The following is a 57,123-nucleotide window of genomic DNA, read 5'->3' as shown; positions in this document are numbered from 1 at the left end:
TCAACTCCGCACGATTTTTCTGGTTAATCTTTTATCCGGGTCATTTCCTTGATATATAACGGTGTATACAATTTATGATACTTTCCTGTATACGATTTAATGATACTCAACAACCCTGAACCCTGAACCCTGAACCCTGAACCCTAATTTAGTCCAACGGGTAGCTGTCAAATTCCTTTAGGGTTGCTGGAGGTTTGGCTTTGCCGCTACGACACAGTCTGGCATAGCGGGCAAACTTTCCGATTTTGTTGGATTGCAAATAGGTATCATAAGCCGTGTTGGCCTCGTCTGCATTGCCGGCCAGTTGGAGCATAAACCCTTGATAAACAAGTAATTCCTGTTCAGTTGGCTTGTTTTCATAGGCGGTTTTGAAATCTTGTGCCGCTGCAGTAAATTCTTTTGATTCCCATTGACCAAGTGCCCGTCCATAGTGGGCTTTATGTTTTTTGTCGGCATCGGTCACATAGCGAATCGCCTGAGTATAGGCGTCAATTGATTCCGGAATTTGGTGGAGTGCAAACAGCCCGGTGCCCAGGGCCAGATGAGCTTCGCCATAATCAGGCTTGGCTTTAACGGCTTCCTGAAACCTGGTGATGGCTTCTGACAGCTTGTTTTCTTTGGCCAGTTTGAGCCCTTGGTCATAGCTGGTTTTGGCTGCGGCTTCATCTCCAGTGGCTGGATTGGCGGTGACAGTCGGTTTTTCCGGAGTCGTGGGCCGGGTCGGATTGTCGGTGGTTGGTTTGGAATCTCCAGATGGTGTCGTCGGTTTGGTGTCTGGTTGTTTGGGATCAGTGGCGACAACTGGTGGCTGCTCTTTGTTTAACACAAATTTCCAGACTCCCCATACCCCACCGATTCCAAGAACGGCAAATACAAGCAGGAGTCCAATAATCAACCCGGCGTAGCTTTTTCGCGGGGCTGGCGGTGGCGGAGCCGGTGGCGGTTGCGGTGGAACTCCACTATGTGGGGATCCCAAACCCTGGCCGGATTGTGGGCCTGGGTGATACCCAAATCCTGGTGGAACAGGTGGTGCCCCAAATGCCTGTCCTGGTGTACTTTGGGGCTGAGGAATAGTTGGAATCGGTGGCATTCCGCTGTTTGATACCCCACTTGGCTGAACCGGCGGTTGTGGTTGTCCTGGAGTTGGCGGTGTGTGGTCAATTGCCGGCGCTGGGCTGTATGAAGGTGCTGCTGATGGGCCTTTTGCCCCTGTCACGTGTGTTTCCGCCGGGTTGATTGGATTGGTGTCGCCGCGTTGGGCCACATATTGAATCGTTCCAGCAAAGGCCGATGGAGATGTGGTTCGGATGGCTTGTTCGAGCAATTGCAGGAAGGTGCCAACGTCATAGGGACGATGGTCCCGATTTCGCGCTAACCCTTGCAGAATGGCATTTTCAACCGTGATTGAAATACTGACTCGTGGATTGACCGTTGTCATTGGAAGCGGCGTTTCTGTCAGACGTTTGACCATGACGGCCTGGGCATTGTCACCTGTGAAAGGCAGTCCGCCGGTGAGCATCTGATACAAAATCAGCGCAAAACTATAGATATCTGAGCGTGGATCCAGGCGATCCCCGGAAAGTTGTTCCGGCGACATATAAAGCGGCGTCCCAATGACCATTCCGGCTTTGGTGACGTCCCAGCGGTGGTCTTCACCAGATACTTTGGCAATTCCAAAATCCAGAACCTTAACCCAGTCGCTGTTGTCACGCTGGGCAATCATAATGTTGTCGGGTTTGAGGTCACGATGCACGATGTTAAGTTTGTGTGCGGCTTCGAGGGCGGCGGCTGCCTGCCGGGCAATCGTCATGGTGCGTTCGAGGGAAAGCGGGCCGCTTTGTTTCAGAAGTGAGGACAGGGTCTGGCCTTCGACAAATTCCATAACCAGATAAAGCAGTCCGTCTTCAGTATTGCCAAAGTCATAAATATGAATGGCATGTGGATGATCAAGCTTGCTCGACATCTGGGCTTCGCGATGAAAGCGGCTGACAGCATCGTGATCCTGAGTGTAAGCCGGATTCATGATTTTGATGGCACAGGTTCGATTCATCATCGTCTGCTCGGCTTTGTAGACAGCGCCCATTCCGCCTTCGCCAAGCTTGGCCAGGATTTGGTAGCGTCCGGCAATCAATTTGCCAACCAGAGAATCAGTTTCCTTCGGGTTATTTGGTATGGTTGAGGGAATTGTATCTGGTGAAGCCAGTGCTGTTCCGTCATTAGGGCAAAATTTAAGTGTGTCTTCGAATTGATGATTACAGGCAGGGCAGGTTTTCATAGCAGACCTTCAATACTGAAAAACACGAATGTGTGAGATAACCGGTTTAAAAACAATAAGTTGTAGTTAGATGGAATAGTGATTGAGAAGCTGAAAGTGTACGGAGACAATCGGTTGGATGCAAGCTTTCAGGCAATGGGTGTCGGTGGTTAGTGGTTAGTGGTTAGTGGTTAGTGGTTAGTGGCTAGTGGTTAGTGGTTAGTGGTTAGTGGCTAGTGGTTAGTGGTTAGTTCTTGGTTCTTGGTTCTTCGAAGGTATGGTTCCAAAGCCCCAAGCCCCAATTACTAACCACTAACCACTAACCACTAATGCCAGATTAAGAGTTGAAAAAATGAGCGGATTTGAACCCGCGAAGCGGGTGAAAGGCTCGTAGCCCAGGGTGCAACCCTGGGAAAACGTTGCCTCCTCACCATCGCCCGGCCAGCCGCCGCCTACGGCGGCTGGCCGGGCGGGGAAAAGGTGGGAAATGACCCGAATTCCCAGGGCTCGAAGACTCGCCCTGGGCTACGAGCCGGCGCCCACTTTGTGGGCTGAGAACCAAAACGGCTTCAACTCTTCACTGACATCACTAACCACTAACCACCAAGAACTAACCACTGACCACTGACCACTAACCACTAAAAGGTTTTTTCATTCCAATTCACTTCCCGTTTGGCACCGGAAAGTATCTCTGCTTCAGTCACCACAATCACACTTTGGTTCCCGGCAGATTCAATTTTGTATGGGGTCAGCATTCGAATTTCGGAATGGGCCTGTTGACCTGCCGCATAGGGGACAACCACCTGAAATTTCCCAGTTGCATCAGCCGTCACAGTATCGGTGTAAGCAATGAGGCGTCCATTGGGAGTATAAAGCTGAGCGGTTAATCGAACTTCAGCATTTGGTTGGGTGGTTCCAGACAGTTCAACTCCTGGAACCCTTTCAAACAGGCGGGCATAGGGGATTTTTTCACCTGCTGATAGGGCTTCGTGAACAAGCCGTAAATGACGGAGCACCCTCGCTGCTGGATCATTGGCCGGAATCGCATCGTGCAGTAATCGAAAATAAAGTGCCTGCCGAATCATTTCGGTTTGTGAATGCGGGAATGTAATCTGGTTGGTGGCCAGATCCCAGTAAGCGGCTTCAAGAAAAGTCGTTACCTGAATATCCGTGACCAGAAGATATCGGATTCGACGGCGCTCCATGACGTGAAAGGCTGCTTCGGGCGGCAACATCAGGGCTGCGGCACCGTCATGAATGCCTTCGCGGTGTGATTGAGTATGTTCCATTGGCGAAGCCAGCACCGGACGGTTCCCCATCAGGACAATCCAGTGACCCACGACCCAATCTGCCGCAATACAATAGTCAGTGGTCGCATCAGCTTTCGGGGAAACAGGCGGTGTATGGTGGTTTATCCATTGCAAGGTAGGGAACAGACGAAAGAACATTGGACTGACACTGCCAATAAAGGCTGATGGATAAACGACATTGGCCAGGATGGGCCACAACATTCCGAGCCATAAGAGAATACCGCCGACAAAACAGGCCAGTCCTTTGACTTCACGAACGGTTGTGGTTTCTTTGATGTCAAATCGCACATAAAGCCAATCAATCCCGGCTGTTAGCAGATACCCAAGGGCCAGGGCATACGTCACGGTGGCAAATCCACAAAACCGAAGCTGTAACATTGTGATTCCGGCTTGAAAAACTCCCAAGATCACCACAACCCACACTGGTGACGATTTTTCCCAACCCCGTTTGAGCATCAGGCCAATTGCGACTGGCCAAACCACGACAAACCCTGAAAACATTCCGAAGATGCGTGAAGTTGGGAAATGCCAGATTGGAAGGTTTTCCTGGACGGTTGCCACCCAGGGATCACCCCGCAACAAGTGGCCGATTCCATATTCGAGAAATGAAAGCGCGGACGACAGGTCAGTTCGAAAGAGCATCAATCCCAGAGCGACCAGGCAGGCGCCGAAACGCCACCGAACAGAAAGCCTCGGGTTGCCACTGGTCTGCGGCCCCCAGACGTTGAGCAAGACCAGCACGGTACAGGCCAGCCCAAACCCAAACACCCATGAGAAGACGAGTGCCGGATTGATACCATTGGGTTCGGCAATTGGCAGGGTGACAAACGGCAGCAGCGTCAACAGGAAGGCTGTATACACAAAGCTGTTGAGTTCAATCAGTTGGCGAATTGCAGCCGTATTTGATTGCCTCCATTCGCGCACGATCTGGCAAACGACAACACCAGTGTGGAGAGGCAAGAGAATCGGCAGAACAGTGGTAAACAAAACCCCAGCGGTCATCGCGACACCAGCCAGACGGGCCAGCCAGCGGGCCTTCACCAGATGACTATCAAGCAGCGTGAGGGCTTTGAGGTAGGCCAGCAGGTACACCGCCAGCCAGAGGGATTCGAACACATGGTGATCAACATAGCCAATACTGCCGGTCATGGTGATTGACGGCAAGATCACACATAAGAATGCCGACCAGATTCCAAGCCGTTTACCCCCAAGTGTTTTTCCGATTTCAAATACCAGGCAAGGGGTCAAGGCACTGATGAGTGGTGTGACCACCGATGCGGTTGCAACGGTCCACCACGGATCCGGGTGCAACGGGCTCACCAGACGGGCCATTGCGGCATACACCAGGTCAAACCCATACGGCCAGTAAGTATGTGCCCCAACTGGAAAATTCAGGTAGCGCTCCACATCTGGAACCTGAAATCCATGCTCGGTCGCCCACCGGATGCGATGCATGTGAAAAAAAGAATCAGCCGCCACCGGAATGACACCAATTGGCGAAAAGACTCCGAAAAAGTTATTGGCCATCCGAAGCAAAAATGCTGAGAGGTAGATCCACAACCAGGTTCGAGCGGATTTTGAAGGTGCAGATGGAGTCATTGGAAGAGGTGGCAGAGTGACAGGGTGACCAAATGACAAGGTGACAAGGTGACAAGGTGACAAGGTGACAAAGTGACAGGGTGACCAAATGACAAGGTGACAAAGTGACAGGGTGACCAAATGACAAGGTGACAAAGTGACAGGGTGACATTGGAATTGTATTCACCCCTGATTTTTTAGCATTCGTTCTTTTTTAAGAACCCTGAACTCAAGTCTTGTTCACCTTTTTCGATTCTGCTCGAACGTGCTTTTCCATAAATTCACGGAATCGCTTTTCTTCTTCGTTGGTGTCGGTATAAGTCGCAATGGCTTGTTTCAAGACTGCGTGTGTATCGAGTAATGCCAGCACAATCAAAATCAGGGTCAACAACAAACAGGTGCCCCAATAGAATAAGAAAAAAATCGGCGAGGGAAACGCCGTGCGATGCTGCAACCCGAAAAAGGTCATAAGTGATATGATCAGCAGCAGGATCAGCCCTACGGTGCGGCGTCCAAAACGAGCTTTGGCCGATGGGCTGTCTTTCTGTTGGAGTTTAAGATTTCCATAGACAGAAAGTTCATACCAAAACAGGGCCGCAATCACCATTAAAATCACAGCGAAACCAAGCCAGGTACCCATAGTGTTTACTGGTTGTGAGGGGATACAAAGTCAGATGGTCGGCGAGAGACGCTACCTGAACTTGCGTGGGGCTGAAAAAATCAGGGCTTGGGCTGAAGAAAACGGGTTGAAAACATTGGGCTGAAGAAAATGAGAAAATCTTTTACCCAACTTCTTCAGCCCCGAGCTTGTGAGTCTTCAGCCCTAAGCCCGATGTCTTCCGCCCGAAGTTTTCCGCCCGAAGTTTTCCGCCCGAAGTTTTCAGCCCGATTTCTTCAGCCCAATTTCTAATTAAAAATCACATCGTTGATTTCGACATTTTCTTCATATTTCAGAATCGTGACTTTAATGGTGTAAAACGGGAGGCGCTCACTATAGGCGTGTGGAAGCTTAACTCCGTTGACATCGCGATAATCACTGGTGTCGAGTTCGATGTTAAAGGCTGTCGGAGCGGAAAATGCGCCGGACGAAGACATGGGTGCGGTACCGATCAGTCCACCACCGCTCCCACTCACCGGGGCCGCCGAACCGGGAGATGCCGCCGGGTTATAGAGAACTGAAAATGTGGTCCGAATTTGGTTCCCATTGATGGCATCCACAAACAATTTGGGCGTCACATCGGTTTGTTTCAGTTCGAGCTGGTAGGATTCAACGTCGTTGATTTTTTTGTTGCCTTTGATTTTGAGCTCGCTTTCACGTTGAAAGGCTTCGATCAAGCCATCATAGACTGAGATTTCGTGCAACAACCCACCTGATTTGAGCAGAGAAAGAAAGGCTTTGGTCATGGCACTATCACTGGCTGGCGGGGCGGGTTTGATCCAGGCATCAGTCCCGTTAAATCCGCGTTTGACGCCAAAGCTACCAAATACAAAATCCATGCGTACCTTATTCGGTGCTTTTGAATAAAACACGGCTTCCCCTGACATTTGGGATAATCCAGAGTTTCGTCCTGGGATTAACTCAGCTTTTCCCCGTGCCACCCTGGTTTTGGTTTTGCTGAGTCGGTCTGGTCCGCCCAGAGCTTGCCTATGCCGATCAACCACCTGTTGAAGTGTGGGTTTGTCGTCGGCTGCCACGAGCGCGGACGGAAGCCAGAGCAATGTTGTGGTAAAGACCAGGCAAAAGAGTTTTACCCAAAGACCAGAGGTAAGAAACAAACTTCTCCCGTTCATAAAATCCTCCTTGGGGCCGTCAAAAGTGGATGAAGAGGGGGTCAGGCGTCAATGAAATCAATATCGTGCGTGTGTTTGACTGAGCGTATGTTTTTTGGTTTGGTGGTTACGTGTTTCGTTTTCCAGTGACCAGTGCGGCTTTAATGGTGATATCAAACGGATATTCACCCCGGTCACGGTCAATAATGGCGGCAATGGCCTGTTTGACCTGAGTGATTTCGGCAGCCGTGGGCACAATTGCAAGCCAATTCTCCAATTGATAGTTGGAAATGAGCGGTGATGATAAAAATTCTTCTCCGGTGTCGAAGGTGAATTCTTCATTTTCCAAAACCACCTGCACATTTTTCCATCCGGCTGATGTAGCCCAGCCCTCGATATCTTCCAGTGTTGGATAGAGGTTTAAGACCTGCTCCAGTTGTGGTTGCAGTTGTTCAGCCAGACCACACTCAAACAAGGCTTCCCAGTAGATCGAAAAAAACTCGTCGAAACTCCCACGGGTGATGGCATAAAGAATTGCCGTGCCGTCAGTTGCCAGTGGGCGATACAAATTGTTGAGCATTGGTTGGATCTGATTTGGTGGCAGGAGTGAGGTATCTCCCAACGTCAGATCATAGGTGTGGGGCGTGAATTCAGTTTGAATTTCGCCGCTTGAAACAAACCGAACATTCTCTAATTTGGTGGCGAGGGCTTTGGCCCGAGCCAGTTCCAGGATGTCTTGATCCTGGTCACTGGCGACGACCGTGCCAGTATCTTTTAAAGCGGCGGCAACTTCAAGTGCCAATCCACCTGTACCGCATTCCAATAACAGCATTTGCCCTTCGGTTGGAAGCCCAACTTGTTCGATAAACAACTGATCAAAGCGCTCTCGCCAGAGCGGTGCAACATACAGATCATACAGATAAGCTTGAGTTCGTTGGTCAGACACGCAAAAAATTCCTTTCCGATTGATTTCAGGTTGTGGCTGTTTATTGGTTCGGGGTGTGAATGGCTTCACATTGCTGGAAGAATGGCATATAAAGTCGCAATTTCACCACAAGGATCCCCTCCATACATATTGTTTAACCTCAAATTTCTGACCGCGAGCCTTTGAGTCACGGGCTGAAAATCTATTCAAACCTGTGTTTGGACCCAGGCACAGTCATTCAAGGAGTTCCCCTCATATGTCAACCCCTGAAGTTAAAATTTCGTCATCGGACCAATCCACACCACGCAAATACCAGCTCTTGATTGACGGCAAATTTGTGGATGCCGTCTCAGGGCGCACCTTTGAATCGTTGAACCCTTCAACCGGTGAAGTCCTGGCCCACGTGGCTGAAGGTGAGGCCGAAGATATCAACCTGGCTGTCACGGCGGCCCGCCGGGCATTTGAAAGCGGCCCCTGGGCCCGGATGACCCCGCATCAGCGCGGGAAAATCCTCTATAAAGCAGCCCAAATTATTACGGACCGCGCCAAGGAGCTGGCTGAACTCGAAACGCTCGATAATGGCAAAACCTTGCGCGAAACGACCTATGTTGATATTCCGCAAACCATTGAAAATTTTGAATATTTCGCTGGCCTGGCCGGGAAAATCCAGGGTGACACGATTCCGATCAACAACAGCTTTTTCAACTACACGCTCCGCGAGCCCGTCGGCGTCTGCGGACAAATTATTCCGTGGAATTTCCCGTTGTTGATGGCCGCCTGGAAATTGGCCCCGGCACTGGCCGCTGGGAACACGATTGTGCTCAAACCAGCCGAACAAACACCCTGCTCAGCGATGGAACTGGGCAAAATTTTCCTTGAAGCTGGTTTGCCGGAAGGCGTGCTCAATATTGTTCCCGGCTTTGGCGAAACCGCCGGGGCCGCACTGTCTTCACACATGGATGTTGATAAAGTGGCATTTACCGGTTCCACTGAAGTCGGCAAACTGGTGGCCGAAGCGGCTGCCCGCTCAAATCTGAAACGGGTTTCGCTTGAACTGGGTGGCAAAGCACCAAATGTTGTGTTTGCCGATGCCGATATGGATCACGCCGTGGAAGGTGCCCTGTTTGCCATTTTCTTCAATCAGGGACAGGTCTGCACTGCCGGTTCACGCCTGTTTGTTGAAGAAAGCATTCACGATGAATTTGTCGAAAAACTAGCCACTCGCGCCAGAACCATCCGGGTTGGCAACCCACTCGACAAAGCGACCCATATGGGACCGCAGGTTTCGCGTGAACAACTCAACCGGATCAAGAAATATGTTGATATTGGCAGCGAAGAAGGGGCAACCGTTGTCACTGGTGGTGCTTCACCTGACGATGAAGTGCTGGCCAAAGGGTATTTCTTCTCACCGACGATCCTGAGCAATGTCAACAATAAGATGCGCGTCGCCCAGGAAGAAATCTTTGGGCCGGTGGTCTCGGTGCTGACCTTCAAGGATGAAAAAGACCTGGTCAAACAGGCCAATGACGTAATTTATGGATTGTCCGCTGGTCTCTGGACGCGCGATATCAAGCGCGCGCATCGGTTTGCCCGCACGATCAAAGCCGGGACAATCTGGATCAATACCTACAACATGTTCAATGCGGCGATTCCATTTGGCGGCTATAAGCAATCAGGTTATGGTCGTGAAATGGGAATCCATGCGCTGGAACTCTACACCCAAACCAAGAGTGTCTGGGTTGATCTGAGCGAACGGCCAATTGGATGGTTTGCCAGCTAATACCAGTTTGTAGTCAGTAGATCGTAGTCAGTAGTTCACTAACTTCAATTGATTGAATTACTTGACTGTTTTCTAATACGATCACTTCATTCCAAAATGGTATAACTTGATGAGCGAGTGGCGCTCAAAAAGCGAGTAGCGAGTAGCGAGTAGCGAGTCGTCAGAAAAAGTACTTCCAATGTGAAGTATTCAAAAATTTTTCTTTGCTGATTGCCTGGAACTGAAAGACCAGGGGTTCAATTCAATCTGTGATGGATTGACGACTCACTACTCGCTACTCGCGACTCACTCTTTCTGACGACTTGCTACTTCACTACTTCGCTGCTTCACCACCTCACTCTTTCGCCCGTTATGCTGACTTCAGGTTCGCTGCTCCAAAACCGGTATCGCATCATTCGCTCGCTTGGGGAGGGCGGAATGGGCGCGGTGTATGAGGCGAAAGACGAGCGCCTGGATTCGATTGTCGCGCTGAAAGAAACTTTCTTTTCTCAAGAAGAATTGCGACGGGCATTTGAACGCGAAGCCAAATTGCTGGCTCGACTCCATCACCAGGCGCTTCCGGTGGTCAGTGACCATTTCTCGGATGACCAGGGGCAATTCCTGGTGATGCAGTTTATTTCCGGCAAGAACCTTGAGCAGTTGCTGGCGATCAATGGTGGATCTTTTCAGGTGGAGCAGGTCTTACGCTGGGCAGATGGGTTACTGGATGCCCTGGAATATCTGCATAGCCAGGACCCACCGGTGATTCATCGAGATATCAAACCAGCCAACATCAAATTGACTGAGACTGGGAATATTTTTCTGCTTGATTTCGGTCTGGCGAAAGGACATCGCTCGCTCTCAGAGATGACCACAGGGGTTGGGAGCATTATGGCCTTTACGCTGTCATATGCGCCGCTTGAGCAAATCCAGGGAACCGGGACTGATCCGCAAAGTGATTTATTTGCTTTTGGAGCAACGATTTACCATTTATTGACTGGAAAAGCGCCAGTTGATGCGTTAACCAGAGCGATGACCATCGTCGGAGAAAAGTCTGATCCGCTTCAACTTGCCAGCGAGATCAACCCAATCGTCCCACTTCCCCTTGCCGAAATTTTGCACCAGTCCTTATCTCTCAAAGCCGCCAGCCGACCAGCTTCAGCCAGAGATTTGCGACGACATCTCCGATTGGTTGCACACAGTCTCAATCTCCAAAACATACCCTATGAAGATCGTCCGCAACCGGCTTCGATGAGGCTGTTTGTCCCGTCATCTTCGACCGGGGGTCAGGAAGTTTCACCAGTGGCGGTTACCAAAGCGGGAAATAAGACCGCTGAAGGTCTTTCAACGGCTGAGACCGTGTTTGACCCCCTTGGCCCAATTGCCCCTCAATCAGATATATCAGCCCCGGCACGTCCAACTGGCACCACCCTTATTCCGGCTCAACCGACCGTACTTCCCGTTGTATCTGACACCAGATCCGTGACTCGATGGTGGAAGACAGTGCCTCGATCCTGGTTGATTGGAATCGGTGTGCTGATTGTGGCCGGTGGTTTGGCGCTACGTATGATGGGCCCACCGCCTCCGCGTCCAGCCTTACCACCTGGGGCAACTGAATTCCATCGTTCAGGTCAGGTCACGGTCACCAATTCGTCACCTATCATTCAAAAATCCGAACTGGAAATGGCTGGGAAAGTTCTTCGCCGGGTTGAGTCAGATTACCCGCTGGCTGCTCGATGGTTTGGACGAAAAGGAGATGTGGTGGTTGAAGTCCTGATTTCAGAAGATGGATTGGTTGAGATGGCGAGACCACGCAACGGTCCTCCACACCTCCATCCACCGGCTGTCAATGCGGCTGCAGAATGGGAATTCCAACCCACATTCCAGGATGGCAAACCCGTCAAAGTCTCCACCACCATCACCTTCCAGTATCGCTAGCGTTGCTTTGGTCATTTTCCACTTGAACTGTGCCAGGTGTGGTAGGTCGCTTGCGCGGATACACTCGGGATTTTGGCATTCATCCCACTTCTGAAAAACGACAACCCTCATCAAGGTTTCAGGCTTTCCCACATCGAACCAAAGGAGCTTTCCCCCTCTATGAAGCGCATTCGTAAAGCTGTTTTCCCTGCTGCCGGTCTTGGCACCCGTTTTTTGCCGGCCACCAAAGCCCAACCCAAAGAAATGTTGCCGCTGGTAGATAAACCGTTGATTCAATATGGAGTTGAAGAAGCCCTGGCCAGTGGCATCGAACAAATCATCATTGTCACCGGGCGTGGGAAAAACGTGCTTGAAGACCACTTTGACATTTCATTTGAACTGGAAACCACGCTTCGAGAGCGAAACAAAGTTGCGCTCCTGGAAGAAGTTCAATCGGTCTCGCGGATGGTGAATGTTGCCTATGTTCGTCAAAAAGAAGCACTTGGCCTTGGTCATGCGGTACTGGTGGCGAAAGAGTTGATCGGAGACGAGCCCTTTGCCGTCATTTTGAGCGATGACATCATTGATTCCCAAACCCCATGCCTGAAACAACTGGTTTCAACTTATGAGCGCTATGGTCATTCGATCATCAGTACCACCCGCGTCGAAGGCCCCGCCATTTCGCGGTTTGGGGTGCTGGATGTTGAGGCGGTGAGTGAGCGAACCTATCGAATCCGTGATATGGTTGAGAAACCACCGGCTGACCAGGCCCCTTCGAATTTGGCCATCATTGGCCGCTATATTTTGACACCCGAGATTTTCTCAGCTCTCGAACGGACGCCGCGCGGTTCTGGCGGTGAAATTCAGCTCACTGACGCTATGCGCCTTCTGCTCAAGGAACAGCCGATGTATGCCTATGAATTTGAAGGGATTCGCCACGATGCCGGCGACAAACTTGGCTTTTTGATTGCCACCGTCGAATATGCCCTCAAGCGGCCTGACCTGGGGCCGGAATTTCGCGAATATTTGAAGCAGATGAAATTTTAAAGAGGTCCCGGATTGAAAAAACAGGGCTTGGGGCTAAGGGCTGAGGGCTAAAAAAACAAGTTTATGGAGGTTGCATTCAGATTTATTTTCGTCCTTTTTGTCCCTTTTGTCCTTTTCGTCCTTTGTCTTTTAAAAACCCTGAACCCTGAACCCTGAACCCTGACCTATAAACCGAATTCTTGTCACCGGCGGCGCCGGTTTTATTGGAACGCATCTCTGTCGGCGATTACTCGATGACGGCCACGAAGTCATTTGTGCCGACAATTTTTATACCGGCAGCAAACGCAATGTGCAGGCACTGGTAGGTCATTCGAACTTCGAATTGATTCGACATGACATTGTTGACCCGTTGCTGGTCGAAGTTGATCAGATTTACAACCTCGCCTGCCCGGCTTCTCCGGTTCACTATCAGGCCAACCCAATCAAGACCATCAAGACAAATGTGCTTGGGGTTTTGAATATGCTGGGACTGGCGAAACGAGTGAAAGCGCGGATTTTGCAGGCGTCAACGTCAGAAGTGTATGGTGACCCGTTGGAACATCCACAACGCGAAGACTACTGGGGAAACGTCAATCCGGTTGGCCCGCGCAGCAATTATGACGAAGGCAAACGCGTGGCTGAGACATTGATGATGGATTATCACCGCCAGAATGGCGTAGATATCAGGATCATCCGTATTTTCAACACTTACGGCCCCTATATGCACGAAAATGATGGTCGGGTGGTGAGTAACTTCATCTGTCAGGCGCTTCGTGGCAGTGACTTGACCATGTATGGTGAAGGCAATCAAACCCGTTCATTTTGTTATGTTTCTGATCTGGTTGACGGCATGGTGCGGATGATGAGCCAGCCGGATTTCATCGGACCGGTTAATTTGGGCAATCCGGGCGAATTCACCATCCGCGAGCTGGCTGACAAAGTCCTGGCGATGACGGGCTCCTCTTCAAAAATCGCCTTGCGACCATTGCCAGTCAACGACCCTCAACGCCGTCGGCCAGACATTTCACTGGCCAAAGAGAAGCTTGACTGGTCGCCGACCATTCCGCTTGACGAAGGGTTGGCGCACACGATTGCATATTTTCGATCCAAAGTCCTTTGAAAGCGGCGTCAAGTCGCCGCACTCCGAAAGAGGAAAAATCTATGGATTCCTTTCAAGGAAAGACTGTGTTGTTGACTGGCGCTTCAGTTGGTATTGGGAAGTGTTTTGCTGAACAACTGGCTGAGAAAAAAGCCAATTTGATTCTGGTCGCACGCCGGGAAGATAAAATGCGTGTCCTGGCTGATGAATTAACCAGACGCCACGGCATCAAAGTGGACGTCATTGCCAAAGATTTATCCCAACCGGCTGCAGCGAAAGAACTTTTTGACGAAACCACCCGGCGCGGCTGGCAGGTGGATATCTTGATCAATAATGCTGGATTCGGAATTGGAGGAGCGTTTCTGGATACCACACTTGAACGCAACCTGGAAATGATCCAGCTCAATATCACAACGTTGATGGAATTGACCTACCGCTATTTGCCCGGAATGGTCGAGCGCAAAGGCGGCGCGGTGATCAACGTGGCTTCGACGGCTTCTTTTCAAGCCGTGCCGTATCTGGGCACCTATTCGGCCACCAAAGCCTTTGTCCTGAGTTTTTCCGAAGCGTTGTGGGAAGAATACCGCCATCACAACGTGACAGTGATGGCGCTGTGTCCAGGAACAACCGCGACTGAGTTTTTTGATGTCGCCGGGGTCAAAGAACGCACCGCCATGCAAACGCCGGATGATGTCGTCCGAACTGCCCTGCGTGGCTTGAAAGCGAAACGCAGCCACATTATTTCGGGGATGACCAACTACCTGATGGCTCAGTCAAACCGGCTCGTTCCACGTGAAATCGGCACCCGCATCGCCGGAAGCCTGTTCCGACCGGAGAAGTAGGCGGAAGACATCGGGCTTGGGGCGGAAGACATCGGGCTTGGGGCGGAAGACATCGGGCTTGGGGCTAAGGGCTGAAGGCTCGCAAGCTCGGGGCTGAAGAAGGGGCTTGGGGCTTGGGGCTAAAGACTCGCAAGCTCGGGGCTGAAGAAAATGGGATGAAGAAGACGGGCGAAAGACTTGGTACAAGTCCCCATAAATCAGGGATGGAATTTGATTCTTCACCCTGGGAAGGATTGGTTTTCGCCCGCAGGGCGGTGGAAAGTAGCCGGTGGGCAGGGCGGCTTTGAGGCGCACCCACCGGAATGCAAGCCGCGAATGGTTTGCGCCCGGATGGGCGCTGGATCGAAACCCAAGGGACTCCAAAACTTTGATCTTTTTTGCATTCAAAGGTTGGTACGCAGTATGCTCGACTCATTTCTGATCAAAAACTTTCGGCTTTTTAAACATCTTGAAGTCAAGAAGTTAAGCCGGTTGAATCTGATCGTTGGCCGCAATAATTCTGGAAAAAGCACCTTTCTTGAAGCGGTAAAGCTGTATGCAAGTGGCGGGGCTCCAGATATGTTGGCCAGCCTTGTCAGGACCCGCACCGAAAACTGGCAAGGGAAACTTCCTGAAACGGAAATAGATGGGACCGTTTGGATCAACCCAATGCGTCACCTTTTCTATAACCATCGTTTTCCTGGGTTAGATAAAGAGGGGATAATTATTGGCCCTTTGTCATCTAAAGAGACGAATTCATTGAATCTTTATGTCACAAAGCTGATCAGCCTACCAGATAATCTTCCAAGCAGTCTTTTCGGCAAAGAGTTTCAGCTTAAAGATCTTCCCCCTGACTTTACAGATGTTGAGATTTGTTTAGTTGCTGAGGAAAAAGAAAGTATCAGAAGGATTTTTCAGCTTGATCGCAACCCGTTTCTTGAGGCAAGCGATTATCACCGTAATTTCGCTTTTTTGGAAAAATCCATAAGGTATTCAATTGAAGAGGTTCCAACGAGTAATCTGACAAATGAAAAATTAGAAATGTTATGGGGTGAAATTGATTTAACTCCACTTGCAAAAGAGGTTGTAACTTGCCTTCACCTTATTGAACCAGATATAAGTGGGATTTCTTTTGTTAGAAAGAACCTCATGGGGCGTACCGAAGCCCGAATTCCTATCGTGAAAAAGAATAATGTCTCAGAACCGTTGCCTTTAAGGAGCTTAGGTGACGGTGTAGTCCGTCTGTTCCATATCGCATTGGCACTGGTAAATGCCAAAAACGGAATTTTACTGATTGATGAGTTTGAGAATGGCCTGCATTGGTCCATACAGCCAGAGATTTGGAAGGCGGTTTTTCAATTAGCGGAAAAATTGAACGTGCAGATATTTGCTACAACCCACAGTCGCGATTGCGTGCGGGCATTTGGTGAAGCCTGGGAGGAAAATGAAGAGCTTGGGAACTTCTTCCGATTAAACCTCAAACCAGATGGGCGGGTAACGACAACTTTGTATTCGTGCGAAACCTTAGCCGACTCTTTAGAGACGGAAGTTGAGGTTCGGTAATGTCGAGTCAAGGGAAACCCTGTAAAGAGGAAAGTTCCAAAGTGCTTTTAGTCGAAGGGGTGAATGATTGCCACGTCATCATGGCGCTATGTGGGCAACATCAGGTACCGCACACGTTTGGAATTTATGAATGTGGTGGCGACAAAGATCGAATTTTGAGGCGGTTAAATGCACTGATTCAATCAGCAACCCCACCAGAAGCAATAGGCGTTGTTGTTGATGCTGACACTGGTATTGAACGTCGCTGGACGAGTATCAAAGCTAAACTATCGAAGAACTATCCAGACTACGAATTCCCAGATTTTCCACATCAAGACGGAACAATCGTTCCAGGTACGGAATCTCTTCCAACCCTCGGTTTTTGGTTCATGCCAAATAATCAAACTGAAGGCATGCTTGAGGATTTTTGTCTGGAAATGGTTGAATCACAAGCACATCAAGTTGCGAAAGATTCTGTGGAAAATGCTCAGGCAAAAGGAGTTGCTACGTTTATCCAGGCTCACTTTTCAAAGGCAATCGTGCATACCTACCTTGCCTGGCAAGATGAACCTGGGCGTCCACTGGGGCAATCCATAACCAGCCAGGCACTCCGGCCCAATACAGAAACAGCAATTTCATTTACTGAATGGCTAAAAAGGTTATTCCCTGAAACACAGAACTGAAAAATTCAACAATTCAAAGCAGCCTCAGCGGCACACTTGCTCAATCAATTCCCGGTTTTCTTCGATCACAGCTTGAACCTCTGGTGCTGGGTCTGATTTCAAGCGATCAATCATTTCTTTAGGCTTTCCTTCAAGGCTACAGACGTTTGACCAGGGATAGACATTCAGGAACATTCTAAGAGATCGTGCTCTCACGCTCGGATCTGAACTCTCGACTCCAACCACTGCTGTTGAACCATAGGTACTGTAAATCAGACCTTCAGCCGCATTGCCACACGGAACGCGCATCACCAGATGAAGCCTGAGTTCAGGTGGCCACTCATTTGTGGGCGACAGATAAATGTAAACAAGCATTTTGGAGTGGCAAACACCAATCATTCCAAAATGATAGCCGAAGATAACCAGAAAAAAGGTAATACAGGCAATTGTTGGACCGGTTTTGAGATGTTTTACCAGTTTGGGATAATTCTGGAGCTTCTTTCTCTGCGCAATGAGCGCACAAACGAGATTCAGTGGTGCCCAGGTAAAAAGTGAGACAAACGCCAGGAGCAGAAACAACAGCACGAATTGTTCAATCATAGGCCACCTGAAAAGATTTGGATTTCAGGTGTTTAGACCCCACGTAATCTGGGAAGTTCCTCAAACATCTGACCTGCAACATAAAACTGGCGGCCACTCAGCCGCCAGTTTTTGATGAACGTCAAATTTGATTGAGTCTGCATCCGTCTCAGTTTCTGATTGCGGGGAGAATCTGGTTCAGTGATTGAACCCTGAACCCTGAACCCTAAATGGTTTTATTTCTTCTGCCGGTAGAGTTTCTTATCAATCACACCCGCCATTTTGTCAGTATCCAGTCTTTTCCCCAGAAAGTCATTGATTTGAGCAATATACGGCAGTGGGTTGACCACCATGTCGTTGTAGTTCACATAGAGCACGTGCATGTGTGATTGCTTTTCAAGCCAGGCGAAGATTTCCTTGAGGTGCTTTTCAAACAGGGCCGCCATTTTCTCATCGGAAATGGTGTCGGTCGGTTTGTTGTTGCGAACCAGCATCTGCTTTTGTGACGCCAGGATTTCTTCCATCTTGCGGCGCATAAAGACGATTTTGTAGGTCTGACCGGCGGGCAGGTCCTTGAGCAACATTGATACCATTTTGACGACTTTGCCACCCGCATCATCGAGCCAGGACGTGTCGTCTTTGACTTTTTTCACCAGTTCAAACTCATAGTATCCGTTGGGGTTGTCTTCGTCAGCCTGACGAATGTTGTCAACCAGGACTGGGATTCCACCAGCCTCAAGCATTTTCATCATCATTGACGTTCCAGAGCGTGGCAGCCCCGAAACGATAGTAATCACATTCGGATCCATTGCGTTATAACTTCTCCTTCAAGCGTAAAGTAATGCAAAATATTGAAAATAAGAATATTCAGCTATCGCAGGTTAAAGAGCCCGGACCGGTCTGCCTGTTCGATCAGTGCTCTGGCGATGGGGGCCGCCTTTTCACCGCCGTAGCCTCCGCCTTCAACCACCACCGCAAAAGCAATTTTCGGATTGTCGTATGGGGCAAAGCCAATAAACCAGGCGTCAATGCGGATGTCACGCCCGCCCCGAATCGCAACCTGCGCCGTGCCGGTTTTGCCGGCGGCTGGGATGCGACATCCGCGAAAGGCTCGACTGGCAGTTCCACGTTCGACGACGGAACGCATCAATGGTTGTAAAGCCTTAGCGGCAGATGGATTCAATGCCGGACCAAGGAGTTTCACCTGGCGTTCGGCTTCGAGTGCCGGTGCCAGTCGCATTCCGTCCGGGCGGGAGACTGCGGCGACCACAAGTGCCATCTGCAGGACCGTTGCCTGATCAAACCCCTGGCCGATGGATTGCAGGCCGATGTCGTAGGCCGTGACGCGCGGCGAGAGGACCATGCGGCTTTCCACCACACCAAAAGACTTATCCAGTTCTGAGCCGTCGCTGTTCCAGAGCCGGTCAACCGTTCGGCTTTGACGGGCAGATTCGGGGCTATCGTCAATATGAAAGCCGAACCGCCGGGCGACATCTCCCAGGCGTCCGTAACCGAGTTCAATACCCATCTGGGCAAAATATTGATTACACGAGACTTCAAAGGCTTTTGCCAGATCAACCGAGCCGTGAACTTCGTTTTTATCGTCTTTGATTGGCCGCCCGCTGGCTGGTGGGGTGTAGCCGCTGCCGGTGCAGGTAAAGCGTTGGTGTTCCAGGCCGCTTTCAAGGGCGGCGGCGGCGACAATCGTTTTGAAGGTTGAACCGGGCAGGTAATAGTTGTTCAATGCCCGATTCAAAAACGGCTGGCCATCAGTGTCTGAAATCAGCTTTTGCCAGGCGGCTTCGTTATTGACGTCAGTTGGATCAAAACCGGGACTGCTGGCCAGGGCCAGGATTTCTCCGGTTTGTGGGCGGATGACCACAATTGCCCCACGTGCCCCTTTGAGCAAATCACCAGCGGTTCGTTGCAGGTCGGCATCAAGCGAAAGCATCAAGTCAGAGCCCACAGGTGCGGTTGAAAGCAGGGAATTGATCAATTTAGCCGGCTCGGTCAATTTTTTTTCAAAAGCCCGTTCAATCCCGGAATCTCCGCGCACAAAGCTTGTGTAGCCAAGCAGATGCGCGGCTGATGAGCCCAACGGATATTCGCGGTAGACTCGCCCTCCAACCAGTTTGTACCGGCAGAGTGCCTTTTCCGGCAGGCGACTGCGGTCAAACACCCAGCCCCGGAGTGAGGCTTCGGTCTGTCGCCGCAATCGCTGGTCGCGGGCATCTTTGAGCGTTGAATATTGGGGATTGCTTCTCGGAGCAATTAGCGCCCAGTAGGTGTGAAATCCTATGACGGCAAGACAGATCACCACAAACACTCCCAGTGCCAGCCGCAATCCCACATTGGTTCCTTTGAGTGATTCTGGAAGGGATTCAGCCTGCGGAGGCCGTTTCCAGGCAGCCCGAAGGAGTAGCAACCCAATGCCGCCAAGTCCAATGAGCAATACCCAGGTGAGGATGAGTGAAACGATCATGTGAGTTCCAGTGGGGAATGAAGTCGGAAGAATTGAGAATGAAGAATTGAGAATGAAGAATGAAGAATTGAGAGTGAAGAATGAAGAAATTATCTGGTTCCTGGTTCTTATAGCAGTTTTCAGGTGAACGCAGTACACACATTTCTTGCATCCACAGGACTTCAAAGACATATTTGTCATTCGTTCATTTAAGAACTGCTATAGGTCCTGGTTCTTGGTGACTGGAAGGTATTGATTTCCAAGCACCAGGCATCAACGATTCTTAATTCTTCATTCTTAATTCTTCATTCTCAATTCTTCGTTCTTCATTCTTCATTCTTCATAGTTTCTTCTTCAGCAGTCGGTGATGGTTTGGAGACAACGGAAAGTCGGCGGGACCGACCTGATCCGACAACCTGGTAGGTGACGATAAAGCGCTTGTTATCAGCAAAATGAGTATTCTTCCGCTCAATCATCATTTCGATCATTGTGCGTATTTTGGGTTGATAGATTGGCAAATATGAAGCAATGATTTTGTTGAATGATCCCTCACGTAATTCGTCGGAGACCAGTGTCATATTCCAGCTCAAAATTGCCAGATCAAGTGCCGCGTCAAAATCTTTTTTGGTTCGAATCTGACCCAGCAACGGAGAGGCAAACGCCAGTAATACCTCAGACATTTTTTCCGATTCACCTGAATGATCACGGATTTCGGCATCTTCTGCGACCCCAAGATCCACCAGTTTACTGCGAAGCGTGTCGGTGGAAGGGGTTGATTCAACTGGTTGCGATTTAACGTTTTTTTTCTTTTTGCCAAGCAGGCTCTTTGAAGCACTCATAGTATTAAATAGTTCTTTCTATTGGTTTTTGATCAAAGGAAACAGTACTTGAAGCAATTTCCACATTGCCTGTCACAGGTCAATTCTCTTCATTCTCAATTTTTCATTCTTCATTCTTCAGGGACGGGCAATAATGACATCATCCTGGGTGTTGGCCTTTCCATCTGGTCCTACGGATTGCAGCCGAAACGAACTTGAAGTTCCCTGGTACATCAACTGTCGGTTCCATCCGTCACGCCTGACCAGCCTGGGCAAATATTCAGGTGCCAGGACATTGGTCAATTGCACAATATCGGGTGCTGTGACATAGCCTCCCTGTTTGGCACGATACAGTTCAAGGCTGGTTGCCAGCAGGTTGAGGTCAGCTTCCGTATGATCACGCTGGGCTTTGGCGAGGGCGGCGGTGAGTTCGGGGAGTGATTGCCATTGCTGGTCGCCAATGCGGACTTCGGTTGGTTGCCACTGACCCTGGGTTCGGGTGAATTTAAACGTGGCTTCAATTTCGGCTTCCACAATGGCATCGGTGGATGAAAAGCCAGGAATGACTTTTCGAATGCGAATCTGTTTGGTCGGATAGGCAATCCCGGTTAATTTGGCCAGTGCTTCGCGGGCTTCACGTGAGCCAAGCAGTCGGTCTGCCGAGACCAACCCGCTGCAGGCCAGCACCAGCAGGCTTCCAAGCATCCATCCAATCAGATATTTCCGTGTCATAAGCATTTGAATTCCGAGGAGGCAGGTACGGTTAGCGTTTTTTTACGGCTTTTCCCTTGCCGCGATTGGGTGTGGGTTGCGTAAACTCGCGGGTAAACAATTGTTCATCATCAACTTCGGGCTCAATCTCATCAGCGGGAACACCAAAATATCGTAACCAGTGGCTGACATCATCCTTGCGGGTCGTGGGTTTGGCTTCGGTGTGGAGTGCGGTGGATTCGAGAATGGCCGTTTCCAGTTGTGCCCGAAATTCAGGCACGCTGACCACTTTGGCCTGACGAATGCGCGCACCCATCTGCAATTCACGATCATTGGTCACAATCGTAAAGTCGCGCGGCGTTCGAGATTGTTCGAGCATTTTGCGAATGTATCCGTCAGCCGTATTTCCACTCTGGGCAAAGTGGATCTTGACACTTTGGAAAGATGATCCATCGGGCAAATGCCGATCCGGTATGCCATCAAAAACCACACATACCCGGACCCGGCGCAGGCGGGCGAACTGGGCCAACTGGGTGAGGAGTTCGCGTTTGGCCTCGTAGGTAAAATCCTGTGCCTTTCGGCGAGCAAAGTTATTTCCGTCAATGAGGTACATGCCTGAACGTGCTGGGTGAAAGATGAAAAGCGGCTTATCCCATTTGCACTGAAGCGCTCGGATTAGAAAACCGTCAAGTAATTCAATCAAATAAACTTAGTGAACTACTGACTACTGACTACTGACTACAAACTGACTTTACTTTACCCCAAGCTGTTTTTTGATGAAAGCTTGCCAGGCGGTCGGGGTCATCTGACGGCTTTGGCGCAAGCGAAACTTAAAGCTTTTCCATTCTGGATTGTCAGGCGTCGCAATTTCCATGTCTTCAACATAGCCTTTAGCCTGATTGACCCAGATAAAACCACCTTTGTTGTCGAGTCCGGGGCCGTCAATTCGATACTTGAGACAGGTCGTTCGGTTCCGTCTTTCAATTTTGACAAAGCTGACTTCAACATCCCCGCGATACCGAATCACCGGGCCTTCGTCCTGAAACGTCGGGTCAATCAACCCAATCGTGAACGTGCCTTTGAGGTCAATCAAATGGGCAAAGGTCACATTCAGGCTGGACAGGTCAAAGTTGTACATGTGAAAGGGCAGGGTCTGGATGGTGACTTTATCGGGGGTGCGATTTAAAGGCTTGATATCAGCCTCAACCGTTTTTTCAGGATGGGAATAGTTCAAAACTGCCAGCAAGAGCTGTTTTCCATCGGGAAACATCTGCCACGATTCCAGGTATTTGGCACAATACAGGTCCCAGTCCATCGTGGCTTTGACCAGGGCCGAGCGAGTGCCGGGGCTTTTGTATTTAAATGATTCCAGGCGGTCCGGGGCGGCAATATAGAGCACGATATTTTCTGGATGCGAGCCGTCCACATTGGTTTTGACATAGTGCAGAACGGTTCCAACCGGAACCTTTTTGGGTTGATAGCGGAATTTTTCAATCGAATTTTGCCCCCAACTGATGCTTGTCCAGAGTAGACACAGAAGTAATGTGCCGGCCAATTTGAACATCATTGCCTGGTTCCTTATGAGTGTGAAATACCTGCAACTTATTCGTTAAAAACAACCTGCGGTCGGGCTTTCCCTTTCGCATCAAGCCGGGCAATTCCGAGCAGGTCATTGTTTTCAGTGCAAATCCCCACCAGCAGATCTGATTCTTCCGAAATGGGATCCAGCCCGGAAATATCGAGCGGAATTGCCTGTCCCTGTACAAATTTCAGATGGTCGGTGACTGACACCTGGAACAATTTCCAATCTTTGAGCAGTTCAACTGGTTTCAACAGGCTGGCCCGGATTTGTTCCATGGGAAGCCCGGCCAGTTGTTCAATCGTGGTTGCCTGATCAATCGTGAACGGGCCAACCCGCGTTCGTCGGAGTGCTGTCAGGTGCGCCCCGCACCCAAGATGCTGACCAATGTCGTGAGCCAGGGTTCGAATGTAGGTGCCAGCCGAGCAGGAAACTGTAAAATCAACATCAACCGTGCCGGTTTCATTGTGCCGGATGGCATTGCCCTGTTCATCCGGGTTCAGGGTGAGTTCATAAATCTTGACAGGTGCCGTTGAGCGAAAGACGACCTGTCCCTGGCGGGCAAGCCGATGCAATGAAATACCATCAACTTTTTTGGCTGAATACATCGGCGGTACCTGGGCATAATCGCCAGTATAATGCTGCATGGCCTCACGCAAGTTGTCTTCGGTGACAACTTCGACTGAATTGGGCTCGGAAAGCGGTTTGCCGGTGTAATCCTGGGTATCAGTGGCAAACCCCAGCCGCATGGTGGCCTGGTAGGTTTTGTCTTTGCCCGTCAAAAATTGGGACAATCGGGTACTTGAACCAACACAGAGAATCAGCAACCCGGTGGCAAATGGGTCTAATGTTCCGGTGTGTCCAATGCGCTTGGTCCGCAATACATAGCGGAGACGGGCCACGACATCGTGGGACGTAATACCCATTGGCTTATCAAGCAAAACAGCACCATTCAACAATGTAGGAATCATGGGAATCCGTAGTAAGGGTAGATGAGTGAATTGATATTGACGCAGAATGAAACCGGCAAATTGTAGACGGTTCCACGAGCGAGTTGAACCCCAGAGTGTGTTCTGAAACTGAAAAAAGCAGGAATTTTTTCTTTTGGGAGAAATAAAAAGTTGTATCACAGGATTTGTCTGATGCGCATCAACCCCAAAAGCTCCTTGACTTGAACTCAGAAAAAAATGGTTCCTCAACATCCAAGTTGAAAAACCAGGCCGTAAAGGCCAGTCAGTTTCACTGCCAGATATTCCAAATCAAAAAAATAAGCCCAATGCTGAAAAGTCCTGAACCAGGAGCAAGAAAGTGAATTTGCTTTTGGTTGAAAGTTGAAGCGCTCTGGGCTAGAGTGATGTGAGCTTTGGATCCAATTACAGGCCCCGCGTCAAATCAAACAGATTGTACCTCCTCACATCACCCATCCACCGCATATTAAAAAGGTCACGCTGCATGATCTTTGAAAACCTGCGAGTTGTGTTGAGGCAATCTGGACATATTTTCCCGACAGCGGGAATGGCCGTTGCAGCAAAACCATCAAAATACCTTTGGGAGAACTCGCCTTGTCTTCCCATCAATTACAAAGACCTGGCGACTCAGTTCCCCAATTTGTTTTACCAATAGCGGCACCAAAGCCGCAATTTAATTCTAAACCACACATATTTAGGGAGTAACTATGAAGCGTAGAGAGTTTCTACAATGAATGCAAAGGGCAGGGCGGCTGCAAGAGCGGCGACAATGGATGCGCTGGCAAAAACTCCTGCAAGGGCAAAGGCGGCTGCAAAGTAGAAAAAGCCTCCTGCAAGAGCGCTCACGAATGCAAAGGCAAGAATGAATGCAAGGGCAAAGGCGGCTGCAAGAGCGGCGACAACGGCTGCGCCGGCAAAAATTCCTGCAAAGGCAAAGGCGGCTGCAAAGTAGAAAAATCATCTTGCAAGAGCAAAGAATCCTGCAAGGGCAAAGAATCCTGCAAGAGCAAAGAATCCTGCAAGAGCCGATAGTTAAGTCTTTTTTCTTCCGTGGTCGAGGTGACAGTCTCTCAGGCTGAAACCTCGGCCACATTTCGTCTTGGTGGAAGTTTTATGACCACTCCTAATCGTTGGAATTTCCCGGATCTTGGATTCGGGGTTGGCCTTCGCACCGTCCATTTTACCCACGTTCTTGAAAATCAACCCCCAGTTGATTGGTTTGAAATCATTTCTGAAAATTTTATGGAAACCGGCGGTCGCCCGATGTTCATTCTGGAACAGGTGGCTGAACGCTATCCAATCATTATGCACGGCGTGTCGATGTCAATTGGCAGCACTGACCCGCTGAATATGGACTATCTGAAAAAACTCAAAGCCCTGGCGGATCGGATTGGCAGTACCTGGGTTTCAGACCACCTTTGCTGGACTGGCGTTCATGGGCGAAATACCCACGACTTGCTACCGATGCCATACACCGAGGAAGCGCTCAAACACACGATTGAGCGGGCGCGTATTGTTTCCGACTTGCTTGAACGTCCTCTTGTTCTTGAAAATCCATCGTCCTACGTTGAATTTGCCGATTCATCAATGCCGGAATGGGAATTTTTGGCACGGCTGGTTGAAGATGCCAATTGTGGGCTGCTGCTTGATGTCAACAATGTGTACGTCAGTTCGTTTAACCATAATTTTGATCCAACTGTGTACATTGACGCCATTCCGGCTGATCGGGTCGTCCAGTATCACCTGGCCGGACATACCAACAAAGGCACGCATATTCTCGACACCCACAGCGACCATGTGATTGACGAAGTGTGGGCCCTCTATCGTCAGGCTACCGCCAAAACCGGCGGGCGGGCAACCTTGCTTGAGTGGGATGATGACATCCCGGAATTTGACGTGGTTCACGCCGAGGTCTTAAAAGCCCGTCAGTACCTGCCGGAACCAGTTCTGGCCGTGGGAGGTGGATATGGCGACTGATGTTCCATTAAGCCAGCTCCAGACCTGGATGCAAAGCTATATTGTGTTTCCAGGTGCGACCAGTGAAGCGATGGAAGCCGCCAGCCAGAGTGCAGGACTTGAAGAAGAAAAAGCCACTTCGATTATTCTTCCATCAAAAACCCTGACCGGACAGGAACGCCTCAACATTTATCGCGGAATGTATCTCTTGCGGATGAATGATGCCCTGGCGGCTGATTTTTTTGCGGTCGAGCATTTTCTGGGCGAAGATGATTTTTTTGATCTGGTCGCCCGCTATGTCCAGCAATTTCCTTCCCGCAGTTTCACATTAAACCGACTGAGTGACAACTTTCCCGAATATATCCAAACCGATGACCAGGTGCCGAATCGAGCCTTCGTCTATGATCTGGCACGTCTGGAGCTGGCGGTCACCCAGGTGTTTGACGCTGAGCTTTCGTCAATTTTGACCTCGGAAATGATCCAGGATATTCCAGCCGATGCCTGGGAATTTGCCCGATTTCGTCCAGTCAATGGGTTTCAAACTCTGGCACATCGTTATCCGGTGAATGCCTATCTGGAAGCGGTGCGTTCCAACAGTCACCGACCCAAAATCAAACGTCAGGACACGTGGGTGGCTGTATGCCGCCGTGGATACAGTGTCTGGCGGTTTGATTTGACCCGGCCAGCTTTTGAAATGCTCACTGCTCTGACTTCGGGCATGCCACTCGGTGAGGCAATTCTTACCACCACGCGTCGCTTTTCAAGCCGAGGTGTGAAAGAGCAGATTTTCCAGTGGTTTCGGGATTGGGTGAATCAGGGATTTTTCCAATCCGTCGAATTGGAGCCAACTCAGGGTGAGTGATTTCAAACAGATTGGAATTTTGATTTTGGCTGCCGGCGCGTCGCGACGTTTGGGACACCCCAAACAATTGCTACCGATTGGCAGCCAAAATTTGCTTCAGCATACAGTGGAATGCGCCCTCGGTACTGGCGCCCACCCCGTGCTGGTTGTGCTTGGGGCTCAGGCCGAAGCCATCAAACCAACGTTGAATGCCTATGCCATCCACGTGGTGGAGAATCCCACCTGGGAAGAAGGCATGGGCGCTTCGATCCGGACCGGGATTGCCGCACTTTCACAACTTGGGTCGGTTGACGCTGTCGTCATTGCTCCCTGTGACCAGCCGTTTTTATCAACACAGTTTCTTTCAGACCTGATCACCACGTTTTTTCGCACTCGAAAAAACATTATTGCCTCACAGTATGCCGACACTGTGGGCATTCCAGCCTTGTTTACCTCTTCTTTTTTTCCCCTCCTTCTGGCACTTGGCGGTGATACAGGTGCCAAAAAGATCATCCAGGCCAATCTTGATCAAACTATTCTGATTCCATTTGCTGGGGGAAGTCTTGATATTGACACCCCTGAGGATGCAATCCGTTTCTTGAAGAATGAAGACTTGAGAATGAAGAATGAAGAATGAAGAGTTGGATTGATGGACTGGCACTGGCCAATATATTTTCTTCATTCTCAATTTTTCATTTCACAGTGTTTCCTTGCCCCTTTTCTTCATTTCTCCATTCTTCCCCACCCGCTGACGCAGGTGGTACTGACTCCTTCATTCTTCATTCGTTATGACCCCCAAACAGACTCCGGTTCTTTCTGTACAACACCTTCGTGCTCGGGCGGAGCACCTCCAACAACTCGACAAAGCCCATCTCTGGCATCCATTTACCCAAATGAAGGAATGGGATGCCACTCATCCGCTCATCATCGAACGCGGTGAAGGGTGCTATCTCTTTGATGTCGAAGGCAGCAAATACCTGGATGGCGTGAGCAGTCTGTGGACCAATGTCCATGGTCACCACGTGACTGAAATTGATCAGGCCATCCGTGAGCAACTTGACCGGGTGGCCCACTCAACCTTGCTTGGCCTCTCCAACGTTCCGGCAATTGAATTGGCGGCCAAACTGGCTGAGCTGGCGCCAGGTCAACTCAACAAAGTTTTTTATTCTGATTCTGGGTCCACGGCGGTTGAAATCGCCCTGAAAATTGCTTTCCAGTACTGGCAGCAACGATCTGACCCACGCCCCCAGAAAACCAGATTTCTGCACGTTAGAGAGTCGTATCACGGAGACACTCTTGGTTCGGTCTCGGTCGGAGGGATTGAATTATTCCACCAGTTGTATCGTCCGTTGCTGTTTGACGCTTTTCGCGTTTCTGTTCCCCAAGACAACCAGGCCCACGAGGTTGAAGCCATTCTCAAGGCGCATGCTCATGAAATTGCTGCGTTTGTGCTGGAACCGCTGATGATGGGAGCGGCTGGAATGCTCACGCACCCAACCGGCTTCCTCAAACGTGTGCGTGAATTATGTGATGAATATGAAGTTTTATTGATCTGTGATGAAGTTGCGACCGGGTTTGGTCGGACCGGGACGATGTTTGCCTGTGAACAGGAACACGTTGTCCCTGACATTTTATGCCTTGCCAAAGGTTTAACCGGAGGGTACCTGCCGCTGGCGGCAACCATCACCACTGATGAAGTCTATCGTGCGTTTTGGGATGATTACGCCGCCTTTAAAACATTCTTTCACGGGCATACTTACACTGGAAATCCGCTTGCCTGTGTTGCAGCGCTGACAAACCTGGAACTCTTTGAAAAAAACAATGTTCTCGCCCACGTCAATCATATGGCCGCCCATTTTGCCCGACGGCTGGAATCGGTGGCACAGTTGCCCCACGTTGGTGATATCCGTCAGCGTGGGCTGATGATTGGAATTGAACTGACCGACAATAAAGCCACTGGGAACCCCTATCCGGTAGAACTCAAAATGGGCTATCAAGTGACGGACCGCTGTCGTGATTTTGGGCTGATTTTGCGTCCGCTGGGAAATGTCGTGGTGGCCATGCCCCCGCTGGCGATTTCAGCCGAACAAATTGATTTTCTGGTGGATGTATTGCTCAAAGTCATTCCGGAAATCACTGGCGAATAGGGCTGAAAAAAAACCAGGGCTGGGGGCTGGAGGCTGAAGACAGCAGGCTGAAAAATTGGTTTTATTTCATCCCTCATCCTTCATCCTTCATCCTTCATCCCTTCGATTGCTCCGAGCGTGCGAGTCTTCAGCCCCTAGCCCCTAGTCCTGAGCCCCTAGCCCGACTTCTTCAGCCCTGAGCCCTGGTTTTTTCAGCCCCATGATTTCTGGCGAACCTCACCGGTTTTCGCTCCGTATGGCGACCATCATCACAAATCCCAATTCATCACCATCAGTTCACATCACAAAGGAGTTTCAAGCATGAGGAATCCAGGTCGCCTCTTGGGCGCAGGCGTGTTGTCCACAGTCCTTTTGATTGGAGGCACTGCCCCAACATTTGCTTATGTTCAAAAAGAAAAGCTGACTGCCAGTGCCACAGTTGCTGCAACACCAGAAGTTATTGCAAAAATTGATAAAATTCTGTCGGAAGTGTATCCAGCCAATACACCGGGTGCGGCTGTTCTTATTTCCAAAGATGGGAAAGTTCTTTTCCGAAAAGGATATGGTTTGGCGGATGTTGAAAAGAAGGTCCCGGTTCAACCAGATATGATTTTCAGACTGGGGTCAATCACCAAGCAGTTTACAGCGGCTGGAATCCTGTTGCTGGTTGAACAGGGAAAAATTTCACTGGATGACGAAATTACCAAATTTCTTCCAGAGTACCCCACTCGTGGGAAAAAAATCACCATTGAACATTTGTTGACCCATACTTCTGGGATTAAGAGCTACACCGGGATGGGGGGATTTCGCGCAAAAATGCAGCAAGATACGACCCCGATTGAACTGGTTGATTTTTTTAAGAATGAGCCGATGGATTTCGACCCCGGCACTGAGTGGCGATACAACAACTCAGGCTATGTGTTGCTTGGGGTTATCATCGAAAAGGTTTCTGGCAAGTCCTATGGGCAATATGTCCACGACCATATCTTTAAACCATTGGGAATGAAGCATTCCTTTTATGGGACTGAAGAAGCATCTGTTCCAAATCGTGCACTGGGTCATTCTGGTGGTGGCAAAGAATTTACCTATTCCGCCCCCATGAGCATGACGTTGCCCTATGCGGCAGGGGCCTTATTGTCAAATGTTGATGATCTGGCCATCTGGAACCGTGCCATGGCGTCTGGAAAACTGCTTAAACCAGCTACATGGAAACGGGCATTTACACCTTATGTTCTCAGTAATGAAAAGCCGACGACCTATGGCTATGGACTGGAGCTTGAGCAACTTCACGGTGAAGAGGTGATTCAGCATGGTGGAGGCATCAATGGGTTTGTCACGATGGCGTACTGGCTACCTAAGCAAAATATTTTCATTGCCATTCTGACCAATTCGGATAGTGCTGAAGTAGACCCTTCTTTTGTGACCCGTAAGGTTGCCGCGCATCTCATCGGCAAACCGTACAAGGAATACACGGCGATCACACTGGATGCTAAAAAGCTGGATGAATTCGTTGGCGTGTACCAGATTTCAAACAGTGCCACGCGAACTATCACCCGCCAGGGAAATCAACTGTATGCCCAACGCACTGGCGGGCAAAAAATGGAAATTTCCCCAGCTTCTGACAATGAAGTTTTTTATAAAAACTCGTTCACGGTACTCAAATTTGTTCGGGATGAAGCCGGGAAGATCGTCAAAATGATCAAAATTGATGAAAAAGGTGAAGAACCAGCGGTCAAGACTGACCAACCGGTTCCGAAAGAGCGGGAAGTCGCCAAAGTTGATCCAGCCATCTATGATGCGTATGTCGGTGAATATGAACTGGCACCCGGCTTTGTGCTGACCGTGACACGAGACGGCGGCAAACTGTTGACCCAGGCCACCGGACAACAGCAGTTAGAGATTTTCCCTGAATCCGAAACCAAATTTTTCCTGAAAGTCGTGGATGCTCAACTGACCTTCGTCAAAGATGCTGACGGGAAGGTCAATCAGGTGATTCTCCATCAAGGCGGACGGAATATGCCCGCGAAGCGAATTAAGTAACTCTGGATACAGGGTTGAGCCCTGGTACAAAATACTCTCAGGCGCGGGGTAGACAGTTCTGCCCCGCGCTTTTGTTTGCCTGAGTGAAGTTCGCGAGAATTTCGGGAGAGGTCGTAGTGGGTAGAAAAAACAGAATGCTAGTATCGCCCCCATGACTGAATCTGTCCTCAGTTCCATTCCAAAATATGAAGTTGTGGTGGTTGGCGCCGGCATAGCCGGGTTAACGACGGCGGCTTTGCTTCAGAAAGAAGGAATTCAAACGCTTTTGCTTGAAGCCCACGATAAAGTTGGTGGCTGCGCCGGATATTTTTTTCACAAGGGATATACGTTCGATGCGGGAGCCACCGTCATCATCGGACTTGATCCAGAGGGGCTGCATTCCTATGTATTTCAACAGCTTGGGGTAGTAGCACCTGAATCTACATTGATTGAGTGCGTGACAGTTCATCTTCCTGACCGAACCGTGAATTTGTGGCACGATCAAGGGAAATGGGAACGCGAACGAATTGATCAATTTGCCCGCACACCTGACGAAGCCCGCCGACTGGCGACCTTTTGGGAACAGGTGGATACCACGGCTGATGTGCTCTGGCGAATGACCGCAAAACAACCAGTATTGCCAATTCGAGGCATTGGAGATCTGATTTCCAATCTTCGGCTGGTTTCACCCGATGTGGTGTGGCTTCTTCCAACGGTAATCTCCACCTTTGGTGACATTTTGCGCCGCCATCAATTGAGCGACCACCGGGAACTTCGAGCCTTTCTGGATGGATTGCTTCTGATTACCACTCAAGAAACCACAGATCGTGCTCCGTTTTATAATGCTGCCGCTGGCATTGATCTGTATCGGCATGGGATTCGGCGGGCAAAAGGTGGGATGAAAACACTGGTCCGAACCCTGTCGGAGGCGTATCGAAGCCTGGGCGGCACCATCAAATTTCGCCAGAAAGTCACTGAAATCGTGCCTCAGCCTCAAAGTGGATATGTGGTGAAAACCCGCGAAGGGCTGATTGTTGAAGCGAAAAAGGTGGTTGCCAACATTCCGATTTGGAACGTCCCTCAACTCGTCAAAGCTGATCTTCCTTCCACTTTTCCACATGCATTAAAAAAGGCTGACATTGGTTGGGGCGCCTTTACCCTGTATCTCGGAGTTGACGAGTCGGTTATTCCCTCAGGAAGTGCCCTCAATCATCAGGTGCTGCAACGCTATGGCGAGCCGTTCAAGGATGCCAATAGTTGTTTTCTCTCGCTGAGTGAATCAGGTGATCTCCGTTCAGCCCCAGCCGGGAAACAAACACTCGTCGTCTCAACCCATACGGAAGTCAGTACCTGGTATAATCTTTCACTCGAAGATTACATCCAGCGCAAACAGGCATTGACCAAACACACCCTGACCGCCGTCCGAAAGGCTTTTCCAGATATTGATCGTGGATTGGAAGTTGTGCTTCCTGGAACGCCGATTACCTTTGAAAACTACACCAGTCGTGAACGAGGGATGGTTGGCGGATTGCGAACTCAGTTGACCAACAGCAACTTGCTGGCGATTTCATCGGATATCGGATTAAAAGATTTTTGGCTGGTTGGGGATACCACGTTTCCGGGGCAGGGAACAATGGCCTGTACCTTGAGCGGGATCAATGCCTGGCGGGATATTTGTAAGAGGCGTTAGTCAGTGGTCAGTAGTCAGTAGTCAAATGTTAGGGTTTAGAATTGTTAGTCAAGCACATATAGTTCTATTTGAATGATTTATCCTGACATTTTAGTGACAAGGCTAGGTTTTTTCATGACCACTCACTGGGAAAAACAAAATGCCAGCTTCCTTTTTCATGGATAGCTGGCATTTTGCTTTGAGAGTCATCCAAATTTGAAATCAGCAGGCTGTATTTTTTAAGGTAGCTTCGTAATTCGAAAAAACAGCTTCGTGAACTACTGACTACTGACTACTGACTACGAACTTGTCTTTAAAACACAAACCGGGCGGCCAGTTGGAACTGGCGAGCGCCGAGGCTGGTGAGTGGTTGACCAAAAGTGCTGTTTGGCGCCACGGTTGGCGTGCCTTGAATCACGGCAAACAGCAGCCGGTTGGTGTTGACGGTACCGACGTTAAATCGATTGAACAAGTTAAAGCCTTCAGCAAAGAACTGGAGGCGATACTTTTCCGTCAGGTTGATGGTTCGAGTCAGACGCATATCAACATTCACAAAGTTATCGGTTGTAAACGTATTGCGGCTAAACCCTGGGGCCCGGTCAGTACGGGCGTTGCGGTCGCCATTCAAATCACCTCCGACGGTGGCTGAATATGGGCGGCCTGAAGTTGCCGTCAGGATTCCGCTCAATGACCATCCATCGAGAATTGCTTTGGCAACCGGGTTGCTCAAGTTGCGGGCATAGGCCAGATCCCACGAGTAGCTCAACACAAACCGATGACGGGTGTCTGACTCCCCATCGCCACGTTCAGCCGCAGTATTGAGCGGATCTTCCTGATTTTTGAAATCATCCACCCCAACCACAACTGAAGTCTGGTCCGGTTTGTTATCAATTGCGTGTGACCAGGTGTAGGAAATCAATCCCTGGAAGTTCTGGCTAAAGCGTTTGTTGAGCGCGACCACCAGCCCGTGATAGATCGAATCGCCAGTGCTTTCAAACTGCGTCAGGCGATCAAACCGGGTGGCTGGGCGAGCTCCATAGCGTGGAATAAACAGTGTTCCGGTCAAGGTTCCCAACGGCTGACCGTTGGCAAAATTGATTGCAGTACTGGTTCGGACGTTGACCAGTTGTGATACCGGGGCGCTGAAGTTGATATCACGGCTTCGGGATTGACGCACGCCGCGCACCATCAACCATGACACTGACAGTGACAGGTCTTTGGTCAATTCACGTTCAATGCCAAAACTTCCCTGGTGAATCATTGGGTCAACATAATCTTTGGCAAAGAAATACAGCGATGGTGTTGCCGGCACGCCTGTCGTTGGCGGTGTCGTAAAATTCCCTGGGTAGGACGGCACATTATCACCACTAAAGCTCAATGTCCGGACGCTGATTCCATTTTGGGTGTGGGCTGTTCCCAGCATAATTGACGGCGTGCGACCATAAAAAATGCCATACCCGCCACGGATAACCGTTTTGCCACCATCATCAAAGGGTTGCCAGGCAAAGCCGAGACGTGGGGCAAAGTTATTGGTATCCTGGTTGATGCCCTTGGTTGAAATATTAAATGCCGCGAGTTGAGGGTCTGAGTTGGCAATGGGCGGTTCCGATTTGCGCTGAACGTCATACCGAACGCCCAGGTAAAACTTCAACCGTGGGGTCACTGACCAGTCATCCTGGAAAAAAGCGGCAAATTCATTGCTGTTTGGCCGTGAAATTGGGCCATCGGTACCTTCACCGGCAAATGCCTGGCGATATCCGCCACCGGGTTTACCGTCAGCGAAATCGGCATAGCTGGTGAAGCTATACACCCCGCTAAACAAACCGGGGAAGAAGTTGAAGATTCGGTTGACGACGACATCCACACCAAATTTCATATTATGGGCACCACGCAGATATGACATGGTGTCAATAACCTGAAACCGCTTTTCAGTCGTTTCACGCGGACTGAAGTTGTTGCGCCCAATCGCCAGAATTGGAATACCACCCTGGCGAATGTCAGCTTCCGGGTTGGTGCTGTTGGACGCACCAGGTTCTTTATCGCGAGAGAAGAGCACTCGCAATTCATTAATCAGATTCGGCTTCACGATGGTGGTCAACTGATTGGTTAACGTATCGGTGGTCACCAGTGAATTTCCGGTGTGTTCAAGCGCGCTTTGTGGACCTGAATTTTCCAGGTTGGTCCCCGTGAAGTTCTGACGGTTGTATCGAACCGAATACTGGTTCTTGTCATTGATCCGCCAGTCAACTTTTCCGATGAACACATCCTGGTCAAATTTGCGGTCATAGTTGCCCGTGAAGGCTCGCAACTGGTTGGCAACTGCCTGAGAGACCGGGTCGGACGGTGGCGCCACCCCAAGAATCACCGGTTGTGGTTCGGTGTTGCGTTGTCCATCATAGTTGAAGAAGAAAAATGCCCGATCTTTCGCAATTGGCCCGCCCAGCGTGCCACCGAATTGATAAATCCGGTTGCGTGGTTTGGGGCGGCGGTTGGCTTTGGCAATTGATTCCTCAGCATTGAGCGAGCGGTCACGAAAGTAGATATTGGCATCACCGTGAAATTCATTGGTGCCGGACTTGGTCACCACATTGATCACCGCTCCGCCCGCGCGACCAAATTCAGCCGAGAAGGAGTTAGTGTTGACCTGAAATTCACGGACCGAGCTCTGGCTGAACTGGTAGGGACCACGCCCAGACCCGGTGCGTCCAATCGTCTGTCCAAAGAAGGTGTTGTTGTTGTCAGCCCCATCAATGAGCAGACTGTTGGCCGTTCCGCGTAACCCCCCAAAGGAAATGTCACCGCCACGTGGGTCGGTGTTCACACCTGGTGTTAAGCGTACGAATTCCAGAAAGTTACGACCATTGACCGGCAGTTCGCGGATAGCTCGATCATTGACGTTGGCTGATTGCTGGGTGCGGGTGGTTTCAACAATTGATGCCGCGTCGGCGGTGACATTGATGATTTCCCCACCTGATGAACCAACCGTCAGTGAAAAGTTGACCACGGAAGTTCTTCCAATCAACAATTCAGTGCGGACGGTTTGAGGTGCAAAGCCCTCCACTTTGATCGAGATATCATAGGTTCCGACATCAAGTGCCGGGATCCGGTACACCCCATCTTCGGCGGTTGTAACTTCACGCTCCAAACCGTTTTGAATGTTCTTGACCGTGACGGTGGCCCCGGCCACCACGGCGCCGGTTGGATCCGTCACGGTTCCTTCGATTGCCCCACCGGTGGCACGTGCCTGCGCCAACGTTGGAGCGACTGCTGCCAACGTAATCAAAAACGCAGCAGCGATGAAATGGAGTAAGTTCCCTTTCCAGTTACTCATACAGAGAGTCCCTTCCTGGGTTGGATGTGGGCCTTTAATTGATTGATAAGGCCCTTTTAATAAATTCCGCTAATGATTGCCCGGTCAAAACGCCCAGACCAAATGAACCGGTACAACCGCGGGTAAACTCGACGCAGTCCAGTGCTTCTTTTCGGCCAACCTGGTTGTGAACTGTGGGTAGAAGTGAGGCGCCCACCGCGCACGTTGAAGAAGATGTTGACTGGAAAGAAGCTCAGCTTGCGTCGCGAAAAAGAGCGTGTAGTTACCAAACAGGTGTAAATTTGGCTTGAACTTTATGCAACTTCGGCAACGTGGTGAAGCTGAGGCCCTCCAGTTGGACGTTGGAATTGATTTAAAGCTGATTTCTGGAGTAACCCTGGAACGTGGTTAAAAGGTGTGTGGATCGGGATAATTATAGTTCCCTTCTGGCGAAACGCAAGCCTGTATATAAATGACACAGTTAGGTTTTTTCAGTTTTTCTCCAGATTTTTGAAGTTGTTGACTAGACAACCTGATAGCAAACAGGCAATAATGTCGTCCGTGGTCAACCCACGATTCCCTCACGATTGATTCAATTCTAATCGCACCAACCCCTCACACATTCACACCATATCCTGCCGTTATGGATTTCGCCGAAGGAGGTTGATCTATGCCAGGTCTCCGCTTTGTTTCCCGTGTCGCGTTGTGTTTTGTGGTTCTTTTCTGCGGTGTTTGGGCCACTCCTGTTTGGGCACAAGATCTCAAGAAGGTAAGTGAGGAAGCAACGAAACTGCTCTATAAAGACGGCCTGCCCACGGCTTTTCCCTGCTCCCTTGATCGTCAACCTGGAATCGGTCAGTTCCTCAAAGAAAACAAAATTTCACTCAATTACCGGGCTGATGGAGCGGTTGATCTGGTGTTGCAGAAAGACAGTAATCGGGTTCTGGCCACAATTGACAAGACCCTCAATCGAGTCAAACTGGGGTATATCTACACGGTTGAGCGAAACTCAACCACCTCGATGTTGTCTTCAATGCCGATGGGTGGGTCGTCGGGTGGAAATGAAGTGATGCTCGCCAGTATCAATACCGCAATTTGTGTATCGCTGGAGCAAGGAAGTGGGGCTGAGGCCAAAGCGGTCATGTTTACGGTCTACAAAGGCAAACTCCAGCCTCTGGCTGACTTAATGAAAAATATTCGAAAGACTTATCCCCAGGTGACGGTCACGGCTGAACAACGGGCTGAATTTCAGGATTTACCGGTGGCTCAGGTTCGGTTTGATGGATCAGTCAGCGACTTTGATGTGCAGGTCAATGGATGTCTGGTGATTTTGAATCGCAAAGGGTGGGAATTCTCAACCTTAAAGAAAGATGCGTCCTATGTGCTTGATATCCTGCCCCAGCAAAACATCTCGCACCAGTTTCAACTCAGCAAGGGCGGAAGCGGCTATGCGTTGATGCCGGTACCTTAAAAAAGCAAGGGGCTGAAGGCTGGCAAGCTTGGGGCTGAAGAAAATGGGTTGAGCGTTAAAAAATGGGAAAATAAAAAACCAGCTCACATGAGCTGGTTTTTTATTTTTTGCTTTGAATGGAGCAGAGGGGGGTCGAACCCCTGACCTCCGCATTGCGAACGCGGCGCTCTGCCAACTGAGCTACTGCCCCAAAAGATCATTGTGGAAAGCAAGCTATGATAGGCACCGACCCTGCGCTTGTCAAATCTAAATTGGCGGAATTATTTTCAGTGCCAGGAGTAAGAAAATTCCAGCTCCGACCAAAATCCGATAGGCAATAAAGACAATCGTGGTATGGGTTTTCAAATATCGAATCAAAAAGGCAATTGCCGCATAGCCGCTGATCCCGGAGACAAGCGTTGAAACCGCCACCGCAATCAGGGTGTCGCGATCCAGGTATTTATATTCTTTGACGAACTGAAGCAGCCCAGCGGCCAGAACGGCTGGAATCGAAAGCAGAAACGAGAATCGGGCCGCCGACTCTCGATTGAGCCCCAGGAAAAGACTGGCCGTAATCGTGGTTCCAGACCGTGACGCGCCAGGAATCAACGCACAAGCCTGGGCCAATCCAATCAGGACAGCATCAATCCAGGTGAGGTGTTCCACTGACCGCTGGCGCTTTCCAACCATCTCCGCAATTGCCAGGATGATCGCCAGCCCGACCATCGCACCGGCGATCACATACAGGTTTTTAGTGAGTGTGCCTTCAATCTGTTTTTTAAACGAGAGCCCAATCACCACAATCGGCATGGTTCCAATTGCGATGTACCAGCCGAGCCAGGCTGATGGACCAAGCGCGGGTTGCCCCGATTCACGTTTTCCCTGAAAGTAGGTCAGGTGGTCAATGAAAAAAGCCGCCGTGATGGTTTTCAGGTCTTTGGCGAAATAGATCAAAACCGCAGCCAGTGTGCCAAGCTGGATCACAGCTTCAAACGCTGTCAGTTGTTCGGGAGAAAATCTGGTATCAAGATGCAACAGTTTGATCGCAATCACCAGATGGGCAGTACTGCTGATGGGGAGAAATTCCGTCAGGCCCTGGATGATCCCAAGGAGAATGGCTTCAAAAAGAGACATGGAGGGTTCATTATTCACTTTCCAGAATAAAAGGCGCGATCATAGTACAGTCCTGACCAGAAGGGAAAATTTTCACGAACTTTTTGGCAAAGCCGCGTGTGAGTCTGCATCACAACGCGAAGTTTCCAGCCTGTCCCTCATTGCTTCGCCAAATTCCTTCGGAGAAAAAAATCTATGAATTTTCGGGTCCTGTGCTTTGGACTGTTTATCCTTTTCTTTGTTGGTGTGGGCACCACCGCTGCTTGTGCAACTGAACGGCTGGAAATACTTGCTCATCAGGCAATTTCAGAAAATCAATCTGAAGCAAATACGGCAATTGCTGCCTTGCGAGAAGCTGGACCTGCAGGGCTTGATGCTCTCATTGATGCCCATCGGGCCGAGATCAATCGCCATTTACTGATGACTGATGCTCCATCAACTCCGGCCTGGGAACGAATCAGCCAGGCGCTGGACGCGGTTGGCAAACAACGCAACTGTTACACCTCACAGTTATACTGGTATACCGATTTTGAAGCCGCAAAAGCTGCCGCCAGAGCCAGCGGCAAGCCAATTTTGTCGCTTCGGCTGCTTGGCAATCTGGACGAAGAATTGAGTTGTGCCAATAGCCGGTTTTTTCGCACGATTCTGTATGCCAATGCTGACGTGTCCGAATTTTTGCGCCAGCGATTTGTCCTCCACTGGAAGTCAGTTCGTCCCGTGCCGAAAGTCACGATAGATTTCGGCGATGGTCGCAAAATGGAGCGGACAATTACCGGAAACAGCATCCACTATGTGCTTGATTCTGAAGGACGTGTGGTTGATGCGCTGCCGGGATTGTACGGTCCGCAAACGTTTCTTCGGGGATTGAAACCAGCCCATGTTGCTGCCTTGCTGGCTTCTGACCCGGCAATCAGCCTGGAACAACGCGCTGCCCTGCTCAATGAATATTACTCACGTCAGTCAAAACGAATTCTCACCAAATGGAATCAAGAACTGGCCCTGATGAAACCTGACGTTCTCACCGCCAATCTGGGCCGGAGAACGACCTCCCCAACCCCAACTCCAACTCTCGCCAAAGTGCCAACTGCCCGTGACGCCGCGCCAGTGGCGGTTACCAAACGGGCAGTTGAAATCAATCTCCTGAAAAACTTTTTTATCACCGATATTGCCGAACTTGAAGCCGCAACTGATCAAAACACCTGGCAGGCTCTGGCCAGCTTGCACTTTGCCGATGCCAAACTTGATGAACGAAGCCTGCATTTCATCCGCCGGCAAGGCAGCGGAACATGCGGGATTGCCGATGCCCCAGACCAAAGCGGCACTGCCGTAGCGCGCTTTGACCGGATGGTTCAAAACTTTGAACGATTAGTGGCACTTGACACCGTCCGCAACGAATACCTGTTTCACACCAAGATTTATGACTGGCTGCAGGCTGGTGGAGGGAAAAACGTGGATGAACTCAATGAACGGGTTTATGCCGAGCTCTTTCTGACGCCAAGCTCCGATCCATGGCTTGGATTACTCCCCACGGATACCTATACCGCAATTCAGAATGAAGGAATTGTCTCAGGCGACAAAGTGACAAGGTGACAAGGTGACCTGATGACACGGTGACAGGGTGACAAGGTGACAGGGTGACAGGGTGACCAGGTGACCAGGTGACCAGGTGATCAATGACCAGGTGACTGGAATGACCCGAATCACTCTGTCACCTTGTCATTTTGTCACCTTGTCACCCTGTCATTGTGTCATTGTCATTTGAAGGGGTTAGCCAAAGAAAACGAGCATGGCCAGCCCTTCCTCAGCCGCTTCGCGGTAATGGTCCACTACTTTTCGAAAGACATTCCAGGTTTGTTGAAATCCAGTCTCGTCTTGATCAAACCCATAGACGAGTTCGGCTTCATCGGCAGAGAGCGCATCGAACCGTCTTCGAAACTCAGTTTTGGTGATGGGGCTGATGGCGTCGTACACGGCTTTGACTTCAGCCGGTGTCAAGAAATGCGGCGCGCCGTAGTTAAAATTATCATCATTTCCGATTTTCGTGCCCGACTTAATGACCTTATCCAGAGTCGTTCCAGTGAGTTCGGTCGTGCCCGACAAAATCGCGTGAATCACATCCCAGGCATTGTGGGTATCGAGCAATTTCCCCCGCAGCAACTCATCTCTAAATGTTTGTTTTAAGTAGGCTTTGACCGCCTGTTTCTCATACAGGTGGTGTTTGAGTGGTGCTGAAACCGGGCCGGACATTGAGAGGTGGTCCATAATCTGCTGGGGGTCATTGGTGTCAATCCCCATTGATTTCCATTGATCTTCAGCCACAAACGGTGTGATGGCCGTTACAAATTGAAGCCCCAGCTTGGGGTCAGACGTCAGTTGTTCCAACCAGTGCGGCGTGATATGCCGCAGGTAACACTCAATTCCCATTCGTTTTTTCCAGAAATATTGAATAATGAGTTGTGAAGGGCAGGGCGAATAGGATTAGCGGAAAAAGACCAGCATGGCAAGCCCATTTTCAGTGGAATTATGAAGAACAGGTATCGGGCAGAAGTCAATCAGGCAAAACCATGATCGCGGTAAATTGGTTGCCGTGAAAATGAGCAGTGGGTATTGTATGTGAAAGACTGATTTCGAGAATTGCTTGAAATGAAGGTTTGCGGAGAAATCAAAATGACGAACGACCAAATCGAACGATCAATCAATTTCTTGCTTGATTCACAGGCAACACTAACAGCCAAAGTTGACCAGCTCACTGAGAATCAATCCAAACTGACCGCAGACGTGGCCAACCTGACGGTTGATGTAGCTGAAATGAAAGTTCAGGCTGAACTGGACCGCCAGCTCATGAAAGAGATGTTTAAACACTTTTCGGATAATGCCGAAGCTGACCGACGGATGGTCCGTGAAATGGTCCAGGATTTAAAAGGTCTGTTTTATCAGGTTGATGTGAAAGCAGATAAAGCCCTGAGACTGGCACACAAGAATGACGCCGAAGAATAAAATGACCTGCTGAAGATCAACATGGAGAAATCAAGAATGACCTTTGAAGAGATGGAACGCACGATGGAATTTATTGTCAATCAACAGGCTAAATTCAGCGTTGATATTGACTTGTTGAAAGAATCGCAGGCTGCCTTAACGGCTGATGTGGCGGAAATGAAAGTTCAGGCTGAACTGGACCGCCAACTCATGAAGGCGATGTTTCAACACTTTTCGGACAATGCCGAAGCTGACCGGCGGATGGTCCGTGAAATGGTCCAGGATTTAAAAGATTTATTTTATCAGGTTGATGCCAAAGCGGATAAAGCTCTGAAACTGGCACAAAAGAATGACACCAAAGAATAAGGCTTCTTTGATTTGATCGAATAAAAAATGCCCGGTGGTACTGATATTCTCAATACCACCGGGCATTTTTATGTATCGTTCAGGCAGATTTCAGGGGGAGACAACTCCCGCAACCCTAGATCATGTATCCACCTGTTTCGAGGGCACGGTCGGCCAGGCGCTGACGCAGGCTGATTGTGTTGATTGGGGTGTACTTGGTGTAGCGTTTGAGCACCGACAGGTACATCCGCAGGTCATCGCCTTCCGCGAGGCTTGGCAGTACACGGCGGGCATTTTGCTCGATGCGGCCAATCGCGTCGTTGATATAGATGCGGGTGGCATCAATCATATCGCGTGATTTGGCTTCGCCGATCCGGCTGACCTGCTTGAGCGTCCGCAACAACATGCTTTCCATCGCATAAATGTCCATCGTGATATCGCTGATGGCCATCAGGATTTCCTGCTGGTCGTTGAGCTTCTGCATGTACTTTTGGACAGCCACACCAGCGACAAAGAGGCCGGCTTTCTTGGCATTTTCAACCAGCTTGTTTTCGAGACTGAACAGGGTTTCTTCTTCGTCTTCCCCAAATGAAGGCAGCGACATCACTTCTTCCATGATTTTCTTGACGGCCTGCATCAAGGGGAGTTCGCCCTTCATGGCTTTCTTGAGCAGCATCCCTGGAATCAGCAACCGGTTGATTTCATTGGTGCCTTCGAAAATCCGATTGATACGGGAATCACGATAGAAGCGTGCCACCGGGTATTCTTCTGAGAACCCGTAGCCGCCAAAAATCTGCACGGCTTCGTCAGCACAGAAGTCCATCGCCTCCGAGCCATAGACTTTCATAATCGAGCATTCAATGGCGTATTCTTCGATGCCATCCATGATTTCTTGAACATCATCGGCATCCACGCCAGTCAGGCGCTGGTCAATCAACCCGGCTGCCCGATAGGCCATGGATTCGGTGGCAAATGTCTGGACCAGCATTTCCGACAGTTTGTGTTTAATCGCACCAAACGAGGCAATCGGTTTGCCAAATTGATGGCGTTCGGAGCTGTATTTGACCGAATGCTTGATGATGGCTTTGGACGCGCCACAGCAGCTTGCTCCCAGTTTAAACCGGCCCATATTGAGGCAGTTAAATGCGATGAAGTGCCCTTTGCCAATTTGGCCTAAGAGATTCTCGACTGGCACTTTGACGTTCTCCAAAATCAACAACCGGGTTGATGAGCTGTGAATCCCCATCTTGTCTTCTTCTTTCCCAGTTGAAAGTCCTTCGGAGTCACGCGGGACGATAAAGCACGAAAACTTGTCGCCGTCAATTTTGCAGAAGACGATAAAGATATCGGCAAACCCGGCGTTGGTGATCCACATTTTGCTGCCGTTCAAAATGTAGTGTTTGCCATCTTCGCTCAGCACGGCACGGGTGCGCGCACCCAGGGCATCAGAGCCGCTGCCTGGTTCAGACAGGGCATAGGCGGCGAGCAGTTCGCCAGTGCCCAGTTTGGGCAGGTACTTGGCTTTTTGTTCTGGCGTGCCAAAGAAGGTAATCGGCCAGGTGCCAATGCCAGTGTGGCCACCAATGGAAACAGAAAAGCCGCCGGAGACGCCAACGCCTTCGGCCATCAACATGGAGCACACTTTGTCAAGTTCCAATCCTTCGTACTTGGCCGGAATGTCACCTGCCAGCAAGCCAAGTTCCCCGGCTTTGCGGATCAGCGACACGGTCAGGTCAAAGTTCTGGGTTTGGGATTGTTTTTCAAGCTGAGGGAGCAAGGGCATGACTTCGTTTTGAATGAAGTCATTGGTGGTCTTGCCGATCATCAGTTGTTCTTCGGTAAAATCTTCTGGGGTGAACACATCGGCTGGAGCAGTGGGTTGGATAAGGAAACTCCCGCCTTTGACGAATGTTTTCTCTGACTTGGATGCGGCTGGCATGGTAGCAGACATAAGTGAACGTCCTTTCTTGTTGTACTTCAATAAATTATGAAAACGAGGGCGGTTCTGAATGAGTCATCATTCAATTTCCGTGTCCACTGCTCCCGAAGACGCTCTCTCGCGCTAGATCACTTCGGAAGCAAACCTGGGTGAAGGGGAAGACAGTGGAACTGGTTACTTCTTCAAGGTTGGAATTTTGACGAAACTCACGCTTTTCAGCGTTTTGTCCATCATGGTTGTAAATTCAGGCTTTTCCCATTCGCTGCTTGTGGCAGCAATCTGGACGACGTAAAAATTCCCTTGATTGACCACACCATATTCAACTGTGTGAATTGGTGTCTGAAATTCGAGGTCGTAGCTGTAAAGCACGGCTTCTTTACCAGCAACTGATGAATTCTCAAATTTCAATTGAGTTAATTTGACTTTTGCTTCGGATGTGACCGTGTTGACCTGTTGTCGTCGAAATTCCATCCCCCCGATGACCGCCGTCGCTGGATAAATTAAAATCACAAAGCGAGGAGAAAAATTGCTGAGGGTATCACCTGGAGGCAAGCATACGATTCGTTGCACCAGCTCAGGACCGCTGTCGAATACTTGCCAGTCAGGTGCGGGTTTTTTAAATTTGACTCCACCCATATCACTCACATAGTCGGGTACTTTGGCTGCATCGTCCTGGCGGATGGGACGAGTTATGACCCCAGCCTGCACTGGCGTCGAAGATGGAAACATCCAGTGTGCGCTTAGACACAAGGCTGTCAGGGTAGATGCGAAAATCAGTTTTCGTAAGGAAGGGACAATCATCGTTCGGTCACCTTTCACGTGAAAATGAGTTCAATCAAGTAACTTTAGGGTTATGGGATTTGGATTATTGGAACGTTGAGTGAAGACCGTATGGTTTTCGTGCTCTCTGCTTCACTATCACCCTACCATCCTCGAATCTGAAATCAAACCCCAAACCCTAAACTGGTGGACCCTGGACAATGTTGGTGACTGGTACCTGGTGCCTGGTGTTTTCAAATGAAGAGCTAAGAACCAGGAACGAAGCACCAGGTACCAGGGATCAAATCACGCAAAGACTTCGAAAATGCCTGCCGCACCCATTCCGCCGCCGACACACATGGTGACCATTCCATACCCGCCGCCCCGCCGTTTGACTTCGTTGATGACCGAAGCGGTAAGTTTGGCCCCCGTACAGCCCAACGGGTGGCCAAGGGCAATCGCGCCGCCATTGACATTGACCCGCTCTGGATCAAGGTTGAGTTCTTTCATCACTGAAAGCGCCTGTGAGGCGAAGGCTTCGTTCAAATCAATGACTTTGATGTCGTCGAGTGTCAGTCCGGCAAGTTTGAGGGCTTTCGGAATCGCATAGACTGGGCCGATGCCCATATCTTCAGGTGGCACACCGGCTGTGGCGTAAGCCACAAAGCGTGCCAGGGGTTTGAGTCCCAGCGCTTTGGCCTTCTGTGATGACATTACAATGCAGGCGGCGGCTCCGTCACTCATTTGTGAGGAATTTCCCGCAGTTACGCTGCCTGCCGCATGGAATGCTGGTTTGAGTTTCGCCAGTGCGGCAACCGAGGTGTCGGCGCGTGGACCTTCATCGGTGTCGAAGACGGTTTCGGTGACGACTTTTTTTCCTTTGGCGTTGAGCGATGTGTGCTTGACGGTCACCGGCACAATTTCATCTTTGAACTTTCCAGCCGCAATCGCCGCGCTGGCCCGCTGGTGGCTGAGGTATGAAAACTCATCCTGTTGGGCACGTGAAATTTCATAGTTCTTGGCCAGTCGTTCGGCAACCAGGCCCATTGACAGGTAGGCATCCGGGTAGTTGTCAACCAGCCACGGGTTGGGCGAGATTTTATGACCGCCCATTGGAATCAAGGACATGCTTTCGATTCCGCCAGCCAGAATGACCTCTGAACTTCCAACCATGACTCGTTCCGCGGCATAGGCAATGGCCTGTAATCCTGAGGAACAAAACCGGTTGACCGTGACCGCACTGACACTGTTTGGCAGCCCGGCGCGAAATGACGCGATCCGGGCCACGTTCATTCCCTGCTCAGCTTCGGGCATGGCACAACCAATGATGACGTCTTCAATCTCTTTTGGATCCAGACCGGGGGCGCGATCAATCGCGGCTTTCAAACATACTGCGCCAAAATCATCCGGGCGGGTATAGGCGAGTGTGCCTTTGAGTGCTTTTCCAACCGCCGTTCGAACGGCGGATACAATAACAGCTTCTTTCATGACAGCTCCTCTTTGGGGAAGGGAAACGACGTAAGGGACACAAGGGACAAAAAGGACCACAGAAAACTGTTGATCGGAAGCCCTGACCCCTGACCCCTGACCCCCGTATTCTAGTTTCTGACTGGTTTTCCGGTCTTGAGCAGAGATTGAATCCGCTCCAACGTCTTGCGTTCGCCAAGCAGGCTCAGGAAAGCTTCGCGTTCCAGATCCAGCAGGTATTGCTCCGACACCTTTGTTGGGTGATTTAAGTCGCCGCCGGTCAACACATAGGCGACTTTGCCCGCAATCTTGATGTCGTGCTCACTGGCGAACCCGCCGCGATACAGCATATGCGCGCCAAGCTTCAAGGCCGCCAGTGCTGATTCGCCGAGGGCTGGAATATCGGTGCGTTGTTTCGGTTGTTGATAGCCTTCTTTGACGAGTCCAAGCACGGTGGCCTTGGCGTCGGCAATCAGTCGGTCTTTATTCATGCTGATGCCGTCACCCGGTCGGATATACCCCAATTTTCGGGCATCAACGGCGTTGGTGGCGACCTTCGCGGTGGCAATATTGGTAAACGCGTCTTTGATGTAAGGGAACAAATCCGCGTCTGAACCTTTGATCCGGTCGGCTGACCGCAGGAGCATTTCCTTGGTGCCGCCGCCGGCTGGGATCAATCCGACACCGACTTCGACCATCCCGATGTAGGTTTCCGCTGCCGCCCGCACTTTGTCGGCATGGAGTGTGATTTCGCACCCGCCGCCGAGGGTCAGGCCAAATGGCGCCACGACGACTGGTTTGGCGGAATACCGCAGATTCATATTGGCGTTTTGGAAGGCGCGAATCATCTGGTTGAGTTCATCCCATTCACCTTCCTGCACGGCCAGCATCACCATCATCAGGTTGGCACCGGCACAGAAATTGTCGGCCTGGTTGCTGATGACGAGTCCTTCAAAGTTCTTTTCAACTTCTTTGACCGCCTGTTGCATCATCGAAACCGTGTCGCTGCCGATGGTGTTCATCTTGGTGTGGAATTCGAGACAGGCCACACCATCGCCAAGGTCAACCAGCGTCGCGCCGGAATTCTTCTTGATAACTTTTTCGCGGTCTTTGAGCGCCTTGAGCACGATCACGCCTGACTGGTCGGGAACTTCGACGTGTTCCTTGGCCGCCGGCATAAACACGCGGGTGACACCTTTTTCTGACTCATACCAGCTCTTGCGACCTGAGTTGAGCAGATCCTGGACCAGTTGTGGAATCTCGCGGCCCTCGGCCTGGAGCTTCTTGACGGTTTTTTCAACGCCCAGGGCATCCCACATTTCAAACGGCCCCATTTCCCAGTTAAAGCCCCAGCGCATGGCTTTATCCACCTGGATGGGATCGTTGGCAATTTCAGGAATCCGGCGGGCGGTATAGAGCAATGTTTCGCTGATGACGGGCCAGAGGAATTCACCGACCCGGTCCTTGCCATAGACAAGCGTGCGGAGCCGTTCGCCCAAATCACTGATATTTTTGGCATTTTCAAGCGATGGGAAGCTCACTTTAGGCTGTGGGACATATTCCATCGTCTGGTAGTCGAGCGCCAGAATCTCTCTTCCACCAGCACCCTGAACTTTCTTATAAAAGCCCTGTCCGGTCTTATCGCCCAGCCACTTACGGGCAACCATATCTTTGAAGAAATCCGGAACAACAAAGGTCGTCCGGTATTCATCGTGCGGGGCATTGTCATAGACGTTCCCCGCAACCAGCATGGTGGTGTCGAGGCCAGCCAGATCGGCGGTGCGGAACGTTGCGCTCTTGGGGCGCCCAATGGCCGGGCCACTCATTTTGTCAACTTCGGTGATCGAATAGCCACCTTCGACCATCACCTTGATCGTCTGCAGAATGCCGAAGATCCCGATGCGGTTGGCAATAAAGTTCGGTGTGTCATTGGCATAGACCAGCCCTTTGCCAAGGACTTTGTCGCACAGTCCAGCCGAAAAACAGGCGGCTTCAGGGTTGGTATCCGGGGTAGTGATGATTTCCACCAGATGCATATAGCGTGGCGGATTAAAAAAGTGCGTTCCCAAAAAATTAGTGCGGAAATCATCAGACCGTCCAACCGAAAGCGATCCAATCGGGATCCCCGAGGTATTGGTGGTAATCAGGCTGCCTGGTTTGCGGAATGGTTCAATGCGCTCATAGAGCGCTTTTTTGAGGTCGAGTCGTTCGACAATCGCTTCGATGATCCAGTCGGCATCTTTCAACCATTCGAGATGGTCTTCAAAGTTCCCTGTGCGGATCAACGCCGCCTGTTCGCGAGTGAAAAACGGTGCCAGCTTCATCTTGTGCATGTTTTCCACTGCTTGAGCGGCAAACCGATTGCGGACTTTCGGGTCGGCCAGTGTTAACCCGGCGGCTTCTTCAGCCGGGTGTAAGCTGGGGGGCACAATATCGAGCAGGGTGACACTCACACCTGCATTCGCCAGATGAGCGGCAATTTGTGCGCCCATAACTCCGGCTCCTAGTACTGCTGCTTTTTCCAACTTGCGGTTCATGAACAACTTCCTTTGCAAAAAAATAAAATTACAGGTCGGATTCAGATAATCCAGCGGCTTTTAATAAGGTTCAGAGAAGTCCTGTTTTCAAAGGCTGATTCCCATGAATTGGAACTGAAATTCTGACTGGGAGTCCAGCTTTTCCATAGATATGATGACTTCCCTGAACTCGGAGCAGACTCCATCCATGGCGTTCAAGGACTTTGGCAAATTCTTTGCCAGAGACAGATTTCATACTGCAATTTCCATGACCCTGGCACGCTCATCCGTCAGAAATGGCGACACATCAACTGCCAAACACCCTTCAACAGCTTCGTACAGGTTGTTGAGCAATTCCTCGAATGTTTCACCTTGGGTGGCACATCCTGGGATTGAAGGTACTTCTGCCCAGTATCCGCCTTCTTCCGCTTGATGGATGACAACTTTCAATTTCATAGCGATTTTTGAGAGCAAATTCTCTGGTCAATCGGACAGCTTGCTTGAAGGCTCAGCCCTTCGCTGGAACCGGTATTATTTCTCCTGGTAAATCTTGTCAATCACGTCTTTGTATTTGAGATCCACCACGCGGCGCTTGACCTTGAGGGTCGGCGTTAATTCGCCACCTTCAATGGTCAGTTCCTGTTCCAGAAGCACAACTTTTTTCGGTTTTTCGTAGCTCGCCAGATCCGGCGTTAAGCGATCCACTTCTTTCTGGAAGTACTCCAGGATCTTGGGATGGTCGAGCAGTTCCGTTCGCTCTTTATATTTGATTCCGTGGGTTTTGACGAGTTCCATAATCACGTCCCAATCAGGCACGATGATCACGGCTGGGAATTTGCGTTCGTTTCCAATCACAATTGCCTGCTGGATGTTGTGTGATGCAACGAGCTTGTTTTCAATCGGTTGCGGCGCAACATACTTGCCGCCTGACGTTTTGAACAGGTCTTTCTTGCGGTCAGTGATCTTCAAATAGCCATCGGCGTCAAAATGGCCGATGTCCCCGGTGTGAAACCAGCCGTCTTTCATGACTTCAGCCGTAGCCTCTGGGCGTTTGTAATAGCCGCGCATGATGTTTGGGCCACGGGCGAGGATTTCGCCATCTTCGGCAATCTTGACATCAACGCCGCGCATCGGTTTGCCCACCGTGCCATAGCGATTTTCCTGCAGGGAATTTCCGCAAATTACTGGTGACGTTTCGGTCAGGCCGTAGCCTTGCAAAATCGGCAAGCCCATGGCTTCAAAACTGTAGGCGATTTCTTCAGAAAGCGCCGCGCCGCCGGAGGAGAAAAAGCGGACCCGTGGGGCAATTCGGTTTTTAATTTTGCTCAGAACCAGGCTGTACCCCAAATCGCGCTGGAATTTGAGGAAAAAGGGAACCGGTTTGCCGTCATTGACCATCCGGGCATACTCTTTCCCGTTTTTCATGGCCCAGGCATACATTTTGGCCTTCAACCCTCCGGCTTCCTTCACTCCAGTTTCGATTTTGGCCAGAATTTTCTCAAAGATCCGGGGCACGCTGGTCATGACAGTCGGCTTGACTTCGGCCAGGTTGGCGGCAATGGCATCAACACTTTCGGCGAAGTAGACGCTGACCCCAGCAAAAATAAAGACATACATCACCGTCCGCTCATAAATATGGGAGAGCGGCAGGTATGAAAGTGCGATGTCTTGGGCGGTACACTCAATGCGTTCAACCCCAGCCAGCGCATTTGAAGTAATGTTGGAGTGTGTGAGCATCACGCCTTTGGGCTCGCCAGTCGTGCCTGAGGTATAAATCAGCGTGGCGAGGTCGTCCGGGTTGGCCGCCGCGACCAGTTCCTTCAAAAAATCACTGGTGCTGGCTGCTGTGCTGCTTCCAGTCTGGCGGAGTTTTTCAAAGCTCAAAAAGGTAATGCGGTCCGGGAGTTCGGCTGGGCGCTGAAGCTGGTCAAGAGTGACAATCGCGCGGATATGCGGCAGATTGGCCAGTTCGCCCATGACTTTGCCAAGTTGCTTGGCATTGGACAGGCACAACACCTCAGCTTCGCAGTCATTGAGGATATAGGTTACCTGCTGCGGGGTTTGGGTCGCATAGATCGGAACGGTAATCCCGCCACAACTGAGCATGGCGAGGTCCGTAATGGTCCATTCGAGTCGGTTCTCTGACAAAAGCCCAAGTCGGTCACCGCGTTTGATGCCAAGTTTCAGAAAGCCCTCGCGTGCTTCGCGGACCTGGCTCACAAACACATCATGTGAGACTTTGATCCACTCGCCATTGTGTTTGTAGGCAAAGGCATCGTCTTTGCGGTGATTTTGAATCGCCTGAGCAAAAATTTCATTAATGGTCCGGGGTTGGCCGGCTTTTGGTGTGGGTGCGGCTGCCGTTGCTTGCATGATCAACAATCCTCTGGAGTGGAATGGGAAAATATCGTCTGGAACATCCGGAATCATTCAGGACCAGGTGTCCTGACACGGCGGAATCACGGAAAAACAAGAATCAGGCAGTTTGGGTTGCTGAGGCTTCGCTGGGCTTGGCAAAACCACGAAAGAGTAACTCGACCACTGGCCGGGCGTAGTCGGCCAAATTGTAGGCTTTATGGCTCAAGATCCAGTTGGTGACCATTTCATCAAGGGCGCCAAAAAAGATCTTGGTGGCAATTTGCGCATTGAAATCGTTGCGAAAATGCCCGCTTTGCTGGCCTTCTTCAATAATTTGTCGGATGAGTTTGAAGTATGCGCTCAGTTTGGTGGTTGAAAACTGCTCCATAAACTTGGTTGACTGGCGAATTTCAACCTCGAACACCACGGCTAAGTCCCGGTCACTGCCCATAAACTCCAGGTGGAGTTCGGCCATGCGGCGCAATTTTTCAAATGGATCGGAAAAAAGTGGGAGTTCCTGACTCAGGCGTTCGTGGGCGATTTCGAGGGCTTCGTTGATGATCGAGAGCAGCAAATCATCCTTGTTTTTGAAGTACAGATACACCGTTCCATCCGCCACACCGGCCTCACGGGCCACATCCGCCACTTTTGAATTAAAAAAACCGTTGCGAGCAAATACTTTGGTGGCCGCCCGTAAGATGGCTTGATGTTTTCCGTTCGTACGGCTGGAAGAAGGCAAAGCAGTTCGGTTCAATGTGGCCATAGCCATGCGCAAAGATCTTGGGGAAGAAGGGTTTGGGAGAGAGGAAGCGTCGGTTCGAGGAAGGAGGTGTGAAGCCGTTCGCTGCCTGGTTGACACACACAGTAAGCAATTTTTTCTTGGTTTGAGTGCTTGTTTTTTTGACTGAATGAATCGTCATTCATATTACTGAAGATTGACGCATTGCGCAAGACCCTGCTCCCGAAATTTCTCCTGAAATGCTGAACTTTTTCTCATAATTGAAATGCCTTCGAAATTGAGCATTCACTGAAGCATAAACTCTGTGATGACAACGAATTACATTGATGGCAGTCTCCATCGCCCATCTTTTGTGAATCCAGTTGAAAGCGTTTTCTTTTGCAGATCCCTCAGCTATAGTGCAGCAAATCGAAAAGTATTGCTTTTCTCCAAATTTCTTAATCTCCGCACAGTTCAAACCCTGCACAGTTCAAGCCCCGCCTATTTTGTTTTCTGTGAGGATCAAACCTTATGGATGGTTTGAAGATTTGTGCTGAATCTGATCCCGTGCGCTGTAATATCTGCCACCAATCAGATTGTTTTAACCCCCAAACAAATACCTGTACCCGTTGCTCAAAAGTTTGGCTGAATTCAGGAACCGTCAATTTGTTCTTGAAGGGAAGAGCCAGAATACAGTCCTATGAGTTTTGGAATCGCCCGCTTGTCTGGTTTGTGGCTGGTATAGTGACAATTGGGAGCTGGTTGATCTTTTTTCAGGCTGTTTCTGGTTCTCCGCTGTATCAGTGGATTCAGTGGTCCCTCTCGCCCGAGCGGAATACCGCCGTGATTTTGATGAAATTGCGGTATCTGCACAAGGCTCAGCTTATGTACCAGCAGGGTGCCGGCTGTGGCAGTTTTTCGGATGATTTGAGAGACGTCTGGTTTCCGGAACCAAACCTGAGCGAAGCCGGATCCTATACCCGGCGTGAGTTCGCACCTGACCCAATCACTTATATCTGGGTGGATGGGTACCTCATCAGCCTGCGCCGCAACGCCCAAATTTCAACTCTCGAAGCCGGTTTTACCCTCACGGCTCGACCCAGTGTTCAGGACAGGTTTTTTCCAACAGGAACAGATTGTTTTTTTCTCGATCAAACTGGAGTCATCAGGCATTCTGGTTCCTCTGACATCGAAGCTCAAGCCGACAGCCAGCCAGTAAACATTGAAGACACCGCCCACAACACGCCACTTCACAATGCAGTGTTTGGTCTTCCACAAATGGTGTCGGAATTGATCAGACAGGGGCAGAATATCAATGTCCAGAATGATTTCGGGCAAACACCATTGCACGAAGCCGTTACTGTTTCCTTCGATCCTTCATTACGTCATCAGCGATTGGAAATTGTACGGACATTGCTTGAGCAGGGGGCAGCCGTTAATACTGGAAACCATCAGGGACTCACCCCGCTGCACGTTGTTGTTCACGATTATCAAGAGGTCTTGCAACTGCTCACAATGCTTCAGGTTGAGCCGCATCAACGCCAAATTCTGCTCGCGGATTGTTTTCAAACGATTGATGTTTTGGTGCACCATGGGGCAAACATCAACGCCCGGACCGTCAATGGTTTAACGCCGCTTCACATTGTGGTTGAAAACACACCCGACATTGCTCGCTACCTGATTGAGCATGGTGCCGACGTCAACGCCTGTGCCGAGCTTGAAACAGCCAGGCTTTATGCAAACGAGAACGGTGGTGTAACCCCACTGCACCTGGTTCAAGATCCACATCTGGCACAGTTGCTGATTGAGAAGGGCGCCAATGTCAATGCTGTCAAAAAAGATGGACGCACCCCGTTATTTTCTGCGGTTGAATCGGCGCCGGAAATCGCCAAATTGTTGATTGCCAATGGGGCCAATGTTGCGGCTGTGGCTCACAATCATGAAACCCCATTACACCTGGTCAGCGATGTAGAAGTTGCAAAACTGCTGGTTGCACAGGGGACAGATCTTGAAGGAGCAGATAAGTATGAAACTCCGCTTGCTCGGGCCCTCCGCCGCAATAACCAGAGCGTGGCTCAATTTCTCCGGTCCTTTAACCTGCCTGTCCATCATCCGCCATATATTCGGCTTCCAAAAGATGCGGGTACCTATCCCACAAATCCATTTGATGACAGTGAGTTGATCAGTTTGATCAATACCCTGAATGGAAATTGGGAGGCTGGTGAAACCTACAAAGCCTGGCAGTTGCCTTATAACCAAACAATGGGGAACATTGCTGCTCGTGGCGAGATGGCGCTTGACCCGTTGTTGAGGTTTATCCAGCAAGCGCAGACCAATCGCGCCATCTATGGGGCGGCTCTGACCGTCAATTTAATTGGATTGGACCTTCAGCCTTCTCTTCCGGAGTGTGAGCCATTTCGAAGCCGGAAAGCGAGAAAAATCCTGCTTGATCTTTTATCAAGGCAAGACCTCCAGGTTGAGATTCTCGAACTTCTTACCCGGGCACCCTGGATGAGTGATGTGCCTGTCCTGATGGAGCATCTGCAGCGAGGTGGTCCCAATACCTGGGCATTTGTCAAAGCTCTCCAACGGTACGATTTACCTGGTCGTCCAGTGCATCAGGAATTCCCAGATGATTTAAAGGAGGTGTATTCCAGTTTATTGACTTTACTCATCGCCAACCAATTTGTGGTTGAAACAGAAGTTCTGAAAAATAATTCGATGTCAATTCTTTCCAGACTTCCAAATACCTCATTCCAATCAGCTTTGCATGACCTCACTCATTGTGAAGCCTATTACCTTGGTCCCCAGATGGAATATTACATTGCTGGCGAGACAATCATTTTATGCGGTCCGGAAACCGCACGCCGGCGGTGGTTGACCTGGTACCGGGAACATCAAAGCCAGTTTTGGAAGCCAACTGATACGTTTGCGCCCTGTGCTGGTTTTCATCAGTGAGCCGGCTACATGTTCGGGTTGGAAATCTGATGTTTGATTTCCAACCCAGCCTGACGGATAGCCTTGCTGGCAATGTCCTAAAGTGATACAAGCCTATCCTTCAACCCTGGTTGGTTTTTCCAGAGATAGTTTTTATGGTGCATGCTCGATTTTTTCGATGGATTTTCTTTTTTTCGCTGCTGGCATTGATTTGGTATGTTCCTGTACCGCCAACTCATAGTCAGTCCCAATCCTCCCCGTCAGCCAAACCGCAGCCAACCGATGACAAAAAGAAGGTCATTCCTGGTCAGGAAGACACCGTCCTGCGGGTGCGAACCGAAGGCGCGCTCCCGGACGAAGGTACGCTGCTGCGGCTCAATACCCAGCTTGTGGTTGTTCCGTTTACGGTGACTGACCGGCAAAATCGCTATATCAACACATTGAAAGTCGAAGACTTACGGCTGATTGAAAATGGCCAGGAACAGGAAGTTGCTTCACTGGGGAGAATCTCTGACACCCCGCTGACGCTGGCGTTGCTGGTGGATTTTAGCGGCAGCATGCGGAGCCGGCTTTCGATTGCCAAACGCGCGGCGCTCCAGTTTTTAAATCAGGTGTTGCGGTTAAAGGACGACAAGGCGGCCTTGATGGTTTTTCAGCAGGATGTGGTTCAGGCGGCGCCGTTGACCAACGATCTTGACGTTCTCCGGCGGGGAATTGCCGAAGCGGATTACCACGTGCCAACCCCGATTGGACAGGTGATGCCGTTTGATCCAGGCAATAACCAGCCGGCGGGAACAGCGCTCAACGCGGCGATTTATCTCGCGGTGGATGATTTGTTGTCGCAACCAGTGGCGTCCAATTCACGGCGGGTGATTGTGCTGCTGACTGATGGGTATGATGGGGAAGGGAGCGTTCAACTCCGCGAAGCAATTGACCGGGCCTGGCGGTCGAGCGTGAGCATCTATGCGATTGGCATTACCAGCCCGACGGAAGAAAACGCCAAAGATGTCAACCGCGAAGTTCTGGAACGGCTCTGCGCGGCAACTGGCGGACGGGCATTTTATCCGCGTCAGGACCGGGAGTTCATCGCTGCCTTCGAACAAATCGAACAGGATTTGCGGCAACAGTACGTGCTGTCCTACACGCCATCCACACGTGATGATTCGTTCCGCACAATCAAAATCGAAGTCAAAGACCGCATTGATTTACAGGCCCATCATCGGCTTGGGTATTATGCCACGGGGGATGGGGGAAAATAGGGCATAGGCGCCAGGATAAGGATTTCAGGCCCGGAGGGTCGGTCGTTTAATAGCCGTGGTGCGAAGCCCACGGTTCCGGCCAGGACGGGATCCAGGCCCGACATAAGCGTCGTTCAATGCCAACGGAAAGGGCGCGAGTTTCTTATCCTGGCGCTTATAATACCAGTTTGTAGTCAGTAGATGGTGGTCAGTAGTTCACTAACTTCAATTGATTGAATTACTTGACTATTTTCTAGTACGATCTATTCATTCCAAAATGGTATAACCTGATACCCTGAACTCTAAATGATATAAAAATACCCCAGCCTGGATGATCTTCCAGTCTGGGGTTTTTGATTGCCTGACGTGGGCACAAAAAAAGGGTGGCTGGTGGGCCACCCTTCAGAAAAATCCTTATGAGGAGATCCAGACTGAAGTGGACTTACTTCGAGCCGTTGTAGCCAAGAATGGCAGGTGACGAATACCCTTTCCGATTGACGGACAGTGGGGTGCTGTCCTCACGCCGCCAGGGCTGGGCAGGATTGACTCCTGATGCCTGATCATTGCTGGCTTTGGCACCGGAAGTCGTGCCAGTGATGGAGATGCTCCAGTTGTTCAGCGTTCCAGTGTCAGATGAAGCCAGATCCTTGACGCGTAAGGTCCAGTTTCCGGCTGAGTTCTGGCCAGTGAACGTCGTTGGCGTGTAGGTGGCCACGATGTTATCCGCGCTGTCGCTAGAGCTGGTCGCCTTGAGAACGGTTGTCGTTCCAGCCGGGCTGATCAGTTCAATCTGGATATCGCCACGCCACGTGTGGGTGATGTTGACGCTGACGCTGACGCTTTGGATCGTCAGAGCGGTGGCAATGTTGATCACGCGGGTAACGCCGGTCGTGTTGTTGTCTGGAATCGCGATGGGACTGGTGTTGCTGCCCGTCACGGTTTGTGAACCGCTGTTTCCAGCCTGGGTCACGGTCACGGTTTGGCCGGCGACGGTGAGTGTTCCGGTGCGTGAGGTCGTTCCGCTGTTGGCGGCGACGGTGAAAGACGCCGTGCCATTGCCGCTTCCTGAAGCTGAAGTCGTGATCCAGCTTGCATTGCTGGTTGCGGTCCAGGCACATCCCGTTCCGGCAGTCACGCTCACACTGCTCGCGCCGCCAGCGGCAGTCGCTGAAACGCTGGTTGGAGACACTGAGTAGGTGCAGGTGCCACCGCCAGTGGTTCCCGTGATGGAGATGCTCCAGCTATTGAGTGTTCCAATATCAGAAGCGAACAGATCTTTGACGCGCAGAGTCCAGTTTCCGGCTGAGTTCTGACCATTGAACGAAGTTGGGGTGTAGGTGGCGTTGATATTATCGCCACTATCGTTGGAGGTTGTCTTGAGGGTTGCAACCGTTCCAGCCGGGCTGATGAGTTCGATTTGGACATCTCCACGATATGGGTGCGTGATATTGACCGTGGCGCTGACGCTTTGGATCGTCAGTGCGGTGGCAATGTTGATCACGCGGGTAACGCCGGTCGTGTTGTTGTCAGGAATCGCAATCGCGCTCGTGTTGCTGCCCGTCACGGTTTGTGAACCGGTGTTTCCAGCCTGGGTCACGGTCACGGTT

At 50.4% G+C, this 57,123-nt stretch carries 44 protein-coding genes and 1 tRNA gene; 19 read left to right on the top strand and 26 right to left on the bottom strand.

Translation table 11 applies throughout. The features are described from left to right. Positions 1 to 148: 148 nt before the first annotated feature. The 5 genes from HY774_15460 to HY774_15440 all read right to left on the bottom strand — a co-directional run bounded on the left by HY774_15460 (position 149) and on the right by HY774_15440 (position 7,858). Positions 149 to 2,275 (bottom strand): protein kinase, encoded by a 2,127-nt coding sequence (locus HY774_15460; protein MBI4749883.1) that lies wholly within the window; start codon positions 2,273 to 2,275, stop codon positions 149 to 151. Positions 2,276 to 2,892: 617 nt separating this feature from the next. Continuing rightward, the gene (locus HY774_15455; protein ID MBI4749882.1) at positions 2,893 to 5,163 is read right to left on the bottom strand and encodes a hypothetical protein; all 2,271 of its coding nucleotides are present in this window, start codon (positions 5,161 to 5,163) and stop codon (positions 2,893 to 2,895) included. Between the two features lie 208 nt (positions 5,164 to 5,371). Continuing rightward, complete coding sequence (locus HY774_15450; GenBank protein MBI4749881.1) at positions 5,372 to 5,782, bottom strand: hypothetical protein; 411 nt, start codon at positions 5,780 to 5,782, stop codon at positions 5,372 to 5,374. Positions 5,783 to 6,048: 266 nt separating this feature from the next. Next, the gene (locus HY774_15445; protein MBI4749880.1) at positions 6,049 to 6,933 is read right to left on the bottom strand and encodes a hypothetical protein; all 885 of its coding nucleotides are present in this window, start codon (positions 6,931 to 6,933) and stop codon (positions 6,049 to 6,051) included. A gap of 106 nt (positions 6,934 to 7,039) precedes the next feature. Beyond that, entirely contained in the window at positions 7,040 to 7,858 is an 819-nt protein-coding gene (locus HY774_15440) for a class I SAM-dependent methyltransferase (GenBank protein MBI4749879.1), read from the bottom strand. A gap of 235 nt (positions 7,859 to 8,093) precedes the next feature. On the opposite strand from HY774_15440, the gene betB reads away from it, so the two are divergent. From betB to HY774_15405, 7 genes are all read left to right on the top strand, one after another. Continuing rightward, the gene (gene betB, locus HY774_15435; protein ID MBI4749878.1) at positions 8,094 to 9,617 is read left to right on the top strand and encodes a betaine-aldehyde dehydrogenase; all 1,524 of its coding nucleotides are present in this window, start codon (positions 8,094 to 8,096) and stop codon (positions 9,615 to 9,617) included. 351 nt (positions 9,618 to 9,968) lie between these two features. Further along, the gene (locus HY774_15430; GenBank protein MBI4749877.1) at positions 9,969 to 11,534 is read left to right on the top strand and encodes a protein kinase; all 1,566 of its coding nucleotides are present in this window, start codon (positions 9,969 to 9,971) and stop codon (positions 11,532 to 11,534) included. Positions 11,535 to 11,693: 159 nt separating this feature from the next. Then, positions 11,694 to 12,560 carry a UTP--glucose-1-phosphate uridylyltransferase GalU gene (gene galU, locus HY774_15425; protein ID MBI4749876.1) on the top strand — a complete coding sequence of 289 codons (867 nt, stop codon included), beginning with the start codon at positions 11,694 to 11,696 and terminating at the stop codon, positions 12,558 to 12,560. Between the two features lie 166 nt (positions 12,561 to 12,726). Next, positions 12,727 to 13,659 carry an SDR family oxidoreductase gene (locus tag HY774_15420; GenBank protein MBI4749875.1) on the top strand — a complete coding sequence of 311 codons (933 nt, stop codon included), beginning with the start codon at positions 12,727 to 12,729 and terminating at the stop codon, positions 13,657 to 13,659. 41 nt (positions 13,660 to 13,700) lie between these two features. Next, positions 13,701 to 14,480: an SDR family oxidoreductase gene (locus HY774_15415; protein MBI4749874.1), complete on the top strand. Its 780-nt coding sequence runs from the start codon at positions 13,701 to 13,703 to the stop codon at positions 14,478 to 14,480. A gap of 210 nt (positions 14,481 to 14,690) precedes the next feature. Continuing rightward, positions 14,691 to 16,022 carry an AAA family ATPase gene (locus HY774_15410; GenBank protein ID MBI4749873.1) on the top strand — a complete coding sequence of 444 codons (1,332 nt, stop codon included), beginning with the start codon at positions 14,691 to 14,693 and terminating at the stop codon, positions 16,020 to 16,022. Continuing rightward, complete coding sequence (locus HY774_15405) at positions 16,022 to 16,684, top strand: hypothetical protein (GenBank protein ID MBI4749872.1); 663 nt, start codon at positions 16,022 to 16,024, stop codon at positions 16,682 to 16,684. Before HY774_15410 ends, HY774_15405 begins: the two co-directional genes overlap by 1 nt. A gap of 24 nt (positions 16,685 to 16,708) precedes the next feature. On the opposite strand, the gene HY774_15400 is transcribed toward HY774_15405, so the two are convergent. From HY774_15400 to truB, 8 genes are all read right to left on the bottom strand, one after another. Beyond that, the gene (locus HY774_15400; protein MBI4749871.1) at positions 16,709 to 17,263 is read right to left on the bottom strand and encodes a hypothetical protein; all 555 of its coding nucleotides are present in this window, start codon (positions 17,261 to 17,263) and stop codon (positions 16,709 to 16,711) included. A 215-nt stretch (positions 17,264 to 17,478) separates the two neighbouring features. After that, a complete protein-coding gene (locus tag HY774_15395) occupies positions 17,479 to 18,051 on the bottom strand; it encodes a sulfotransferase domain-containing protein (GenBank protein MBI4749870.1) in 573 nt (190 codons plus the stop codon). Positions 18,052 to 18,113: 62 nt separating this feature from the next. Further along, complete coding sequence (locus tag HY774_15390) at positions 18,114 to 19,724, bottom strand: hypothetical protein (protein MBI4749869.1); 1,611 nt, start codon at positions 19,722 to 19,724, stop codon at positions 18,114 to 18,116. A gap of 305 nt (positions 19,725 to 20,029) precedes the next feature. Then, complete coding sequence (locus HY774_15385; GenBank protein ID MBI4749868.1) at positions 20,030 to 20,542, bottom strand: hypothetical protein; 513 nt, start codon at positions 20,540 to 20,542, stop codon at positions 20,030 to 20,032. Between the two features lie 117 nt (positions 20,543 to 20,659). Then, positions 20,660 to 21,253 (bottom strand): type II secretion system protein GspG, encoded by a 594-nt coding sequence (locus HY774_15380; GenBank protein MBI4749867.1) that lies wholly within the window; start codon positions 21,251 to 21,253, stop codon positions 20,660 to 20,662. A 31-nt stretch (positions 21,254 to 21,284) separates the two neighbouring features. Continuing rightward, the gene (locus tag HY774_15375; GenBank protein MBI4749866.1) at positions 21,285 to 21,845 is read right to left on the bottom strand and encodes an NYN domain-containing protein; all 561 of its coding nucleotides are present in this window, start codon (positions 21,843 to 21,845) and stop codon (positions 21,285 to 21,287) included. Positions 21,846 to 21,983: 138 nt separating this feature from the next. Next, complete coding sequence (locus HY774_15370) at positions 21,984 to 22,799, bottom strand: hypothetical protein (GenBank protein MBI4749865.1); 816 nt, start codon at positions 22,797 to 22,799, stop codon at positions 21,984 to 21,986. A gap of 35 nt (positions 22,800 to 22,834) precedes the next feature. Beyond that, positions 22,835 to 23,782: a tRNA pseudouridine(55) synthase TruB gene (truB, locus tag HY774_15365; GenBank protein ID MBI4749864.1), complete on the bottom strand. Its 948-nt coding sequence runs from the start codon at positions 23,780 to 23,782 to the stop codon at positions 22,835 to 22,837. 1,110 nt (positions 23,783 to 24,892) lie between these two features. On the opposite strand from truB, the gene HY774_15360 reads away from it, so the two are divergent. The 6 genes from HY774_15360 to HY774_15335 all read left to right on the top strand — a co-directional run bounded on the left by HY774_15360 (position 24,893) and on the right by HY774_15335 (position 32,411). Then, positions 24,893 to 25,756, top strand: coding sequence for a DUF692 domain-containing protein (locus HY774_15360; protein ID MBI4749863.1), 864 nt, complete (start codon positions 24,893 to 24,895; stop codon positions 25,754 to 25,756). Next, positions 25,746 to 26,597: a putative DNA-binding domain-containing protein gene (locus tag HY774_15355; protein MBI4749862.1), complete on the top strand. Its 852-nt coding sequence runs from the start codon at positions 25,746 to 25,748 to the stop codon at positions 26,595 to 26,597. The genes HY774_15360 and HY774_15355 overlap by 11 nt, the downstream gene beginning before the upstream one ends. Then, a complete protein-coding gene (locus HY774_15350; GenBank protein ID MBI4749861.1) occupies positions 26,590 to 27,213 on the top strand; it encodes a nucleotidyltransferase family protein in 624 nt (207 codons plus the stop codon). The genes HY774_15355 and HY774_15350 overlap by 8 nt, the downstream gene beginning before the upstream one ends. A 151-nt stretch (positions 27,214 to 27,364) precedes the next feature. Next, a complete protein-coding gene (gene bioA / locus HY774_15345) occupies positions 27,365 to 28,723 on the top strand; it encodes an adenosylmethionine--8-amino-7-oxononanoate transaminase (protein ID MBI4749860.1) in 1,359 nt (452 codons plus the stop codon). A gap of 300 nt (positions 28,724 to 29,023) precedes the next feature. Beyond that, complete coding sequence (locus tag HY774_15340; protein MBI4749859.1) at positions 29,024 to 30,742, top strand: serine hydrolase; 1,719 nt, start codon at positions 29,024 to 29,026, stop codon at positions 30,740 to 30,742. 151 nt (positions 30,743 to 30,893) lie between these two features. After that, positions 30,894 to 32,411: an FAD-dependent oxidoreductase gene (locus HY774_15335; protein ID MBI4749858.1), complete on the top strand. Its 1,518-nt coding sequence runs from the start codon at positions 30,894 to 30,896 to the stop codon at positions 32,409 to 32,411. A 292-nt stretch (positions 32,412 to 32,703) separates the two neighbouring features. Here HY774_15335 and HY774_15330 read toward each other — a convergent pair whose 3' ends face one another. Continuing rightward, the gene (locus tag HY774_15330) at positions 32,704 to 35,721 is read right to left on the bottom strand and encodes a TonB-dependent receptor (GenBank protein MBI4749857.1); all 3,018 of its coding nucleotides are present in this window, start codon (positions 35,719 to 35,721) and stop codon (positions 32,704 to 32,706) included. 649 nt (positions 35,722 to 36,370) lie between these two features. On the opposite strand from HY774_15330, the gene HY774_15325 reads away from it, so the two are divergent. After that, positions 36,371 to 37,171: a hypothetical protein gene (locus HY774_15325; protein ID MBI4749856.1), complete on the top strand. Its 801-nt coding sequence runs from the start codon at positions 36,371 to 36,373 to the stop codon at positions 37,169 to 37,171. A 117-nt stretch (positions 37,172 to 37,288) separates the two neighbouring features. Here HY774_15325 and HY774_15320 read toward each other — a convergent pair. Beyond that, positions 37,289 to 37,361 (bottom strand) — tRNA-Ala (locus HY774_15320). A gap of 56 nt (positions 37,362 to 37,417) precedes the next feature. After that, positions 37,418 to 38,284 (bottom strand): undecaprenyl-diphosphatase UppP, encoded by an 867-nt coding sequence (gene uppP / locus HY774_15315; GenBank protein ID MBI4749855.1) that lies wholly within the window; start codon positions 38,282 to 38,284, stop codon positions 37,418 to 37,420. A gap of 174 nt (positions 38,285 to 38,458) precedes the next feature. Between uppP and HY774_15310 the strand changes: the two genes are divergently transcribed. After that, positions 38,459 to 39,853: a hypothetical protein gene (locus HY774_15310; protein MBI4749854.1), complete on the top strand. Its 1,395-nt coding sequence runs from the start codon at positions 38,459 to 38,461 to the stop codon at positions 39,851 to 39,853. Positions 39,854 to 40,030: 177 nt separating this feature from the next. Here HY774_15310 and HY774_15305 read toward each other — a convergent pair whose 3' ends face one another. Then, positions 40,031 to 40,687, bottom strand: coding sequence for a DUF1877 family protein (locus tag HY774_15305; GenBank protein MBI4749853.1), 657 nt, complete (start codon positions 40,685 to 40,687; stop codon positions 40,031 to 40,033). Positions 40,688 to 40,930: 243 nt separating this feature from the next. On the opposite strand from HY774_15305, the gene HY774_15300 reads away from it, so the two are divergent. Both HY774_15300 and HY774_15295 read left to right on the top strand, forming a co-directional pair. Further along, positions 40,931 to 41,260 carry a hypothetical protein gene (locus HY774_15300; GenBank protein MBI4749852.1) on the top strand — a complete coding sequence of 110 codons (330 nt, stop codon included), beginning with the start codon at positions 40,931 to 40,933 and terminating at the stop codon, positions 41,258 to 41,260. A 36-nt stretch (positions 41,261 to 41,296) separates the two neighbouring features. Continuing rightward, complete coding sequence (locus HY774_15295) at positions 41,297 to 41,605, top strand: hypothetical protein (protein MBI4749851.1); 309 nt, start codon at positions 41,297 to 41,299, stop codon at positions 41,603 to 41,605. Positions 41,606 to 41,720: 115 nt separating this feature from the next. Here HY774_15295 and HY774_15290 read toward each other — a convergent pair whose 3' ends face one another. The 8 genes from HY774_15290 to HY774_15255 form a co-directional block, all read right to left on the bottom strand. Continuing rightward, on the bottom strand, positions 41,721 to 43,523 hold the full coding sequence (locus tag HY774_15290; protein ID MBI4749850.1) for an acyl-CoA dehydrogenase family protein: 1,803 nt from the start codon (positions 43,521 to 43,523) through the stop codon (positions 41,721 to 41,723). Positions 43,524 to 43,697: 174 nt separating this feature from the next. Then, complete coding sequence (locus HY774_15285) at positions 43,698 to 44,252, bottom strand: hypothetical protein (GenBank protein MBI4749849.1); 555 nt, start codon at positions 44,250 to 44,252, stop codon at positions 43,698 to 43,700. Between the two features lie 336 nt (positions 44,253 to 44,588). Further along, positions 44,589 to 45,770 (bottom strand): acetyl-CoA C-acyltransferase, encoded by a 1,182-nt coding sequence (locus tag HY774_15280; GenBank protein MBI4749848.1) that lies wholly within the window; start codon positions 45,768 to 45,770, stop codon positions 44,589 to 44,591. A 110-nt stretch (positions 45,771 to 45,880) separates the two neighbouring features. Beyond that, positions 45,881 to 48,286, bottom strand: a complete 2,406-nt coding sequence (locus HY774_15275; protein ID MBI4749847.1) for an enoyl-CoA hydratase/isomerase family protein — start codon at positions 48,284 to 48,286, stop codon at positions 45,881 to 45,883. Positions 48,287 to 48,356: 70 nt separating this feature from the next. Continuing rightward, positions 48,357 to 48,521 (bottom strand): type II toxin-antitoxin system HicA family toxin, encoded by a 165-nt coding sequence (locus HY774_15270; protein ID MBI4749846.1) that lies wholly within the window; start codon positions 48,519 to 48,521, stop codon positions 48,357 to 48,359. After that, positions 48,518 to 48,721 (bottom strand): type II toxin-antitoxin system HicB family antitoxin, encoded by a 204-nt coding sequence (locus HY774_15265; GenBank protein ID MBI4749845.1) that lies wholly within the window; start codon positions 48,719 to 48,721, stop codon positions 48,518 to 48,520. Before HY774_15265 ends, HY774_15270 begins: the two co-directional genes overlap by 4 nt. Before the next feature lie 75 nt (positions 48,722 to 48,796). Beyond that, entirely contained in the window at positions 48,797 to 50,638 is a 1,842-nt protein-coding gene (locus tag HY774_15260; protein ID MBI4749844.1) for a long-chain fatty acid--CoA ligase, read from the bottom strand. A 103-nt stretch (positions 50,639 to 50,741) separates the two neighbouring features. Continuing rightward, positions 50,742 to 51,392, bottom strand: coding sequence for a TetR/AcrR family transcriptional regulator (locus HY774_15255; GenBank protein MBI4749843.1), 651 nt, complete (start codon positions 51,390 to 51,392; stop codon positions 50,742 to 50,744). 792 nt (positions 51,393 to 52,184) lie between these two features. Here HY774_15255 and HY774_15250 point away from each other — a divergent pair. Both HY774_15250 and HY774_15245 read left to right on the top strand, forming a co-directional pair. Further along, positions 52,185 to 54,299: an ankyrin repeat domain-containing protein gene (locus HY774_15250; protein ID MBI4749842.1), complete on the top strand. Its 2,115-nt coding sequence runs from the start codon at positions 52,185 to 52,187 to the stop codon at positions 54,297 to 54,299. A gap of 134 nt (positions 54,300 to 54,433) precedes the next feature. Beyond that, positions 54,434 to 55,537, top strand: coding sequence for a VWA domain-containing protein (locus HY774_15245; protein ID MBI4749841.1), 1,104 nt, complete (start codon positions 54,434 to 54,436; stop codon positions 55,535 to 55,537). A gap of 421 nt (positions 55,538 to 55,958) precedes the next feature. On the opposite strand, the gene HY774_15240 is transcribed toward HY774_15245, so the two are convergent. Then, positions 55,959 to 57,123: proprotein convertase P-domain-containing protein (locus HY774_15240; protein ID MBI4749840.1), on the bottom strand; the 1,165-nt coding region annotated here is incomplete at its 5' end.

It is taken from the genome of Acidobacteriota bacterium (genome assembly GCA_016208495.1).
Taxonomy (GTDB): Bacteria; Acidobacteriota; Blastocatellia; order Chloracidobacteriales; family Chloracidobacteriaceae; genus JACQXX01.
Note: the sequence above shows the minus strand (reverse complement) of the source record. Positions and strands in the feature narration are given on the sequence as shown.

Excerpts from the sequence above, each read along its gene's own strand:
- HY774_15460 (MBI4749883.1), bottom strand. The coding sequence starts at position 2,275 with ATGAAAACCTGCCCTGCCTGTAATCATCAATTCGAAGACACACTTAAA.
- HY774_15455 (MBI4749882.1), bottom strand. The coding sequence starts at position 5,163 with ATGACTCCATCTGCACCTTCAAAATCCGCTCGAACCTGGTTGTGGATC.
- HY774_15450 (MBI4749881.1), bottom strand. The coding sequence starts at position 5,782 with ATGGGTACCTGGCTTGGTTTCGCTGTGATTTTAATGGTGATTGCGGCC.
- HY774_15445 (MBI4749880.1), bottom strand. The coding sequence starts at position 6,933 with ATGAACGGGAGAAGTTTGTTTCTTACCTCTGGTCTTTGGGTAAAACTC.
- betB (MBI4749878.1), top strand. The coding sequence starts at position 8,094 with ATGTCAACCCCTGAAGTTAAAATTTCGTCATCGGACCAATCCACACCA.
- HY774_15430 (MBI4749877.1), top strand. The coding sequence starts at position 9,969 with ATGCTGACTTCAGGTTCGCTGCTCCAAAACCGGTATCGCATCATTCGC.
- galU (MBI4749876.1), top strand. The coding sequence starts at position 11,694 with ATGAAGCGCATTCGTAAAGCTGTTTTCCCTGCTGCCGGTCTTGGCACC.
- HY774_15415 (MBI4749874.1), top strand. The coding sequence starts at position 13,701 with ATGGATTCCTTTCAAGGAAAGACTGTGTTGTTGACTGGCGCTTCAGTT.
- HY774_15405 (MBI4749872.1), top strand. The coding sequence starts at position 16,022 with ATGTCGAGTCAAGGGAAACCCTGTAAAGAGGAAAGTTCCAAAGTGCTT.
- HY774_15400 (MBI4749871.1), bottom strand. The coding sequence starts at position 17,263 with ATGATTGAACAATTCGTGCTGTTGTTTCTGCTCCTGGCGTTTGTCTCA.
- HY774_15395 (MBI4749870.1), bottom strand. The coding sequence starts at position 18,051 with ATGGATCCGAATGTGATTACTATCGTTTCGGGGCTGCCACGCTCTGGA.
- HY774_15390 (MBI4749869.1), bottom strand. The coding sequence starts at position 19,724 with ATGATCGTTTCACTCATCCTCACCTGGGTATTGCTCATTGGACTTGGC.
- HY774_15385 (MBI4749868.1), bottom strand. The coding sequence starts at position 20,542 with ATGAGTGCTTCAAAGAGCCTGCTTGGCAAAAAGAAAAAAAACGTTAAA.
- HY774_15380 (MBI4749867.1), bottom strand. The coding sequence starts at position 21,253 with ATGACACGGAAATATCTGATTGGATGGATGCTTGGAAGCCTGCTGGTG.
- HY774_15375 (MBI4749866.1), bottom strand. The coding sequence starts at position 21,845 with ATGTACCTCATTGACGGAAATAACTTTGCTCGCCGAAAGGCACAGGAT.
- HY774_15370 (MBI4749865.1), bottom strand. The coding sequence starts at position 22,799 with ATGATGTTCAAATTGGCCGGCACATTACTTCTGTGTCTACTCTGGACA.
- truB (MBI4749864.1), bottom strand. The coding sequence starts at position 23,782 with ATGATTCCTACATTGTTGAATGGTGCTGTTTTGCTTGATAAGCCAATG.
- HY774_15360 (MBI4749863.1), top strand. The coding sequence starts at position 24,893 with ATGACCACTCCTAATCGTTGGAATTTCCCGGATCTTGGATTCGGGGTT.
- HY774_15355 (MBI4749862.1), top strand. The coding sequence starts at position 25,746 with ATGGCGACTGATGTTCCATTAAGCCAGCTCCAGACCTGGATGCAAAGC.
- bioA (MBI4749860.1), top strand. The coding sequence starts at position 27,365 with ATGACCCCCAAACAGACTCCGGTTCTTTCTGTACAACACCTTCGTGCT.
- HY774_15340 (MBI4749859.1), top strand. The coding sequence starts at position 29,024 with ATGAGGAATCCAGGTCGCCTCTTGGGCGCAGGCGTGTTGTCCACAGTC.
- HY774_15335 (MBI4749858.1), top strand. The coding sequence starts at position 30,894 with ATGACTGAATCTGTCCTCAGTTCCATTCCAAAATATGAAGTTGTGGTG.
- HY774_15330 (MBI4749857.1), bottom strand. The coding sequence starts at position 35,721 with ATGAGTAACTGGAAAGGGAACTTACTCCATTTCATCGCTGCTGCGTTT.
- HY774_15325 (MBI4749856.1), top strand. The coding sequence starts at position 36,371 with ATGCCAGGTCTCCGCTTTGTTTCCCGTGTCGCGTTGTGTTTTGTGGTT.
- uppP (MBI4749855.1), bottom strand. The coding sequence starts at position 38,284 with ATGTCTCTTTTTGAAGCCATTCTCCTTGGGATCATCCAGGGCCTGACG.
- HY774_15310 (MBI4749854.1), top strand. The coding sequence starts at position 38,459 with ATGAATTTTCGGGTCCTGTGCTTTGGACTGTTTATCCTTTTCTTTGTT.
- HY774_15305 (MBI4749853.1), bottom strand. The coding sequence starts at position 40,687 with ATGGGAATTGAGTGTTACCTGCGGCATATCACGCCGCACTGGTTGGAA.
- HY774_15300 (MBI4749852.1), top strand. The coding sequence starts at position 40,931 with ATGACGAACGACCAAATCGAACGATCAATCAATTTCTTGCTTGATTCA.
- HY774_15295 (MBI4749851.1), top strand. The coding sequence starts at position 41,297 with ATGACCTTTGAAGAGATGGAACGCACGATGGAATTTATTGTCAATCAA.
- HY774_15290 (MBI4749850.1), bottom strand. The coding sequence starts at position 43,523 with ATGCCAGCCGCATCCAAGTCAGAGAAAACATTCGTCAAAGGCGGGAGT.
- HY774_15285 (MBI4749849.1), bottom strand. The coding sequence starts at position 44,252 with ATGTTTCCATCTTCGACGCCAGTGCAGGCTGGGGTCATAACTCGTCCC.
- HY774_15280 (MBI4749848.1), bottom strand. The coding sequence starts at position 45,770 with ATGAAAGAAGCTGTTATTGTATCCGCCGTTCGAACGGCGGTTGGAAAA.
- HY774_15275 (MBI4749847.1), bottom strand. The coding sequence starts at position 48,286 with ATGAACCGCAAGTTGGAAAAAGCAGCAGTACTAGGAGCCGGAGTTATG.
- HY774_15270 (MBI4749846.1), bottom strand. The coding sequence starts at position 48,521 with ATGAAATCTGTCTCTGGCAAAGAATTTGCCAAAGTCCTTGAACGCCAT.
- HY774_15265 (MBI4749845.1), bottom strand. The coding sequence starts at position 48,721 with ATGAAATTGAAAGTTGTCATCCATCAAGCGGAAGAAGGCGGATACTGG.
- HY774_15260 (MBI4749844.1), bottom strand. The coding sequence starts at position 50,638 with ATGCAAGCAACGGCAGCCGCACCCACACCAAAAGCCGGCCAACCCCGG.
- HY774_15255 (MBI4749843.1), bottom strand. The coding sequence starts at position 51,392 with ATGGCTATGGCCACATTGAACCGAACTGCTTTGCCTTCTTCCAGCCGT.
- HY774_15245 (MBI4749841.1), top strand. The coding sequence starts at position 54,434 with ATGGTGCATGCTCGATTTTTTCGATGGATTTTCTTTTTTTCGCTGCTG.